Here is a 57,079-nt window from a genome sequence, read left to right on the forward strand (position 1 = left end):
CCCAAACACCCCCCAATTCGCTCAGGGCTCTACCTTCCACCCGACCGCCGATGCCGGTGTGCCGCACACCGCTAACCGCGCGTCCCCCCACCCCCCCGGGGGCCGCCACCCCGGCGGGGTCGGCGCCCCTCGTGCTGTGCGGACCAGCTCAGTGCGCGGCCGAATCCCAGCTCCGGCCGGTGCCGACGGAGACGGTGAGCGGGACCGAGAGGTCGATCGCGGCCGACATCTGTTCGCGCGCGAGGGCTTCGAGGGCCTCGCGTTCGCCGTCGGCGACCTCGAAGACCAGTTCGTCATGGATCTGCAGCAGCATCCGCGAGCGCAGGCCCGCGTCGCGGATCGCGTTCTGCACGTTGATCATCGCGACCTTGATGATGTCGGCGGCGGTGCCCTGGATCGGCGCGTTCAGTGCCATCCGCTCGGCGGATTCACGGCGCTGACGGTTACTGGAATCCAGGTCGGGCAGGTAACGCCTGCGGCCGAACAGGGTTTGGGTGTAGCCGACCTTGCGGGCCTGGTCGACGACATCGGACAGGTAGTCGCGGATGCCGCCGAAACGGTCGAAGTACACGTCCATCTGTTCTTTGGCCTCGGTGGTACTGATCTTGAGCTGGGCGCTCAAGCCGTAGGAACTCAGACCGTAGGCGAGACCGTAGGACATGGCCTTGATCCGGCGGCGCAGCTCGGAGCTCACCTCGGCGATCGGGATGTCGAAGGCCTTCGACGCGACGAAGGTGTGCAGGTCCTCACCGGAATTGAAGGCCTCGATCAGGCCCTCGTCCCCGGACAGGTGCGCCATGATGCGCATCTCGATCTGGCTGTAGTCGGCGGTCATGAGTTCGGCGAAGCCGGGGCCGACCACGAAGGTGTCGCGGATCTGGCGGCCGGTGTCGGTGCGGATCGGGATGTTCTGCAGATTCGGCTCGGTCGAGGAGAGGCGGCCGGTGGCGGCGATGGTCTGGTTGAATGTGGTGTGCACGCGGCCATCGTCGGAGACCGACTTGAGCAGACCGTCGACGGTCACCTTGAGCCGGGTCGCGTCGCGGTGGGCCAGCAGGTGTTCCAGGAACGCGTGACCGGTCTTCTCGAACAGCGATTCCAGCGCGTCGGCGTCGGTGGTGTAGCCGGTCTTGGTGCGCTTGGTCTTCGGCATGTCGAGCTCGTCGAACAGCACCACCTGCAACTGCTTGGGCGAGCCGAGGTTGATCTGCTTGCCGATCACCTCGTACGCGGAGTTCGCGGCCTCGGTGACGCGGTCGGCGAACTGCTGCTGGAGGTTCTCGAGCTGGGCGACGTCGACCGCGATGCCCGCTTCCTCCAGTTGACCGAGCACGCCGAGCAGCGGCAGCTCCATCTCCGTGAGCAGTGGGGTCGATTCGATGGCTTCGAGTTCGATATCCAGCGCGACGGCCAGGTCCGCGACCGCGCGGGCACGCAACATCTCCTCGCGGGCGATATCGGCGGCGAGGGTGTCCTCGTCGTCGAGCAGGGACAGCTGGCCCGTGTCGCCGGTCTCGACGCGCAGTTCGCGCTTGAGGTAGCGCAGTGACAGATCGTCGAGGTTGAAGCTGCGCTGGCCGGGGCGGACCAGGTAGGCCGACAGGGCGGTGTCGGTGGCGAGACCGCCCAGGGTGAAGCCGCGCCCGCGCAGTGCGTGCCCGGCGGACTTGGCCTCGTGCAGCGCCTTGGGCACCTCGGGATCGGCCAGCCAGGCGGCCAGCGCCGTCTCGTCTTCGGGGGTGAGGACGGTCAGGTCGATATAGCCGCCCTCACCGTCGGCGGCGGCGATCGCCAGGGCCCGCGCGTCACCGTGTACCGGCGTTCCGGTCCCGACGATCGAGAGGCCATGGCGCACACCGGCTTTCGCGTGCTCGGCCAGCCAGTCGGCGACCGCGCCCTGATCGAGGGCACCACCGCTGATCTCGAAGCCCGACTCGGCTTCCGGCTCGGGGGAACCGAGGGTGTCGAACAGCCGGTCGCGCAGCACCCGGAACTCGAGGTCGTCGAAGAGCTGGTGGATCTTGTCGCGATCCCACGGCGCCTTGATCAGCTGGTCGGGGGTGTAGGGCAGCGGCACCTCGCGCACCATCTCGGTGAGCTGGCGGTTGAGCACCACACTCGACAGGTTCGCCCGCAGGGAGTCGCCGACCTTGCCCTTCACCTGATCGACGCGGTCGACCAGGGTGGCGAGGTCGCCGTATTCGCGGATCCACTTGGCGGCGGTCTTCTCCCCCACGCCGGGAATGCCGGGCAGATTGTCGCTCGGGTCGCCGCGCAGAGCCGCGTAGTCGGGATACTGCGCGGGCGTGAGGCCGTATTTGGTCTCCACCTCGGCCGGGGTGAAGCGGGTGAGATCCGAGACGCCCTTCTTCGGGTAGAGCACGGTGACGTCGTCGTTGACCAGCTGGATCGCGTCGCGGTCGCCGGTGACGATGAGGACGCGGTAGCCCTGTGCCATCGCCTGGGTGGTGAGGGTGGCGATCACATCGTCGGCCTCGTAGCCGTCGATGGCCATCACCGGGATGCCCATCGCGCCGAGCACGTCCTTGGTGAGTTCGACCTGCCCACGGAACTCGTCGGGGGTGGCGCTGCGATTGGCCTTGTACTCCGGGTACGCCTCGGTGCGGAACGTCTTGCGCGACACGTCGAACGCCGCGGCCACATGGCTGGGCTTCTCGTCGCGCAGCAGATTGATCAGCATCGAGGTGAATCCGTACACCGCGTTGGTGGTCTGACCCGTGACGGTCTTGAAGTTCTCCGCCGGTAGCGCGAAGAACGCGCGATAGGCGATCGAATGCCCGTCCAGCAGCAGCAGCGTAGGCCGCTCGTCGGGGGCAGTGGTCGTAGTCGATGCCTGCGCAGTCGTCGGTGAACTCACCCGAATGAGTGTAGGGACACCTACCGACAGAGACGAACACCGCCATGACCGCATTCTCAGCCCCGTACGACCCGACCTCGAGGAGGGTCCCGCCGCGCAGCGGCGGTTCGCGGCCGTCCCGTCGATCAGGTGCCGTTGCGTAGGCGACGAAGGAGCAAGCAACGGTGCCTGATCGACGGGACCGGCGGGGCCGCGAACAACGCGGCGCCCGCGCCGCCAGTAATTCAGTCGACGCCGAGGTAGGCCGACATCACCGCCGGGTCGGTGAGCAACGCACTACCCGGGCCCGACTTGGTGACCTCGCCGGTTTCGAGGATGTAGGCGCGATCACTGCGGGTCAGAGCCTGCTGGGCGTTCTGTTCCACGAGCAGCACCGTGGTGCCCTGGCGGTTGATCTCGCTGATGATCCGGAAGATCTGCTGGATCACCATGGGGGCCAGACCCATCGAGGGCTCGTCGAGCAGCAGCAGCTTCGGCCGGGCCATGAGGGCGCGACCGATGGCGAGCATCTGCTGTTCACCGCCCGACATCGTGCCGCCGACCTGCTTGCGACGTTCGGCCAGGCGGGGGAACAGCTCGAAGACCCAGTCCAGGGTCTGCTGGTACTCGGTCTTCTTCTCGAAAGGCCTGCCGTAGCAACCCATGTCGAGGTTCTCCGCGACCGTCATGCCCGGGAAGACACCGCGACCCTCCGGCGCCTGGATGAGACCCTCGACCACCCGATCGTGGGCTTTCATGGTGGTGATGTCTTTGCCCTGGAACAGGATTCGGCCCGAGGTGAGCGGCAGCAGGCCCGACATCGCCCGCATGGTGGTGGTCTTTCCGGCGCCGTTGGCGCCGAGCAGAGTCACCAGTTCACCCTGGGCGACCGAGAGCGATATGCCGTGCAGCGCTTCGATCCGGCCGTAGTTCACGACCATGTCCTGGACCTCGAGCAGCGGCGTCTCGGTCTGGACCACGGCCTTCGGCTCGTCCCGCGGTCGCACCACCACGGCGTCGGTCCCCGGCGTCGGGGTCGCCCCCTCCTCCGCGGCGGCGACCGATCCCTCGCGCACTTCCTCGATCGTGTCCGCGTCGGGCACGCCGAGGTAGGCCGCGATCACCGCCGGGTCCTCGCGCACCTCGGTGGGCAGGCCGTCGGCGATCTTGCGTCCGAACTCCAGGACCACGATCCGGTCGGTCACGCCCATCACCAGGCGCATGTCGTGCTCGATGAGCAGCACGGTGTAGCCGTCGTCGCGGATCTTGCGGATCAGGTCCATCAGCGCCGACTTCTCGCTGGGATTGAAACCAGCGGCCGGCTCGTCGAGACACAGCAGCTTGGGCTCGGTGGCCAGCGCCCGCGCGATCTCGAGCCTGCGCTGATCGCCGTAGGACAGATTGCGGGCCTTCTCCACCGCGCGCGGCGCGATGCCGACGAACTCGAGCAGCGCCATGCCGCGTTCGATGGCATCACGCTCCTCGCGCCTGAACTTCGGCGTGCGGAACACCGCGCCGGGCACCGAGGTGGTGTGGCGCGCGTCGGTGCCGACGACCACGTTCTCCAGCGCCGTCATCTCGCCGAACAGCCGCACGTTCTGGAACGTGCGCGCGATACCCATCCGGGTGATCTCGTTGCGCTTGGTCTTGGCCAGCGGCTGACCGTCGAAGTGCACGCTGCCCGACGCGGGCTTGTAGACGCCGGTGATCGCGTTGAAGCAGGTGGTCTTGCCCGCGCCGTTGGGGCCGATCAGGCCGAGGATCTCGCCGCGGCGGATCTCGAAACTGACCCCGTCGAGCGCGGTCAGACCGCCGAACTTCACGGTCAGACCGTCGGTCCGCAGCAGGGGCTCGCCCACCGCGGTCTCGATGTCGCGATGCGGAGCGACCACCTCGGCGACGGTCTCGGCATCGGCGAGCTCGGGCAGCACCGCGGTGACGTCGACCTCGCCTGTCGGCTCGACCTCGGGCGGCGGCTGGTAGCCGGCCTTCATGTCTTCGTTGTCGTACAGCGCGTCTCCCGCGCCCGGCCCCGTCATTGCCCTGCTCCGATCGATTCGGCCGCCGGCTTGCGCACGACCGCCTGGTACACCTGTCTGCCGTAGGCGAGCAGTTTCTGCCGCACCGGGAACAGACCCTGTGGCCGCAGAATCATCATCACCACGAGCGCGATGCCGAAGTAGAGGTACTTCAGGTCACCGAGGTTCTGGGCGCCGCCCGGACGGAACAGCAACACACTGCCCAACAGCAGCAAGCCGAGGATCACCGCGACGATCGCCACGCCGATCACCGTCCGCCGGACCCACGCGGCCAGCGCGTCCTTCTTCCACCGCCACAGCAACCACAGCCCGATCAGCAGCGCGACATCGAGGCCGAGCAGCAGGTAACCGGTCGACTCGCTGGACACCAGCTGTACCGACTGCAACCGCATCGGCAGGTAGGCGATGAGGAACGCGCCGACGATCACGCCGAGCTTGTTGCCCGAACCACCGAGCACCACCGCGCACAGGAACAACATCGACAAGATGATGTCGAACTGTTTGGGGTTGACGTAGGTGACCTGACCGGCGTACATCGCGCCGGACAGACCGCCGACCGAGGCACCGATCACGAACGCCCACAGCTTGAACTTGAAGGTCGGCACGCCCATGATCTCGGCGGCGTCCTCGTCTTCGCGGATGGCGACCCAGGAGCGCCCGACCCGGCTGCGCTCGAGGTTGCCGATGATCAGCAGCACCACGATCACGAAGGCCATACCGAGCCAGAACCACCAGGTGCCGTTGCTGGCCCGCTGGAAGGGATTCCAGCTGCTGGTGTCGCCGAGGTTGCCCGGGGAGAAGAAGCCACCGGGGTGCGCCTCGGACTCGCCGACGGCGGGGTAGGCGATCTTGGACAGCCCGAGGCTGCCGTTGGTCAGGTCGCCCAGGTTGTCTGCCATCAGCCGGACGATCTCACCGAAGCCCAGCGTCACGATGGCGAGGTAGTCACCGCGCAACCGCAGGGTCGGCGCGCCGAGGATCAGGCCCGCGAGCGCGGTCAGCGCGATCGCGATCGGCAGGCAGGCCACCCACGCCCAGCCGGGTTGCAGCCAGCCGCCGTCGGTTTGGTTCCACGGACTGTTCGGGCTGGTCAGCAGGCCGACCGTGTAGGCGCCGACGGCATAGAAGCCGACATAACCCAGGTCGAGCAGACCGGCCTGGCCGACCACCACGTTCAGGCCGATGGCGATCAGCGCGTACATGGCGAACTGCGCCATCACACCACCGAAGCTCACGCCCGGAGTGTCGAGCAGTGGGGGTGGGAACAGCGGCATCAGCGCCAGCAAGGCGATGATCGGCACGCCGACGGCCCACTGGGCCGGACGCGAGAGCCCGTCCCACCAGACCCGGATCGCGTCGCCGATGCCACGCCGATCCTGCTGCGCGACAGGTGCTTTCGGGGTTTTTGTCAGGTCTGTCATGCGCGTGCCCTCCCCAGGCTCTCGCCGAGGATGCCGGTCGGCCGGAACATCAGCACGGTCACCAGCAACACGAACGCGACCACGTCACGCCATTCGGTGCCGAACAGGATCTGCCCGTACTGCTCGGCGATGCCGAGGATCAACCCGCCGAGCAGCGCGCCGCGCAGGTTGCCGATGCCACCGAGCACCGCGGCGCTGAACGCCTTGATACCGAGGATGAAACCGCCGGAGAAGATGATGCCGGTGGGAATGTAGAGCGTGTACAACATCGCGGCCGCGCCTGCCAGCAGACCGCCGATGAGGAACGTCAGCACGATGACCCGCTCACGCGAGACACCCATCAGGGTGGCGGTGTCGGGGTCCTGGGCGACCGCGCGGATGGCGCGGCCGAATTTGGTTCTGTTGATGACGATTTCGGTGGTGATCGCGAGCACGACGGCCGCGGCGATGATCACCAGCGCCACATTGGTGACCTGCGCGCCGAGGAAGCTGAACTGCACCTTCGGCTCCACGAGCCGGATACCGGTCTGGGCGTTGGAGCCGCCGAGCCCCGGCTTGATCTTGGGCAGGATGTAGTGCACGAACTCCTGGATCACGAACGACATACCGATCGCGGTGATCAGGAACGCCAGCGGTTTCGCGCCGCGCCTGCGCAGCGGCCGGTAGGCGACTCGTTCGAGCCCCACCGCCGCGATGCCCGAGACGAGCATGCCGAACAGCATCGCCAAGCCCAGGTACAGCACTGTCAGCAGGACACCCTGGGAATACACGTTGCCGCTGGGCGCGAAGCCGAGCAGTTCCAGTCCCACGTAGGTGCCGAACATACCGAGCATGAAGATCTCGGAGTGAGCGAAGTTGATCAGTCGGAGCACGCCGTAGACCAGCGTGTAGCCGACCGCCACCAGGGCGTAGATCGAGCCGTAGGTGAGACCGTCCACGGTCAATTTCCAGAACTGGTCGATCACCCCGGAAATGTTGAAATCGATGGACCCCTCGGCCAACAGGGTCACACCGAGCGAAGCCGCTGATGTCATGATTACTCTCGCGTCAGGCGCGCGGTGCGCGTGGCTGCTCAGCCACGCGCACCGCTGCACACGTCATCGGAACTACTTGACCTGGTACATCCAGATCTGGATGTTGGCCAGCTCGCCGGTCTCGCCCCACTTGTACTGGCGGGCGACACCGGTGCCGTCGTAGTTGCGGACGTAATCGACCAGTTCGGCGCGGGTGACCTTACCGGCATCGATCCCCTTGAGCAGGATCGTGGTCAGGTCGTAGCCCTCGACGGAGTAGACGCCGGGCGCCTGACCGTTGAGCGCCTTGTAATCGGCGGCGAACTTCTCCGGCGCCGGGCTGCACGGGCACGACAGCAGCGCGTCCTTGGACGAGGAACCGGCCTGCCGGACGAACTCGGGATCGTTGCTGCCGTCGGCGGAGACGAAGGCCGCGGTCACGCCGCCGGAACGCAGCTGCTGCACGAACGGCGCCGCCTCCGCGTAGTACCCGGCGTAGAAGATGGCGTCGGGCTTGGCGGCGGACAGCTTGGAAACCGCTGCCGAGAAGTCCTTGTCACCTTCCTTGACACTGGTCCCGCAGGAGGCGTCGGCCGCGGGGCCCGCGGCGGTGATGAACGCCTGTGCCAGACCGGCACCGTAGTCGGTGTTGTCCTGCACGACGCAGATCTTCTTGAAGCCCTTCTCGCCGGTCAGGTAGTTCGCGACCGCCGGGCCCTGCGAGTTGTCGTTGCCCAGGCCACGGAAGAAGGTCTTCCAGCCGTTCTGGGTCAGCGTGGGGTTCGTGGCCGACGCCGTCAACGTGGGCATGCCTGCCTCGCTGAGGATTTGGCCGGTCGCCTTGGTCTCGCCCGAGAAGGTCGGGCCGACCAGCGCCACGATGTTCGGGTCGGCGACGATCGTCGGGACCACCTGGCTGGCGATCTGCGGCTTGCCCTCGGTGTCGAACTGCTTCACCGAGACCTGACAGTCCGGATTGGCCTTGTTGTGCTTGTCGAGCGCGAGCTTCACGCCCATGATGATGTTGATGCCGAGGGCGGCATTGCCGCCGGTCAGCGGGCCCGCCATGCCGAGGGTCAGGGGCGCGCACTTGGCCTTGCCGTCGCCTGCGGGGTCCGCGGCCGCACCGGCATCGGTTGTCGCGACAGCCTTGCCCTCGGTATCGAGCTGAACGACCGACTGGATGGAGAGATCGGTATTGCCGCCACCGCCGCCATCTGACGACTTGTCACTGCATCCGGACAACACCAACGACGCGGCAGCTCCGATTACCAGAACTCCCCGCGTCGACCGACTGCGCCATGTCGAACTGAGCACGTCTCACCTCTATGTCCTGTGCTCCCCGGGTTCACCGAGGGGGCCGACCACGTTCAGCCCGCAGAGAACATATCGCCGCTTTGTTAGATCCGCATCACATTCGCATCATGTCGGACGCCTCTTGTCCAGCAATAGTTCACATTATTGTTTCGCTTACGTAAACATTTTCTGCTTTCGGCCCGCGCGGCAGTAAGAGCCGAACCGAGTCACTGCGGGGTGAGGTTCTCCAGCACGACTTCGGCGACCGCCTTCATCGTCGTGCGGCGATCCATCGCGGTGCGCTGAATCCATTTGAACGCCTGCGGCTCCGAGAGCCCCTGGGTCTGCATGAGCACACCCTTGGCCCGCTCGACCAGTTTGCGCGTCTCCAAACGGTCCGAGAGATTCGCGACTTCTGTTTCCAGCGCCGTGATTTCGTGAAAACGACTGGCCGCCAGTTCGATCGCGGGGACCAGATCGGATTTGGTGAACGGCTTCACGAGATAGGCCATCGCCCCCGCGTCACGCGCGCGCTCCACCAGATCGCGCTGACTGAAAGCGGTCAGGATCACCACGGGCGCAACACGTTTCGACGCGATCTCGGCGGCAGCGTCGATACCGTCACGGCGCGGCATCTTCACGTCCATGATGACCAGATCGGGGCGCAGTTCCTCGGCGAGCTCCACGGCCTGCTGTCCGTCGCCCGCTTCGCCGACGACGTCGTAGCCCTCTTCCTTGAGCATCTCGACGAGGTCCATCCGGATCAAGGCCTCATCCTCGGCGACGACGACCCGCTTGGCCGCGGCCTCACGCGTGGCGCCGGCTGCATTCGTGCTCATAGGTTCGACCCCTCTGGATTCCGATGCCTGTCGATCACACCACGACTGGCGATGTAAAGAGTACCTTTTGCTTCCGCGCAGAGAATGCGCCTGCGATGAGATCGCGCACACCCTGCGCCGGATACTCCCCCGCGGAGCGCGGCTACGTACGCCGCGCTTCCGCCGTGGTGCCGAGTGTGGGACTCGAACCCACACGTCCTTCCGGACAACGGTTTTTGAGACCGTCGCGTCTGCCAGTTCCGCCAACCCGGCGCACCGCGGTCACTATAGCGTCTCGGCGCGCCGGGAAGCGAACCGCCGGTCGAACCGGACCTCCACCTGCCCCGTAGTACCTCGAAAGAGCACCTTGGAAGGGGCTGCGATCATGCGCGTGCACAGAACTACGGTCGACCTGAATGCGTACCCCGACCTGGTGATGATCCTGCTCGGCATGCGGGTGCGCACCCCGCGCGGGATGCTGCGGCTGCTCGGCGTCGGCCCGCAGTTGTATCGCTCACATGCCGACCGGCCCGACGGTTTGCTGCTGCACGAGGACATCGTGTGGTCGATGTTTCCCCCGCATTGGGGCGCCCGGCAGTACTGGCGCGATCTGGATTCGCTCGAGCGCTGGACGCGGTCGGAACCGCACCGGCAGTGGTGGGGCGAATTCCTGCGCGATTCCGGCGGCACCGGCTTCTGGCACGAGGCCTACTTCCGCCGTGGCGGCATCGACGCGGTCTACGACGACATGTCGGCATCGACGGGGCTGGCGGCGTTCGCGCCGGTGGTCCCCGCGCGTGGGCCGATGTTCTCCACCAGGGGCCGCGTGCACGGCACCCCACCGGCCGTGCCGCCGGTCATTTCCGAATCGAATTATTATGATCGAAAAGAGTGACAACCGACACATATCACCGCGAGGTTTCTTCCCCCTATCTCGCGGGTATCACGGTCACACACAACAGATTTGCGCATCGTGAATGATGTACGGCGTTCAACCGAAAGGTGAATAAGTAGTACCGCGCTTGTGATGGTTACAATTCCGGCCTACTCCGTGACAATCGACCCGATTACGGTGTCGGTATGCACGTGCTCTTCGTCTGCAACTCCAATGTCTGCCGGTCGGTGATCGCCGAACGGCTCACCCGGGCGTTCGCGACGGAGCACGCTCTACCCCGCCTCACCGCGGAGAGCGCGGGCACCAGGGCCCTGGTCGGCTTTCCGCCCGATCCGATGGCCGCCGAGACCATCCAGGGCCTCGGCGGGGACACCACCGGCTTCAAGGCCCGAAAGCTCAAGCCCGAGATGGTCGATCGCGCCGATCTGGTGCTGACAATGACCGATTCCTTACGCGACCAGGTCGGCGAACTGGCCTTCGGTACCGCCCCGCGCACCTTCACCCTCGCCGAGGCCCATCGCATCGCCAAGGTCACCGGTGCGAAATCCATTGCCGCACTGCACCACGCGCGCAACAACCTGGCGTATGTGGGCCGCGAGAACATCGCCGACCCGATCGGCCTCTCGCCCGCGGCGTTCCTCGAGGTCGGCGACCGAATCGCGGAATTGCTGTTCCCCGTGCTGGGCGCGCTCGCCCCCCACGAGCAGACGAAACGGTCCGGCGACACCGATCAGCCCGGCCTGGTGATAGCGCCCAGTGGACCCGGCGCCCCACTGTCGGCCTTTCTCGCCGCGCAACGCAGACGCTGAGCTAGGGCTGTTCGCCACGGCGCGCAGGGATTAGACTTCGGCGCGGACGTGGGTGGTTACCCCTTGCAGGTTCGACACACGACGGGACTACAGACTTGCCGAAACGCATTTCGGATGTTTCGCTCCATGTGTATGTGACGCCGGAGATCCTCGACCGCATCGTCGCCAGTGTCCGGACGGTCCTCGACGACCACGTGCACGAGCGCGACGTCTACGCATGGCGGTTCACCATGCCCGTCGACGCGAGCGATCCGGTCCATCACGAACTCGAATCACAGTGGCGCGGTAGCTATCCCGGCCTCGAGCCGAGCGGCGAGAGCACCTACGAGATCGCGCTGAGCCTGGTCGGCGATCCGGCCGATCTCACCGACGCCGACATCGCCGACCTCGAGCGCGGGCTGGCGCTGGCCGTGTACGGCGCGGCCCCACCGCATCACGCGCACGGTGTGCCCTTCACTTTGCGCGCCCATCAGCGCACCGACGTCGTCGCACCCGAACTCGACCACGAACTGCGTTGAGTTTGTCCGGCCGGGTGACCTCAGCGGGGCCACACCGCGGCACTCAGCGGGCCGGGAAGTGCCGGATGACGCCTTCCTGCACGGTCGTGGCGATCAATTCGCCTGTGCGCGAATAGAACCGGCCCGTCGCCAGACCACGCGAACCGGCCGCGACCGGTGACTCGGTGGCGTAGAGCACCCAGTCGTCGAACCGGAACGGGCGATGGAACCACATCGAGTGGTTCACCGTCGCCGCGAGAATCCGGTCCAGCCCCCACGACAAACCGTGCGTGGTGATGATCGAATCGAGCACGGTGGTGTCGGAGGAGTAGCCCAGCGCGGCCACGTGCAGCAGCTGATCATCCGGCAGCGCGCCGTCGGTGCGCATCCAGACCCGGTTGTGGTTGAGCTTCTCACCGGTGCCCTTGAGGATCCACGACGGATCGTTGGTGTAGCGCATGTCGATCGGGTGCGGCGCCTTGATGAACATCTCCAGCTTGTCCTCGAAGCCGACGAAGCTCTCCTCCACCCGGGGCAGGGTTTCGGGATCCGGCACATCCGGGCCCTCGTGCGCGTGCTCGAGGCCCTTACCCCAGTCCTGGAACGCGGCCAGCATCACGAACAGCTCCTGGCCGTCCTGGCTGGCGGTCACCGTCCGGTTGGCGAGCGCGCGGCCGTCGCGGTGGCGCTGCACGTGGTATTCGATCGGCTTCTTCACATCGCCGCCGCGCACGAAATGCGCGTTGATCGCGTGCAGCGGCCGCTCCCCCGCCGTGCGTCCGGCGGCGATGATCGCCTGCGACACCAGCTGCCCGCCGAAGGTGCGGCTCCACACCTTCTCGGGGTGGTTACCCAGGAAGGTGTCCTCGCCGATCGACTCGAGGTCGAGCAGGTCGAGCAACACCCGCAGATCGGGTGTCGGCTCGCCCTGTGTGGTCTCGATGTCGATCGAAATGCTCACTACTAGTGGTCCTCTTCGCCGATGCGGTGCACGTGGATCAGGTTGGTGGAACCGACGGTACCCGGAGGGGAACCGGCAACGATGACCACCAGGTCACCCTTGCGATAACGCTCCAGCGACAATAGCGCCTGATCCACCTGGTGGATCATCGCGTCGGTGGTGTCCACCATGGGCACGATGAACGTTTCGGTGCCCCAGGTCAGCGTGAGCTGGCTGCGGACCTCCGGCATGGGGGTGAACGCCAGCAGCGGCAGCGGGGTGTGCAGGCGGGCCAGACGACGCACGGTGTCACCGGACTGGGTGAACGCCACGAGCGCCTTGGCGTTGAGCCGCTCGCCGATGTCGCGGGCGGCGTAGGAGATCACGCCGCGCTTGGTGCGCGGCACGTGGGTCAGGGGTGGCACCCGCGACGTCTCGGACTCGACCGCGGTCACGATGCGGGCCATGGTACGCACCGCGTCGATCGGCCACGCGCCGACCGAGGTCTCCCCCGACAGCATCACCGCGTCGGCGCCGTCGAGCACCGCGTTGGCGACGTCGGAGGCTTCCGCGCGGGTGGGCCGGGAGTTCTCGATCATCGATTCCAGCATCTGGGTGGCGACGATGACCGGCTTGGCGTTCTCCCGCGCCATCTGGATCGCGCGCTTCTGCACCAGCGGCACCTGCTCCAGGGGCAGCTCGACGCCGAGATCGCCGCGGGCGACCATCACCGCGTCGAAGGCCAGCACGATCGCCTCGAGGTTCTCGATCGCCTCGGGCTTCTCCAGCTTGGCGATCACCGGCACCCGGCGGCCGACGCGGTCCATGATGTCGTGCACGAGTTCGATGTCGGACGGCGAACGCACGAACGACAGCGCGATGAAGTCGACGCCCAGCTCCAGGGCGAATTCGAGGTCGGCGACGTCCTTCTCGGACAGGGCGGGCACCGACACGTTCATGCCGGGCAGCGACAAGCCCTTGTTGTTGCTCACCGGGCCGCCCTCGGTGACCCGGCAGACGACGTCGTTGCCCTCGACCGATTCCACGGTGAGGCCGACCTTGCCGTCGTCGACCAGCAGCCGGTCACCGGCCTTGGCGTCTTGCGCGAGCTCCTTGTAGGTGGTCGAGACGCGGTCGTGGGTGCCGTCGACCTCGTCGACGGTGATCCGCACCTGCTCGCCGTTGGCCCACACGGTCTTGCCGTCGGCGAAGCGGCCGAGGCGGATCTTGGGGCCCTGGAGGTCGGCGAGGATGCCGACCGCGCGGCCGGTCTCGTCCGAGGCCGCGCGGACCATCTTGTAGTTGTCGGCGTGGTCGGCGTGGTCGCCGTGGCTGAAGTTCAGCCGGGCCACATCCATGCCGCTTTCGACGAGCTCACGAATACGATCCTGGGTAGCAGTGGCCGGCCCCAGGGTGCACACAATCTTCGTCCGTCGCATCACGGCCCCCAGCCTAGTGCTCATCCGCCTCTGCGTGAATTTGGCCGGTCGGAGGGTCGTCGTCACCTGGCGACCGGACCGGCGGTTTCGGCGGGACCGGGGGCCGAGCGTTCCCGATGAGTTACCCAGGTGTTCACGAAATCAATGGTCACCGAACGGCGACGTGTCTGGAAAGTCTTGTTTCCAAACGACTCTGGCCGAAGCCCAGAATCAGGCAGATCACCCAGTAGTAGAGCGCCGCGACGCCGTAGAGGGCGAAGAAGTCGAAGGTCGGCGCGGCGGCCAGCTGAGCGGTGCGCAGCAATTCGGTGACCAGGATGGTCGAGGCCAGGGAGGTGTCCTTGACCAGGGAGATCAGGGTGTTCGACAGCGGGGGCACCGCGATCCGCGCGGCCTGCGGGAACACGACGTACCAGAGCGTCTGGACATAGGTCATGCCCAGCGACTCCGCCGCCTCCCACTGCCCGTGCGCCACGCTCATGATCGACGAGCGCACCACCTCCGCGGCGTACCCGCCGACGTTGAGGCTGAACGCGATCACCGCCGCCGGGAACGGATCGATGACGATCCCGAATTGCGGCAGCGCGTAGAACACGATGAACAGCTGGACCAGCAGCGGGGTGCCGCGAATGATCGAGATGTAGAAGCGGGCGGGCACCGAGAGCACCCGCCGCGTCGACATTCTCGCCAGCGCGACACCGACCGCGATGGCCAGGCCGATCACGAAGCTGATGGCCGTGAGCGGCAACGTCATCGTCACCGTGGCCTTCAGCATCGGCACCAGGTTGTGCCGGATCAGCTCCCAGGTAGCCGGATCCATCCGCTATTTGCTGACGTCGGTGCCGAAGTACTTCTCCGTCAGACGAGCCAGCGTGCCGTCGGCGCGCAACTGCTCCAGCGCCTTGTCGACGTCGGCGATCAGCGCGGTGTCGTCCTTGCGGGCGGCGAAGGCCTGCTTGCTGGTCTCACCGGTCTGCGCCGCGATCTTGATGCCGGTGTCACCGGTCTTCTTGGTGTACTCCCCGACCGCGAGGGTGTCGTTGACGGTGGCGTCGACCCGACCGGCCTTCAGCAGCTGCACCGCCTGCACGAACCCTTCCACCGCTTCGACTTTCGCGCCCGCGCCCGAGGCGACCTTGCTCCAGTTGCTGGTGGCCGACTGCGCGGTGGTCTTGCCCGCCAGGCTCGCCAGTGAGGTGATGGCGGTGTTGTCGGACTTGGTGACGATCACGCCCTCGGAGGTCGTGTACGGCTGCGACAGCGCGTACTTGGCCGTGCGCTCCGGGTTCACGGTGACCTGGTTGGCGACCAGATCGAAGCGCTTGGACTCGAGGCCGGCGAAGATCGAGTCCCACGGGGTCTGCACGAATTCCACCTGCTTGCCGAGCTTCTCCCCGACCGCGCGCGCGACCTCGACGTCGTAGCCGGTGAGCGTGCCGCCCTCCTGGTAGCTGAACGGCGCGTAGGTGCCCTCGGTGCCGATCTTGAGCACGTTCGGGTCGGACGCGGACGAGCAGGCCGACAGGCCCGTCGCGGCGACCACAGCGAGTACGGCGGCGGCAATGAATTTGCGCACGGACATCCCTTTCTCCGCTGCGCGTAGGGGGCACGCGCAGGCCAAGCGACGCTACGGCGCCGCCACAGACCGACACAGAGTAACGCTCACCGTGATCGGAATACCGGCGGGAAACACGAAACGGGTGCCCCGCCGTAGCAGAACACCCGTTCATCCCCGTGTGGGCAGGAATCAGTCGCGCAGCGGGCGGCCCTGCGCGTCGGGCACCTTGCCCGTGAGCATCATGATGCCGTCGATCAGCGGCCAGATGGCGCCGAGACCGCAGGTCAGCCAGGTCACCGCGATCTGGGCGATGCCGAGACCGGTGTAACCGAGGTAGAAGCGACCGACGCCGAAGCTGCCGAGGAAGATCTGCAGCAGACCGGCCATCAGCTTCTGCTTGTCCGAGAACGGCACGCCGTACATGTCCCGGCCGTAGGGGGCTTCCGGGTCGTTCGGGTTGTAGCCCTGCGGCATGGCCCCGTACGGCGCTGCGCCGTACCCCGGCTGCGGCTGCTGAGCGTACGGGTCGGCGGGCTGACCGTACTGCGGCTGCGGCGCACCGTACTGCGGCTGACCGTAGCCGGGCTGCGGCTGCTGGGCATACGGATCAGAGGGCTGACCGTAGGCAGGCTGGCCGTACTGCGGCTGCGAACCCGAGTCGGGCTGCTTGCTCAGGTCAGGGCCGTACTGTGGATTGGGGTTGTAGGGGTCGGTCACTCATGTCCTCCATCATTCGTGCGGGTACCCGTCGTGGCCCCCGGCCAGTGGCGATCGGCCGAACGGCGGTGCGCCCGCGACGATCACGGGTCATTGTTGCCGGTCCTGCCCACCGTTGTCTTGTCGGGTGCTTCCCCGAACGGCCCTCGCCATACCTCGGAATATCGCGGCGGGCGTCCGCAATGTTGCCGGACGCCCGCCGATTCGACGAAAACTTCTCTGGATCAGGACTTCTTCGCGTCGGTGACATCCTTCGCGTCGGCGGCGCCGACAGATTCGGATACGACATCCGCTTGTGCCGAATCCTTGTCCACCTCAGCGGAATCCGCCTTCTTGGTGACGTCGACGGACTCGGTCTCGGAGTCCGTCGCCGTCACGGCGTTGTCGGCCGCACCGGCGGCCCGCAGCGCGGAGAACTGCCACGGCCAGGGGCGCGGCTCACCGCCGGGCTGCAACTGGGCCGGCGTCTCGCGGCCCTTGGTCGCCAAGGCGAAGTAGGCCATGGCGCCGAGGAAGACGAGTGCGGAGGTGAACGAGTTGATCCTGATGCCGAGGATGTGGGTGGCCTCGTCGCTGCGCAGCAACTCGACGAAGAACCGGCCGAAGCTGTAGCCCGCGACATAGAGCGCGAACAGTCGTCCGTGGCCGATCTTGTAGCGCTTGTCGAGCAGCACCAGACCGATGACGACCAGCACGTTCCAGACGAGCTCGTACAGGAATGTCGGCTGCACGACCTCGAGCACCCGCCCGGTCGACACCCCGTTCATCATGTCCCGCGCGCCGGTCTCCGGGTCGAACCGTTCGTAGATCTCCAGGCCCCACGGAAGCTCGGTGGCGCGCCCGTACAGCTCCTGGTTGAAGTAGTTGCCGAGCCGGCCGATGGCCTGGGCGAGCAGCACAGCGGGCGCGACGGCGTCACCGAGCGCGGGCAGCGGGATCTTGTACATCCGGCAGCCGATCCAGGCACCGATGGCGCCGAAGAACACCGCGCCCCAGATGCCGAGGCCACCCTGCCAGATGTAGAGCGCCTCGACGGGATGCTTGCCCTCGCCGAAGTACTTCTGCCAGTCGGTGGCCACGTGATAGATCCGGCCGCCGACCAGGCCGAACGGCACCGCGAACATCGCGACATCGAGCACGGCGCCCGGCTGACCACCGCGCTCGCGCCACCGGCGTTCACCCCACCAGATGGCGACGACGATGCCGAGAATGATGAACAGTGCGTATGCCCGCAGCGGGAAGGGTCCGAGTTGCCAGACCCCCTGGGGCGGACTCGGAATATAGGCCAGGACTGAGTTCACCCGGCCCACGTTAGTGGAGAGCCTTACGGGCGTGTTGCCGCGACCCGGACGGCGGACGACGGGCCGGTGACGAGCGATGGGCCCGGCCGCGGATCAGCGGCCGGGCCCATCGTGCGAACCGCTAGGAGCGAACGGTCGCCGAACGCACGCCCTCGGCCAGTTCGGCGGTCAGTGCGCGGACCGCGTCGAGGCCTTCCGGCACGGCCGAGACCAGCGCCGAGCCGACGATCACGCCGTCGGCGTACGCGGCGATCTCGGCGGCCTGTGCTCCCGAGCGCACGCCGAGGCCGACGCCGATCGGGATGTCGGAGTGCGCGCGGATGCGCGAGCACAGCGCGGGCGCGGCCGAGGAGACCGCGTCGCGGGCACCGGTCACACCCATGGTCGAGGCCGCGTAGATGAAGCCGCGTGAGGCCTCGAGGGTCTTGACCAGACGCTCTTCGGTCGACGACGGCGCCACAAGGAAGATGCGATCCAGGTTGTGCGTGGCCGAGGCGACGAACCAGTCGTCGGCCTCGTCGGGGATCAGGTTCGGCGTGATGATGCCGGCGCCACCGGCCGCGGCGAGATCGCGGGCGAAGGTGTCGACGCCGTATTTGAGCACCGGGTTCCAGTAGCTCATCACCACGGCCTGACCACCGGCATCGGCGATCGCCTCGACGACGGAGAACACATCGCGCACGCGCACCCCGCTGCGCAGCGCCTGTTCGGCAGCGGCCTGGATGACCGGGCCGTCCATCACGGGATCGGAGTAGGCGACGCCGACTTCGACGATGTCACAGCCGGATTCGACGAGCGCACGGCACGCGGCGATGGAACCGGCGAGATCGGGATAACCGGCGGGCAGGTAGCCGATCAGAGCGGCCCGGCCCTCGCTGCGCGCGGCAGCGAAGGTGTTCGCAAGACGCGACTGCTGACTCACTGTTGGTGCTCCTCGGCATCGTCGTCGAACAGACCGAACCAGCGTCCCGCCGTGTCCATGTCCTTGTCACCACGACCGGACAGGTTGACCAGGATGACCGCGCCCTCGCCGAGCTCCACGCCCAGCTTCAGCGCGCCCGCCACCGCGTGCGCGGACTCGATCGCCGGGATGATGCCCTCGGTGCGCGAGAGCAGCAGCAGCGCGTCCATCGCCTCGGTGTCGGTGATCGGCCGGTACTCGGCGCGACCGATGTCCTTGAGATGGGCGTGCTCGGGGCCGACGCCCGGGTAGTCGAGACCGGCCGAGATCGAATGCGATTCGATGGTCTGGCCGTCTTCGTCCTGCAACAGGTACGAGTAGGCGCCCTGGAAGGCACCGGGCGTGCCGCCGGTGAAGGTGGCGGCGTGGCGTCCGGTTTCGACGCCGTCACCGGCCGCCTCGAAACCGACGAGGCGCACGCCCGCGTCGGGGATGAAGGCGTGGAAGATGCCGATGGCGTTGGAACCGCCGCCCACGCAGGCCACGACGGCGTCGGGCAGCCTGCCCGCTTGCGCCGGAAGCTGGATCTGCTCGCGCGCCTCCAAGCCGATCACGCGCTGGAAATCACGGACCAGCAGCGGGAACGGGTGCGGACCGGCGGCGGTGCCGAAGCAGTAGAACGTGTCGTCGGCGTGGGTCACCCAGTCGCGCAGTGCCTCGTTGATCGCGTCCTTGAGCGTCTGCGAACCCGAGGTCACCGGGATCACCTCGGCGCCGAGCAGCCGCATGCGGGCCACGTTGAGCGCCTGGCGGGCGGTGTCGACCGCGCCCATGTAGACCACGCAGTCGAGGCCGAGCAGCGCGCACGCGGTGGCCGTCGCGACGCCGTGCTGGCCCGCTCCGGTCTCGGCGATGACGCGCGTCTTGCCCATCCGCTTGGCGAGCAACGCCTGACCGAGCACATTGTTGATCTTGTGCGAGCCGGTGTGGTTGAGGTCCTCACGCTTGAGGAAGATCCGCGCGCCACCCGCGTGCGCGGCCAGCCGGGTGCATTCGAACACCGGCGACGGACGGCCGGTGTAGTCGCGCTGCAGCCGGTCGAGCTCGTCGAGGAAGCCGCGGTCGGTGCGGATCTTGTCGTACTCGGCGGTGACCTCTTCGATCACGGCCATCAGCGCCTCGGGGACGTGACGTCCGCCGTAGACGCCGAAGTGGCCGCCCGCGTCGGGTTCGTACTCGGAGTGCTGGGCGACACCGGCGCTCGCCGGGGGAAGCACTGTCACCGGATGCTCCGCCGGGCCGGCTTCGGGCAGGACGGGTGCGTGCCGGCGGTCACCAGTTCGGACACGGCCGAACGCGGGTTACCGCTGGTCACCAGGCCTTCGCCGACGAGCACGGCATCGGCGCCCGCACCGGCGTAGGCCAGCAGATCGGCGGTGCCGCGGATGCCGGACTCGGCCACCCGGATGACCTCCGAGGGCAGGCCGGGCGCGATCCGCGCGAACACATCGCGGTCGACCTCGAGGGTCTTGAGGTTGCGCGCGTTGATGCCGATCACCGTCGCACCGGCTTCGAGGGCGCGATCGGCCTCTTCCTCGGTGTGCACCTCCACCAGGGCGGTCATGCCGAGGGATTCGGTGCGGTCGATCAGCGAGGCGAGCACGTCCTGTTCGAGCGCGGCCACGATCAGCAGGATCACGTCGGCGCCGTGGGCACGGGCCTCGTGGATCTGGTACGGGCCGACGACGAAGTCCTTGCGCAGCACCGGGATGTTCACGGCGGCGCGCACGGCGTCGAGATCGTCGAGCGATCCACCGAAGCGGCGGCCCTCGGTGAGCACGCTGATGATCCGCGCGCCCCCGTCTTCGTAGGCCTTGGCCAGCACGGCGGGATCGGGAATATCGGCGAGCGCGCCCTTGGAGGGGCTGGCTCGCTTCACTTCCGCGATGACACCGATTCCGTCCTCGTGCAGCGCGGCGTGTGCGTCCAGCGGCCCCTTGACCGCGGCGGCAGCAGCTTTGATCGCTTGAAAATCGAGGAGGGCTTCGCGAGCGGCAACATCCGCCCGGACCCCGTCGAGAATCGAGTCGAGTACCGTCATCTGGCTCGAATCCTTTCTGGGGAGACGCACTTCTCGCCCGAGAGTCCCCTCGGGCGCTGTCTCACCGATGCTGGTAAAGAATAAATGCCCGCCGCGCGTGTCACTGCGGCGGGGGTGCTGCCGGTCACTTGTTCTCCCCGGCCGGACCGCGGTCGGCGCCGGGGGTGTCAGGGGTATCGGTCGGGTCGGTGCCCGCGTCGAGCGCGTCCCACAGCACCCGGTCCGACAGTGGCGCCGCGGTTCCGGTCTCCGCGTTCTGCTTGCTCACCGCGGCGCTGGCGTCGGCCTTACGGAACACCGGGTTGTCGTATCGGTCGGAGACCTCCTCGGTGCGTTCGCCGGTGCGCCGGGTGAGCAGGATGCCCGCGGCCAGTGCCAGGCTCGCCGCGGCGATCGACAGGATCGCGGGACCCAGGTGTGTGTCGGCGGAGCTGACCACCGCGCGCACCGGCAGCTCGGCCAGGGTGCCCGCCCGGTCGGCGGTCCTGCCCGCGCCGACGGCCAGCGCGAAGCCGGGCACCGCGGCGGCCGCGGCCACGACCGAGATCACCACCCCGAGCAACTGCCGCAGCACGCCCTTGACCGCGAACACCGCCGCGATCGAGGCGACCAGCACCAGCGCGAGCGGGGTGAGCGCGCCGAACCACACGCCACCGTTGAGATCGTCGGTGCGCGGTTCGGTGAGGCCGTCGGCCGAGTACACCGTCACCCATGTCATCCGCGAGGACGCCCACAGCCCTGCCGCCGCCAGCGCGAGCAAGGCGACCGGAACGATGGGCTTCGCGGCCGGGGCTGCCGTCGCGCCCGCTCCCGGTACCTCGGTGTCCGTCGCGTCGACGGACCGACCGGTGTCGTCTTCGTCCGCCGTCACAGGTCCCCGCCTTCGTAGGTGCGCAGGGTCTGCGCCGCCGCGATCGCCTTGAGCACCGCCATGGCCTTGTTGCGGGCCTCGGTGTCCTCGTAGACCGGATCGGAGTCGGCGACCACGCCCGCGCCCGCCTGGACGTAGGCGGTGCCGTCCTTGAGCAGGGCGGTGCGGATGGCGATGGCGGTGTCGGCGTCGCCGGCGAAGTCGAGGTAGCCGACCACGCCGCCGTAGACGCCGCGCCGGGTCGGTTCCAGCTCCTCGATCAGTTCCATCGCCCGCACCTTCGGCGCGCCCGACAGCGTGCCGGCGGGGAAGCAGGCACGCACCGCGTCCAGCGCGATCTTGCCCTCGGCGAGCAGCCCGGACACCGTCGAGACCAGGTGCATCACGTGGCTGTACCGCTCGACGTGGCGGTACTGGGTCACCTTCACCGTGCCGGGACGGCAGACCCGGCCCAGATCGTTGCGACCGAGGTCGACGAGCATCAGGTGCTCGGCGTTCTCCTTCTCGTCGGCCAGCAGGTCCTTCTCGAGCAGGATGTCGTCCTCGGCGCTCTCCCCACGCCAGCGGGTACCCGCGATCGGGTGTGTCGTGGCCACCCCGTCTTTCACGGTGACCAGCGATTCAGGACTCGAGCCGACGATCGAGAACGCGGTGCCGCCCTCGCCGTCGGGGATGTGCATCAGATACATGTACGGGCTCGGGTTCGAGGCCCGCAGCATGCGGTAGACCGCCAGCGGTGACCCGGTGTAGTCCATTTCGAAGCGCTGCGAGAGCACCACCTGGAATGCCTCGCCCGCCTCGATCTCCTTGATCAGGCGGCGCACGCCCGCACCGAATTCCTCGGTGGTGCGCCTGCGCAGGAACTGCGGTTCGGGCTGGTCGAAGACCGACACGGTGGAGGGCGCGGGGGTGGCCAGCGCGGCGGTCATCCGGTCGAGCCGGGCGACGGCGTCGTCGTAGGCGGCGTCGACCCGGGAGTCGGTGCCGTCCCAGTTCACCGCGTTCGCGATGAGGGTGATCGCGCCTTCGTGGTGGTCGAACGCGGCCAGATCGGTGGCCAGCATGAGTACCAGTTCGGGCAGCCGCAGATCGTCGGTGGCGAGTTCGGGCAGCCGTTCGATCCGGCGCACCGCGTCGTAGCCGAGGAAGCCGACCATGCCGCCGGTGAGCGGCGGCAGCCCGGGCAGCCGTTCGGTACGCAGCAGTTCGAGGGTGTCGTGCAGCACGCGCAGCGGGTCACCGCCGGTGGGTGCGTCGACGGGCACCGTGCCGAGCCAGGCGGCTTCACCGTCGACGACGGTCAGCGCCGACGGGCTGCCCGCGCCGATGAACGACCAGCGCGACCACGAGCGCCCGTTCTCCGCGGATTCGAACAGGAAGGTGCCCGGCCGGTCGCCGGCCAGTTTGGAATAGGCCGAGAGCGGAGTTTCGGAGTCCGCCAGCACCTTTCGGGTCACCGGGACGACCCGGTGCTCGGCGGCGAGCAGCCGGAACTGTTCGCGGGTCGTGGTGGTTGGTGTCGACGCGCCCTGCATGGGCCCATCATCCCAGGCGTGCCGTCGCCGACGCGCGCGGACCCGACCCCGCGCCGAATCGGGCGGTGACCGGCATCACTACACTCGCGCGCGTTCCATGTCGCATGCGGTAACCCCCTTTCCGAGAGGAGCAATGTTGTACCCCTCGCAGCAGGGCGCACAGGACGGCCGGCTGGCCGTTCCGTCGCAGCAGCACTACGGTCCCGGCCAGCAGACGGTGGCGACGAGCGCGATCAATTCGTTCGTCACCTACGCCAAGGCCATCCAGGACCTCGACAAGAAGAATTTCCCCGACGAGTACGCCGGGCACAGCGACCGCATCCGCGAGCTAGAACCACTGTTGCGCGCGCACGGCATCCTCGACGTGATGCAGATCCGCAATCCCGACATCGCGGCACTGCTCGGGCAATAGGACCCCAGATCCCCGTTCGTGGCCGCGAACGGGGATCTTCCTTACTCGGCCGCCGGTAGATACTGTCTGGGCATGCAGCCAGGCCAGCGCGCTCCGCAATTCGAGCTCCCCGATCAGTCCGCCCAGCTCCGCTCGCTCGACGGCTTGCTCGCCGACGGCCCGGTGGTGCTCTTCTTCTATCCCGCCGCCAATACCCCGGTGTGCACCGCCGAGGCCTGCCACTTCCGTGATCTGAGCGGCGAGTTCGCCGCGCTGGGCGCCTCGTGTGTCGGGATCAGCACCGACAGCACCGAGGTGCAGGCCGGTTTCGCCACCAAGCAGCGCCTCGACTACCCGGTGCTGTCCGACAGCGACGGCGCGGTCGCCGCCGCGTTCGGCGTGAAGCGTGGACTGCTCGGCAAGCTCGCCCCGGTCAAGCGGCACACCTTCGTCATCGACACCGACCGCACGATCCTCAAGATCGTCACCGGCGAGCTGCGGGCGGCCGTGCACGCCGACGAAGCGCTGGCCTTCCTGCGCGAACGCAGCATCACCCCGGAGTAGTACCGGTCGGCGAATCGCCGGGCGGCGGATCGACGCCCGGCGGCCCCGACGCACTTACGCTGGGCAGATGACAACCGGCGAGGTGCGGTCGAGCGGTCAGAAGTCCACGGCCGTCGTATGGCGTAACCGGGCGATCATCACGCTCGCCACGGTGGTGGTGCTGGTGGCCGCCTACTTCATCCTGTCCTCGTTCATCCCCCGGTGGTGGGCACAGCGGCTGGCCAACACCGTGCACGGCAGTTTCAGCTCGGGCATCTGGTGGGGGCTGGTCTACGGCTTCGTCTTCACCTTGCTGCCGCTGGTGCTGCTGATATTCGCGGTGCGGGTGTGGAAGCGCAAGGGTGGCAAGTTCATGGCGGGCGCGGCGGTGATCGTCGCGCTGGCCTGCTCGCTGCCGAATCTGATGACGTTGACGATCGTGCTCGGCGGCAACAATGCCGCACACGCGGGTCAGCGAATTCTGGACGTCGACGCGCCCGCGTTCCGCGGCGCCTGCCTGGTCGGCGCCATCCTCGCGGCGGTGGTGTTCGCACTGGTGCTCGCACTGATGGGCAAGCGTGGATTCAGCCGTCACAAGGCCGCCAAGGCCGCGGCGCAGCAACCGGCGCCCGCTGCGCCGCCGATGACCGGCGATCGGTAACCCTCGCACACACCCTCGCGGTGATGTGAGTGACCTCACGACCACCGCCAACTCGCGGACGTCACAGCGACGTCGTGGCAAACTCTGTCGTGTGCGCGCCTCACTCCACCATGTCCGTCGTCCGGCCGCGAGGCAGTACCGGCGATGACCCAGTGGCTCGACCCCGTCGAACAACGCGCATGGCAGGCGATCGTCGCGCTCATGACCCGGATTCCCGGTGCGCTGGACACCCGGTTGCAGCGCGAGTCCGGCCTCACCCATTTCGAGTTCCGGGTGCTCAGCCTGCTCTCGGAGGAGGCGGGACACCGGCTGCAACTGAGTGATCTCGCCCACAAGGCAAATGCGTCGCTATCGCGACTCTCGCATGTGGTCTCGAAGCTGGAACGCATCGGCTGGGTGCGCCGCGACACCACCGCGGGCCGGCGCGGGGTGTACGCGGTTCTCACCGACGCCGGTTTCGAGAAGGTGATCGAGGCGGCCCCCGGCTACGTGGACGCCGTACGCAGGCTCGTGCTGGACGGTCTCACCGATAAGCAGACCGCGCAACTCGCGGTGCTCGGGGAATCCCTGTCCGACCGGCTGAACCGGCTCCTCGTCGAAGACGGCGACTAGTCGGCGGCGAGCAGTACATCGGTGTCGAAGCAGGTGTGGGTGCCGGTGTGGCAGGCCGCGCCCTCCTGATCGACGATCAGCAGCAGCGTGTCGCCGTCGCAATCCAGCCGCACCTCGTGCACGTACTGGGTGTGCCCGGAGGTTTCGCCCTTGACCCAGTACTGCTGACGCGAACGCGAATAGTAGGTCGCCTTGCGGGTTTCCAGCGTGCGGGCCAGCGCCTCGTCGTCCATCCAGGCCATCATCAGCACGTCGCCGGTGGCCTTTTCCTGCGCGATCGCGGCGATCAGTCCGTCCTCGGTGCGCTTGAGGCGGGCGGCGATGGCGGGGTCGAGGCTCATGCCTCGTTTATAACAGCAGCCAGTTCGATGGCCACCAGCAGTTCCACCAGGTCGTTCACGCTGCGCACATTGCGACCGGTGAGTTCCTGGATCCGGCCGAGCCGGTACTTGGCCGTATTGAGGTGGATGTGCAGGGTATCGGCGGCTTCGCGCAGATTCATATCGGCGGCGGCGAACGCGCGGATCGTCTCGGCCAATGTCCCGCCACGAACGCGGTCCTCGGCCAGTGCGCTCCCGATGCGGGGGTCCACCAGCTGACGGGTGGTGTCATCGGCGCGCAGGAGCAGATATCTGAACGGCGTGAGCTGCGGTAACGCGAGTACCCCGCCGCCTTCGGGCAGGAGTTCGAGCGCGGCCTGCGCCTGCCGGTAGGCACGCGGGATCTGGGCGACCTCGGTGACCGCGGTGCTCACCCCGATCGCCAGGGTGATGCCCTCGGCGCCCAACTCGTCCTGCGTCGCGCGCAGTCGCTCGCACAGTCCGTCGGCCGCCCCGCCGGCCCCGAGCGCGGGCACGGCGACGATCTCGGATCCGCGCACCACCGACAGTGTCCGCAGTCCGTTGACCGTGCACCGGGCCACCGCGGCGGACACCAATTGCCTCGCCTGACCGAGCCTTTCGGACGAATCCTCACTTCGCTCCGCCCGATCGAGCACCACGGCGGTGACCACCACCACCGGCGCGGTGCGTTCGGCGCCGATTCCGTGCGCGGTGGCCACCGACAGATGCGGACCGCTCGCGGGCAGCGCGCCGTCGAGCAGCGCGTCCATGAGCGCCTGCGAGTCGCGCCCGGATTCGGCGGCCACGTACTGCTGGAATTCCAGATACGCGTCGGTGGCCTGGGTACTGATCAGATCGGTGTAGCGGGCCAGCGGCCCCGCCAAGGACAACACGGCCGCCTGCCCCGCCTCGGAATCACCGGCGTGCGCGAGCAGCGTTTTCCAGATGGCGCGCTGACCGAGGCGGAACGCGGCGATGTAATCGACCAGCGGCAGCCCGGTGCGGGCTCGTCGCGCCGCCGCCTGCCGCGCGTAGGCGACGTCGGCCGGGCACACGCGTCGGTGTTCGAGCAGCGCGCCGAGTCCGGTGCGGCTGAGCCGGGCGAGCTGATCGTGTACATCGTCGAGGACGCCGGGGCCCGCGGTGGCGTAGCCGGGCAGCTGGGCGCGGATCTTGGCCATCACGTCGTCGGCGATCTCGTCGGCGTGTTCGTAGGCGCAGCCCGCTATCCGCCTGCGCTCGGCCGCCACCTGAGCAGACTCGGGCGAAACGGATAAACGTGATCCAGCTGACATGTTCGGGGAGTGTGCATGGGCTCGCTCATGGTGTCAACCACGTCACACTGTCCGCAGCGGACGAGCGAGGGCCCAGTTCTTGGTCCATAACGTCCGATGTGGGCTCCGACCTGCGATCTTAGTGTTCCTCGCATGCTCGAGATAACCAACCTGACGGTGCGCTTCGGCGGCATCACCGCCCTGCAGGACGTCGGGTTCACGGTCGCCCCCGGCGAGATGGTCGGCCTGATCGGACCCAACGGCGCGGGCAAGACCACCCTGTTCAACTGCCTGACCCGGCGCAATCGGCCGACGTCGGGCACCCTGCGCTACCGCGAAACCGATCTGTCGACGGTGCGTCCCGACGCTCTCGCCGGGCTCGGCATCGCCCGCACCTTCCAGAACCTGGGCTTGTTCCCCCGCCTTTCGGTGCGCGACAACATCCTCGTCGGCGCCCATCACCGGGCCTGCGCGGGCTTCGTGTCGGCCGGACTGCGGTTGCCCAAGGTCCGCCGGGAGGAAAAACTGCTGCGCGCCGAAGCCGACGAACTGCTCGAGCGCCTCGAACTCACCGCGGTCGCCGACCACGTGGCCGCGGGCCTGCCCTTCGGCACCCTCAAGCGCATCGAACTGGCCAGGGCGCTGGCGGTGCGGCCGCGACTGCTGCTGCTCGACGAGCCGGTGAACGGGCTGAGCCACGGCGAGGTCGACGAATTCGCCGACCGCCTGCGCGCGCTGCAAGCCGACCTCGACCTCACCGTGATCGTCGTCGAACACCACATGGGTTTCGTGATGGGCACCTGCGATCGGGTGATCTGCCTCGAGTTCGGCCAGGTGATCGCCGAAGGCGAACCCGAAGCGGTGCAGCGCGATCCCGCCGTCATCCGCGCCTACCTCGGAGCTTCGGCATGAGCGGTCAGCGACCGGAGGCGGAAGCGGAGCGTAACCACACAGGCCGCCCGAGCATGCCCGAGGAGAACAGCATGAGCGAATTCTTGACGGTCACCGATCTGCACGCCGGATACGGCGCGGCGAAAGTCCTGCACGGCGTGAGTTTCTCGGTCGAGCAGGGCACCGTGTGCGCGATCCTCGGCCCCAACGGCGCGGGCAAGACCACCCTGCTGCGCGCCCTGTGCGGCATGGTCAAGGTTCGCGGCAGCCTGCTGCTCGACGGCGACGAGGTGTCCGGTCGCGCGCCGGAGTCCATGGCGCGCCGCGGCGTCGCCCATGTTCCCGAGGGCCGCGGCACCTTCGCCCCGCTCACCGTCGAGGAGAACCTGCGCCTGGGCGCCTACCCCCGACGCGACCGCACCGGCGTCGACGCCGACCTGCGCCGGGTCTACGACTACTTCCCGATCCTGCGCGACAAGCGACGCGACGCGGCAGGCGGCCTGTCCGGCGGACAGCAGCAGATGCTGGCCATCGGCCGAGCGCTGATGCTGCGTCCCCGGCTGTTGCTGCTGGACGAACCCTCGCTCGGTCTCTCACCGCTGGTGACCCAGGAACTGTTCGGGATCGTGCACACCATCAACGAAGAGGAACGCACCACCGTGATAGTCGTCGAACAGAACGCCCACCTAGCCCTCGGCGTCGCGCATCAGGCGCATGTGCTCGAGACCGGGCGAGTCGTGTTGTCGGGCACCGCGGCCCGGATCAAGGCCGACGAGCAGGTCATCCGCTCCTACCTGGGATACAAGGTGGCGCCGTGACCGAGTTCGTCCAGCAACTCGTCGAGGGACTCTCGGCGGGCGCGATCTACGCGGGCCTGGCGCTGGCGCTGGTGCTGATCTACCGGTTCACCGGGATCGTCAACTTCGCCCAGGGCGAGCTGGCCATGTTCTCGGCGTTCCTGGCCTGGCAGTTGAGCCAGACCATGCCGTTCTGGGCGGCGCTGATCCTCACCCTGGCGATCTCGTTCGCCGCGGGCATGGTGATCGAACGGGTGGTGATCCGGCCGGTCGAGGGCGCTCCCGAGATCACCCTGGTGATCGTCACCGTCGGCTTGTTCTTCACCGTCAACGCCGCCGCGGGCTGGATCTGGTCGTACCAGGTGAAGTCGTTCCCGAATCCCTTCCCCGACGGCGCGTTGCGCGGTGGCGGGATCAGCGTCGGCTACGGCAGCCTCGGCATTCTGGCCGTGGTGGCCGTGGTGATGGCGCTGCTGTATCTGCTGTTCCGCTACACCAGGATCGGGCTCGCGATGCGGGCGGTGGCGTGTAATCCGCAGTCGGCCCGACTCGTCGGGATCCGGGTCGGTACCGTGCTCGCCCTCGGCTGGGGACTGGCCGCGCTGGTCGGGTCGGTCTCGGGGGTGCTGTCGGCGCCGCTGCTGTTCCTCGAACCCAACATGATGGGCGGGGTCCTCATCTACGCCTTCGCGGCGGCCACGCTGGGTGGGTTCGACTCCCCCGGCGGCGCGGTGGCCGGCGGTCTGATCGTCGGCGTCGCCGAAACCCTCACCGGCGCTTACGTCGACGCGATCGGCACCGAACTCAAGATCGGTGTGCCGCTGGTGATCATCCTGGGCGTGCTGTTGCTGCGCCCGCAAGGTCTGTTCGGACACGCGGCGGTGGAACGAGTATGAGCGAAGTGAACATTGCGGCAACGACTTCGGTTGCCCCCGTCACGAAACCGGCATCGCGTCGGCTGACTACGCTGCGCTGGTCACTCGTCGCGACAGCCGCGGTACTCCTGCCGGCCTGCGTCGCACCCTTCCAGCTGGTGCCCTTCCACACTTTCCAGCTGGCGATGGCGATGATCTACGCGGTCACCCTGCTGGGGCTGAATCTGCTGGTCGGCCACACCGGCCAGATCTCACTCGGCCACGGCGCGTTCTTCGCGGTCGGCGCCTACACCGCCGCGATCGCGATGAAGCAGTGGGACACACCCTATTTCGCCACCATCCCGATCGCCGCGGCCGTCACCTTCGTCCTCGGTTTCGCCCTCGGCGTCCCGGCGCTGCGACTGCGTGGGCTGTATCTGGCACTGGTCACCCTGGCCATCGCGATCTTCCTGGTGCCGCTGCTCAAGCGATTCGACGGGGTGACCGGCGGCTCCATGGGACTCATCGTCGACAAGCCGGTGCCGCCCGCCTGGACCGGCCTCGCGGAGGACCAGTGGCTGTACTTCCTGGCGCTGGCCACCACCGTGATCGGCTTCGTGCTGGTGGCCGGAATGCTGCGCTCGCGCGTGGGCCGCGCGCTGCACGCGGTGCGCGACAACGAGATCGCCGCCGAGGTGCTCGGGGTGAATCTGGCGCACTACAAGACCCTCGCCTTCGCCTGGAGCGCGCTGCTGGCCGGCGTCGCGGGCTGCGTCTACACCTGGGTGATCGCCTTCGTCTCGCCCGACTCCTTCGCGCTGACGCTGTCGATCACGCTGCTGGCCGGGCTCGTCGTGGGTGGGCTCGGCACCACCTGGGGCCCGCTGCTGGGCGGACTGTTCGTGATGTTCGTGCCCAGTTTCGCCCAGGACGTCAATCAGGCCGCACCCGGCGTCATCTTCGGACTGCTGATCATCGCGGTCATGTACCTCGCGCCGAAGGGTTTGGCCGGCCTGGCCACCCAGTGGACGCAATGGCTCGGACATCGTGTCCGGAAAGGGAACACCCATGCGCACTAAGCCAATCCGCACCCTCGGCCTGACAGCCGCGCTCCTCGCCACGCTCACCGCGTGTGGCGGTCGTGGCGAGGAGACCGGCACCGTCGGGCTCGGCGACTGCAAGGGCCAGCAGACCACCGGCATCACCGACAGCACCATCAAGCTCGGCGGGGCGTACCCGCTGTCGGGCCCGGCCTCGGCCTACAGCGAGGTGCCCAAGGGCATCAGGGCCTACTTCGACTACATCAACGCCGAGCAGGGCGGCATCGACGGACGCAAGGTCGAGTACATCGTGCGCGACGACGGCTACCAGCCGCCCAAGACCGTCGAGGAGACCCGTCGACTCGTCGAACAGGATCAGGTGTTCGCGGTCTTCCAAACACTGGGCACCGCGACCTCTTCGGCGGTGGCGGACTATCTCAACCAGCGCAAGGTGCCCCAGATCTTCGTGGCCACCGGGGCGAACAAGTTCGGTTCCGGCACCGAGCACCCCTGGACCATCGGCTGGCAGCCCAGTTACCGCACCGAGGGGCTGGCCTACGCGCAGTACGTGAAAGCGCAGCGGCCGAACGCGACCGTGGCGGTGCTCTACCAGAACGACGACTTCGGCAAGGACTTGCTGGCAGCATTCACCGAGGGTGTCGCGGGCAGCGGGGTGAAGGTGATCGCCGAGCAGAGCTTCGAGGTCACCGACCCCACCGTCGATGCCCAGGTACGCAACCTGGCCAATTCCAGAGCCGATGTGCTGCTGAACTTCTCGACCCCGAAGTTCGCCTCGCAGGCGCTGGCCGCCGACGTGCGCAACGCCGACTGGAATCCGTTGCACGTGCTCGCCGTGGTCTCCAACACCATGGCCACCCTGCGCCCGGTGGGGCTGCCCAACGTGCAGGGCACGGTGACCGCGGCGTTCCTCAAGGACGCCGCCGACCCGCGCTGGGCCACGGACGCGGGCATGCAGACCTACCGATCCAAGCTGGCTCAGTACGCCCCCGGCGCCGATCCCGAGAACCAGCACGCGATGGCCGGATGGACGATGGCCGAGAGCTTCCGCAAGACCATGGAAGCGGCGAAGTGCCCGACCCGAGAGGGCCTGCGCGACGCGATGCGCTCGCTGGACAACGTCTCCGCCGACCTGATGCTGCCGGGCATCGCGATGAAAACCGGTGCGGGCGACGGTTATCCGCTCGAGGCCGTCGGTATCCAGACCTTCGTCGGCGAGCACTGGTCGCTGACCGACGGCGGTCTGATCGACACCACCGGCAAGTAGTCGCTGCCCCTCCCTCGTTGCGCAGTGCATCCCAGCGTGCGCGGCTCGTCCGAAGTACCCCCGATCGATGAGGATCACAGATGAAGATGTCAACCACCCTGGCCACGGCGGCCATGACCGCGCTCGCCCTGTGTGTCGGGACCGGGACCGGCAACGCCGATCCCGCACCACAGACCGAGGTGCGCTACGAGGTGAGCAGGCAGGGTGACTCCGCGGTGCTGTCCACCGACGGCAAACTGCAGGTCGTCGACGGCCAGCTGGTGCTCACCACCGGCGCCGACACCCCGGTCGCCGCACTGCCGCTGACCTACCGCATGGACGACAAGGTGTTCCCGATCGCCGCCACCGTCGACGGCGGCACCGCGACGCTGACCCCGTCCAAGGAGGGCGGCACTGCGGTGGCCCCGGCGACGAACCTGATCACCCAGGACGTGGCCGCGCAGCAGATCGCCGAGTCCTTCACCCCGCGTGATCAGGCCGCGCTCGGCGTCCTCAGCCAGCGCCTCGGCGTCGGTGGCGCCGTGGCGGCCATCGTCGGCGCGGTGGTCGGCGGCGGCATCGGTTGCCTGGTCGGCGGTGCCGCGGGCGCGACCATCGCCAGCCCGGTGATCGTGCTGCTGGTGCCGTGGGTCGGCGCCACCGTGGCCGGTTGCGTGCTCGGCGCGGCCACACTCGGTGCGGTCGGCACGATGATCGGTCTGGTCACCGTCGGCGGTCCGCTGGCGCTGTTCTCGGCCTACCAGTACTTCTCGACCATTCTCGCCCCGTGCCCGGCCGAGCTCGGCGCCTACTGCAAGGACCCCGCGGTCCCCACACCGCCGAAGTAGTACGCACCGCCGTCTCGCCGGCCCACCCGATCACCGCGTCGGGCGGGCCGGCTCGTGGCCGTTTCCGGCCGGTAAGGATTCCCCATGCGCAGAACAGTTTTCGATGCCGAGCACCGCGCCTTCCGCGCGACGATGCGCGCGTTCATCGATGCCGAGGTCGTGCCGAGTTTCGGCAAGTGGTACGACGACGGACTGGTGCCGCGCGAATTCTATTACCGGCTGGGCGAACTCGGGATCCTCGGCATGGAGGTGCCCGTCGAACACGGCGGATCCGGCCTGGACTCGTTCCGGTACCGGGCGGTGCTCACCGAGGAGATCGCGCGCGCCGCGGTGTCTTTCGGCGGCTCCAGCGCTCATGTGTCGCGCTGTCTGCCCCTGATCAACGACCTGGCGACCGCCGAACAGCGGCAGCGCTGGCTGCCCGGATTCGTCACCGGCGAAACGATGTTCGCGCTCGCGGTCGCCGAACCGGGCACCGGCTCGGAGCCGTCGGACATGCGTACCACCGCGCCACTGTCGCTGGACGGCAGCGAATACCTGCTCAACGGTTCGAAGACCTACGTCATCGGGGGCGCGCACGCCGACCGAGTCATCGTGTGCGCGCGTACCGCGCCACCGAGCGCGGACGACCCCACCTACGGCCTGTCGCTGCTGGTCGTCGACAGCGCCGCCCCCGGCTACCGCGTCGGGCGCGCCCTCGACACCCTCGGCCGAAAGGTCTGCGACATAGTTCAGCTCACCTTCACCGATGTGCGGGTGCCGGTGACCGATCGGCTCGGTGCCGCGCACCGTGGCGACGACCATCTCGCCGCACAGCTGCCACGGGAACGGCTCACCATCGCCGTCGGCGCCCACGCGCAGGCCAGGGCCGCGGTGCGTTTCGCGCACCGCTTCACCGCCGAGCGCACCGCGTTCACCCACTCGGTGGCGAGTTTCCAGAACACCACGTTCGAGCTGGCCGCCTGCCGCGCCGAGGTCGACGCCATCGAGGCGGTGGTCGATCGCGCGCTCGCCGCCCACGATCGCGGCGACCTGACCCCCGCGGACGCGGCCTCGGCGAAGCTGTTCTGCACCGAGTCGGCCGGGCGGGTGATCGACCGCTGCCTCCAATTGCACGGCGGGGTCGGCTATCTCGCGGACTCCCCCATCGCCCGCCTCTACGCCGACCACCGCATCGATCGGATCGTGGGTGGCACCAGCGAAGTGCTGCGCACCATCATCGCCGCCGAGATGGGGTTGTGACGCCGGATCGGCGGGCGCGATCGAGCTCACCGAGCAGCCGCCAGGTGCGCTGCTGGTCCTCGGGCGTGGTGAGGTCGGTCTGGGAGAACACCACATCGGTGGCGCCCGCGGCGAAGTAGTCGGCCACGCGGGCGGCGACCGCCTCCTCGTCACCGATCACCACGAGTTCGGCGGCCCGCTGGGCGCCCGACAGCGCGACCACGCGCTGATACGACGGAATCGTGTCGTAAAAGGCGGTTTTCGCCTCGGCGATGCTCCGGGCCGCGGCGACGTCGGCGGTCACGACGCCGGGCACCATCGCCACGATGCGGGGATGCGGCCTGCCCGCGGCCGTCGCGGCGGCGGTCAGCGGCGCGACGATATGTTCGGCCAGCGCCTCGGGACCGACCAGGAAGGGCAACGTGCCGTCGGCCAGTTCGCCGGTGGCTCGCAGCGCCTGCGGCCCCATGGCCGCGACCAGCACCGGCACCGTCGGGTCGGCACCCGCCACCGCCGCGGGCATCGGACTGGCGGCGGTCACCGTCTCACCGCGGAAGTCCACCGCACCGGTGTCGAGAATCGACCGCAGCGCCGTGAGGAATTCACGCAGCCGGAGACCGGGCCGGTCGAACGGCCCACCGAACGCGCGTTCGGACAGCGACCGCGCGCCGAGCCCCAACCCGAGCACGAACCGTCCACCGGTCGCCGCCTGCGCGGTCTGCGCCTGACCGGCCACCAGCAGCGGATGCCTGCCCGGCACCGGAACGACCGAAGTCCCCACTTCGATTCCGGGCACCGCCCGGCCGATCAACGCCGCCAACACGATCGCGTCACTGCTGAAGGTCTGCCCCAACCACACCGAACTCAGCCCCACCTCGGCGGCGACTGTGCCCAGATCGACGGCCGTGTCCACGGCATTGGCGGAGTTGTCGAGAACGAACGGGGACAACGCGATTCCGATGCTCATCCCCGCACCAACGTCGGCGACAACGGAAATCATCGCGATCCACGCACGCTGATTCCAATGTCGGCGACCAGCTCACCGTCGGCGCTCGGTCGATACGTTCCGCCGGATCATCGTGCTGTGAAGCCGAATCGGTTCGGCGTCAGGTGAATTCGGCTCGACAGCTGACTGATGTCAGCGGACGGTGATGCCGTCCGCGCGCATCGCGTTCTTCACCTGGCCGATGGTGAGGTCGCCGAAGTGGAAGACGCTCGCGGCGAGGACCGCGTCGGCGCCGGCGTGGACAGCGGGCGGGAAGTGTTCTACCGCGCCCGCGCCGCCGCTGGCGATCACCGGAACGCGCACCGCGGCGCGCACCGCGGCGATCATCGGCAGGTCGAAACCGGCCTTGGTGCCGTCGGCGTCCATCGAGTTCAGCAGGATCTCGCCGACACCGAGTTCGGCGCCGCGGATGGCCCATTCGACGGCGTCGATGCCGGTGCCACGCTTGCCGCCGTGGGTGGTGACCTCCCAGCCGGACGGGGTGTCGGGCTGACCGTCGGGCACGGTGCGCGCGTCGACCGAGAGCACGATGCACTGGGCGCCGAAGCGTTGCGACATCTCGAACAGCACCTCGGGGCGTGCGATGGCGGCGGTGTTCACCGACACCTTGTCGGCGCCGGCGCGCAGCAGCCGGTCGACATCCTCGACCGTGCGTACGCCACCGCCGACGGTGAGCGGGATGAAGATCTGCTCGGCGGTGCGGGTCACCACGTCGAGCATGGTGCCGCGGTCGCCGGTGGAGGCGGTGACGTCGAGGAAGGTCAGTTCGTCGGCGCCCTGGGCGTCGTAGGTCGCGGCCAGTTCCACCGGATCGCCCGCGTCGCGCAGGTTCTGGAAGTTGACGCCCTTGACCACGCGACCCGCGTCGACGTCCAGGCACGGGATCACGCGGACCGCCAAGGTGCTCGGCGCGGTAGTGCCGGGTCGTTCGTCGGTGCGCGGTGTCATGGGGTTCACCCTCGTTCTTCTTCGCTGACGGTGCAAATCATTTCCAGCAGTTCCTCGTGCACGCCCGGCGCGGCGGCCAGCACCGAACCGGAGGTGATCGTCCACGGCGCGCCCGCCAGGTCGGTGACCACGCCACCCGCGGCGCGCACCAGCGCGACCCCGGCCGCGTTGTCCCACGGATGGTGCCCGAACACGACCGCGCCGCCGAGCACCCCCGAGGCGGTGAACGCCAGGTCGATGCCGGTGGCGCCGTGCATCCGCACCCGCGAGGACAACCGGCTCAGCGCACCGAGCAGGTCGAACCGGAACTGGCCGGGGATGCGACCCGCCGAGTCGAGGTTGAAGGCGCCGAATCCGATCATGGAGTTGGCGAGCTTGCCCGGTTCCAGCGGTGGCAGGGCCACACCGTCGAGATACAAGGGTCCACCGGTCACCGCGGCGTAGCGGCGACCGAGCATGGGCAGCCAGGTCAGGCCGATCACCGGCTCGCCCTCGTGCACCAGCGCCAGCAGGGTGCCCGACATCGGGTGGCCCGAGGAATAGTTGAAGGTGCCGTCGATCGGATCGAGTACCCAGGCCGTGCCCGAGGTGAGCGCCGGTCCGCCGAATTCCTCCCCGTGCACCGCGATGCCGGTCCGTTGCTGCAGTTCGGCGGAGATGGTGCGTTCCAGCTCGAGATCGAGTTCGGTGGCGAAGTCGTTGCGGCCCTTGGTCACCGCGCTCGGCGCGCCGAGTCCTTCGACGAATCGCGGGACCACGCCGTCCAGGATCTGGGTGGCGACGGTCAGCAGGTCGGTCAGTTCGGCGGTGCTCGGCGCGGCGGTCATCGGCGGTGTCAGCGCACCGCGGCCAGAGCTTCGGGCAGCGTGAAGCGGCCCGCGTACAACGCCTTGCCGATGATCGCGCCCTCCACACCGTCGTCGGCCAGGCCGGCGATGGCGACGAGGTCGTCGAGCACCGAGATGCCGCCGGAGGCGACCACCGGTGCCTCGGCGGCGTTGGCGACCTCGCTCAGCAGCTCGAGGTTGGGGCCGGTCAGCGTGCCGTCCTTGGAGACGTCGGTGACCACATACCGCGCGCAACCGTCACGCTCGAGGCGTTCGAGCACCTCCCACAGGTCGCCGCCGTCGGTCACCCAGCCACGACCGCGCAACCGCCACTGTCCGTCGATCTGCTTGACGTCGAGCCCCACCGCGATCCGGTCGCCGTACTCGCCGAGCACTCGCGCGCACCACTGCGGATTCTCGATCGCCGCGGTGCCGATGTTCACCCGCGCGCACCCGGTCGCCAGTGCCGCCTTCAGCGAATCGTCGTCGCGGATACCACCGGACAGCTCGACCTTCACGTCGAGTTCGCCGACGACCTGAGCGATCAGTTCGCGATTGCTCCCCTTGCCGAAGGCCGCGTCGAGATCGACCAGATGCACCCACTCGGCCCCCGCTTGCTGCCACGCCAACGCCGCGTCCCGAGGCGACCCATAGCTCGTTTCGCTACCGGCCTCCCCTTGCACAAGGCGCACGGCCTCACCATTGGCGACATCGACAGCGGGCAACAGCACAAGACTCACGCATTCAGACTAGTAGGTCTGTGTCGCCGTTCCCGCAACGGTCCGCGACGGTGAGGCCCGTGTCACGCGAACCGCGCGCACAGACGCTCGGCGTCGAGCGGGTCGGCCCGGATCCGACGACCCGGGCCGACCACGATTCGCTCAGCCTGCCGCGGTGTCGAACGCGCCGGGCTCGTAGGCACCGCCCTGCCGGCGCAGGATGACACCGAGCCGGTTGGCGGCGTTGATCTGGGCCACCACCGCGATCAGGGCGGCGAGCTGCTCGTCGTCGTAGTGCTCGCGCACCTGGGCCCAGGTCTCGTCGGACACGCCCCGCGCGGCGTCGGCGACGCGGGTCCCTTCCTCGGCCAGCGCCAGCGCCGCCCGTTCCGCGTCGGTGAACACGGCCGACTCACGCCATGCGGCAACGAGATTGATCCGCGTCGCGGACTGCCCGGAGTGGGCGAGATCCTTGCTGTGCGTGTCGGTGCAGTAGCCGCAGCCGTTGATCTGGCTGACGCGCAGCATCACCAGGTCCTGGGTGGCTTTCGGCAGGGTCGACCGGATCAGTGCCAGGCTGGCGTTGCCGAACCGCTTGCCGAACTCGGCGCCGACCTCGGTGCCGAAAAGGTTGAATCGGGGTTCCATGACGTGTTCCTCACTGCTGGTGCTGAATCGAACGACCATGAGACGGCGGCGATCGGACCTCCGTAACAGCTCGCCGACGTGATCCACGCCACTGCGGATCGGTGTTACGCGACGGCCTCGGCCGGCGTCTGGTGTGCGTCACATCTGAGTGGAAAAGGAGCTACCCATGGCGCCACAGCCCGAGGGCACAGCGAAGGACCCGGCGACGGAGGTGTTCGTCGCCCATCGCAATCTGCTGTTCACGGTCGCCTACGAGATGCTCGGCTCGGCTGCCGACGCCGAGGACGTCCTCCAGGAGACGTGGCTGCGGTGGGTGGGCGTCGATCTCGACGCGGTGCGCGACCAGCGCGCGTATCTGGTCAGGATCACGACCCGCCGGTCCCTCGATCGGTTGCGCACGCTGGGCCGGCGCCGGGAGTCCTATGTCGGCCCCTGGCTGCCCGAACCGCTGCTGACCACGCCCGACGTGGCCGAGGACGTCGAGTTGGCCGAGAGCGTCTCGATGGCGATGCTGCTCGTTCTGGAGACGCTGACGCCGATCGAAAGGGCGGTGTTCGTGCTGCGCGAGGTATTCGATCTGGACTACGACGAGATCGCCGAGGCCGTCGACAAGAGTCCGGCCGCCGTCCGCCAGCTGGCATACCGGGCGCGCGCCCACGTCGCAGCTCGCCGACCGCGCGGCATCGTGTCGGCGAGCGAATCCCGCGATGCGCTCGCGGCGTTCCAGCGGGCGATCGAGACCGGCGATCTCCAGAACCTGCTCGACCTGCTCGCACCGGATGTCGTGTTCCTCGGCGACGGCGGCGGAATCAAGCAGGCCGCGCTGTCGCCCATCGTGGGGGCCGACCTGGTCGCCGCCTTGCTCACCGCCAGTGTGCCCAGGATCGGCGCGGCGATGACTGTCGAATCGGCACAGCTCAACGGCCACCCGGCCCTGATCCTGCGCCTCGACGGCGTCATCGACACAGTCTTCGCGGTCCGCGTCGACGACGGCTTCATCACCGGCCTCTACTCCGTCCGCAACCCCGACAAGCTGTCGCGGACCGATACAGCGACCACGCTGCGACGCTGACCTGGTCGGCCTTCGCCGCCGGCAGGCGCGTGGTAGTCAGCCGAGGCGGCGGCGGAGTTCGGGGAGTCCGCCGCCGGTGAGGTCGTCGAGCGCGGCCGTGCGGCCGACGACGGCCAGGGCGATGGCCTCGCCGGGGCCGCGCACTTCCGGGCCGTCGCCGGAGGACCAGTCGACGTCGGTGGCGACGAAACGCAGACCCTTGGCGTACCTGGCCGGGAAGGCGAAGGGGTCGGGGTAGTTCAGGACCGCGATGAGACGGTCGGCGGGGATCGTGCGCGGGCGGCCGAGGGGACGGCGGATGTCCTGGTGGTGAACCACGAGGTCGGAGAGCATCAGCCGCGGTGAGTACTTCGACAGGCGACCCGACTCGGTGTCGAGCTTGTCCACCAGCTGCGCGGTCGTCAGCCCCGAGAACGCCTGCGCGAGTGCGCTGTTGGTGCGGTTGACCGAGCCCCGGCTCTTCACCACGACCGCTGCGTAGCCCAGCGGGCTGAGGGTGTCCTGCAACAGGTGCCCGACGACGTCACGAACCCGCCACCCCGCGCACAGCGACGGCGTCTCCCATTCCTGCTCGCTCAGCCCCCGCAGCAGTTCGACCAGCTCCGCTCGTTCGTCGAGCACCATCCCCCGATAACTCATCCCGCCAGCCTAGGCTCACCGACCGACTTCCGAAACCCTCTTCCCGCAGTTCCGTTGGGCGAGTAGCGATTACGACCGCACGATCAACCAGGAGTCGCTGACCTGCCTCGACAATTCGACGCAGGCCGACGACCCCGCGGCCGCACAGGACCGATGCGCGACAATGGACGCCACGAACACTACCTACCCCCGTTGCGGGTACTACCTCCACGAACAGGATCGGCGCAACCCTTGGCCAAGCAGAATCGTCGGCGCCGGACTGGCCGTAAACCGGCAGCCGCTCCCGGACTTCCGATCGATGCCGCGTGGTCGGGCGACCGGTCGCAGGTGGCCGACGCGATCGCGACCGTGGCCTTCCTCGCCGCCCAGGGCGACAAGAACGCCATCGGGCGATTCGCCGAACAGGTCGCGGGCGCCGAATCGGGCGCCGGAGTTCAGCTCGCCGCTCAGCGAATCATTCTTCGCGCCTTCGAGTTCGGCTGGTTGCCTCGCGATGTTCACGAGGCCGCGCGCAGACGGGTGGACGAGTTCGCGGTGAGTTACCTGACCGATCTGATGGCCGAGCACCGGTCCGATTTCTCCGCCGAGTCCGTCGACGAGATCTGGCAGGCGCAACTGGACGAGCTGGGCGCCACGGTGTGGTGGACATCCGAGCAACCCCACCTCGATCAATGGGCCGACCGGGCACTCCTCACCCGTGAAGAGGCTCTCACCGCAGCCCTGACCGCCCTCGCCCTGCTCGTCCAACTCCCGAAACTCGAACAGATCGTCGCGCTCCCCGGCACCCGCAGGCAGAGCGCCACCCATCACCATGTGGACGAGAAGACCCTCGGCCGAGTGCGCGGCCTGCTCGCCAAGGCCGAATCGACGTCCTTCGCCGAGGAAGCGGAAACGCTGTCCGCCAAGGCGCAAGAACTCATGACCAAGTACGCGATCGACCGCGCCCTGCTCGACACCCAGCGCACCGACCCCGACCTCCCCGCCGCCCGCCGCATCTGGCTGGAAACCCCCTACACCGACGCCAAAGCCCTGCTCATCGACATGGTCACCCGAGCCAACCGCTGCCGCGCGATCTTCGTCGCCGACTGGGGATTCGTCACGATCGTCGGCGACGACCCCGACCTCGACGCCGTGGAGATCCTGTCCACCTCCCTGCTCGTCCAAGCCACCCGCACCATGATCGACAACGCCACCACCGAGGAATCCCGCTCCCGCCACTACCGCAAGGCCTACCTCACCGCCTATGCCACGCGAGTCGGCGAACGCCTCGCCGACGCCGCCGAAGCAACCATCGCCGACTCCCCCGACCCCACCCACCTGCTCCCCGCCCTCGCCACCCACCGACAACGAGTGGACAAGGCCTTCGCCACCTACTTCCCCACCGCCCGCACCCGAGGCATCACCATCCGCAGCGCCGAAGGCTGGACCGCGGGCACCGAAGCCGCCGACCGAGCCCACTTCGACAACTCCTGACCCGATCGCCGTTCGCGAGCAGGGGTCGCCCCGGTATCCCGGCGTAGTGGTAGGCATGGGCGGTGATCAGCCAACTGCCTCTCGACGAACAACTCGGCGCCTTCCGAGACGCGCTCTCGCGCAACGAGGTACTGACGGAGGTGCTGTCCCGATCGGCGTCCTTGGCGCTGCCCGGCTGGTATCTGACGGCGGGTTGCCTGTTCCAGACCGTCTGGAACGCAGTCACCGGCCGCGCCCCCGGCGAGGGCATCAAGGACTACGACCTGTTCTATTTCGACGCCACCGACCTGTCCTGGGAGGCGGAGGACGTGGTCATCCAGTCGGCGAAACAAGTATTCGCCGACATCCCCGCCGACGTGGAGATCCGCAACGAGGCGCGGGTCCACCTCTGGTACGAGGAGAAGTTCGGCACGCCGTGTCCTGCGCACAGGTCGACCGAGGACGCGATCGACTCCTTCGCTGCGACCACGTGTTGCTTGGGGGTTCGCGTCGAGCAACCCGGCGATCGTTGGCGCGTCTACGCGCCGCACGGGCTGTCCGACGTCTTCAACCTCGTCGTGCGGCCCAATCCGGTCTTGGCGCCGCGCCACGTCTACGAGGCGAAGGCCGACCGCTGGCGCCGTCAGTGGCCCGAGTTGACGGTGCTGCCCTGGCCCACAGCGGCGACCCCGACGTGACCAGCTGACGCCACGCGACCCTGGGCGGGTCGATTGTCGCCGCCCCACCAGAATCGCGACCGATCCTGTGCAGAGTCCGTGACCGGCTTACAGCGAGCCGATCCAGTTGCGCAGCAGTTGCGCACCCGCGTCGCCGGACTTCTCCGGGTGGAACTGGGTGGCCGAGAGCGGTCCGTTCTCGACGGCGGCCAGGAAGGGGACGCCGTGTTCGGCCCAGGTGAGCTTCGGGGGGGCGATGTGCTCGTTGCCGGGGAGTTCCCACTGTTGGGCCGCGTAGGAGTGGACGAAGTAGAAGCGGGTGTCGGCGTCCATGCCGGCGAACAGGGTGCTGTCACCGGGTGCCTTGACCGTGTTCCAGCCCATGTGGGGAAGGACAGGAGCGTCCAGTCCCGCGACGGTGCCGGGCCATTCGCCGCAGCCTTCGGTCTCGACACCGAACTCGACGCCGCGGTCGAACATGATCTGCATGCCGACGCAGATGCCGAGCACGGGACGTCCGCCGGCGAGGCGCTGGCCGATCATGCGATCACCGCGCACCGACAGCAGCCCGGCCATGCAGGCCGCGTACGCGCCGACGCCGGGGACGACGAGGCCGTCCGCGGCCAAGGCGGCGGTGGGGTCGGCCGTGACCTCCACCTGCGCACCGGCGCGTACCAGCGCGCGTTCGGCGGAGTGCAGATTGCCGGAGCCGTAGTCCAGCAGCACAACGGATTTCACAGCACTCCCTTGGTGGAGGGCACACCACTGACCCGGGGGTCGATTTCCACGGCGGCGCGCAGAGCCCGCGCGACAGCCTTGAATTCGGCCTCGGTGATGTGGTGCTGGTCGCGGCCGTAGAGCACCCGCACGTGCAGCGCGATGCGGGCGTTCTGCGCGATCGACTCGAAGACGTGCTTGTTGAGCACCGTCGAGTACGAAGCGCCGGGGCCCGCGCTCGGGATGATGGTGTGCACGAGGTGTTCGGGCTCACCGGTGAACACGCAGTACGGCCGGCCGGACACGTCGACGGCGGCGTGCGCGAGGGTCTCGTCCATCGGGATGAACGCGTCGCCGAAGCGGCGGATCCCCTTCTTGTCGCCCAGCGCCTGCCCGAGCGCCTGTCCCAGCACGATCGCGGTGTCCTCGACCGTGTGGTGCGCTTCGATCTCGATGTCACCCTCGGCCCGTACCACCAGGTCGAACCCGGCGTGCGCGCCGAGCGCGGTCAGCATGTGGTCGTAGAACGGCACCCCGGTGGAGATCTCGGTCTGCCCGGTGCCGTCGAGGTTCAGCTCCACCAGAATCGAGGACTCTTTGGTGACGCGTTCCACCCGCGCTGTTCTGCTCATGATGTGTTCCTCCACAGGTGGATTCAGTGAGTAAGGGCGGTGCCCGCGATATCGCGGCTCACGCGCAGGAATTCGTCGTTCTCGGCGGCGAGGCCGATGGTGGCGCGCAGGTACCCGGGGATGCCGACATCGCGGATCAGCACACCCGCGTCGAGATAGTGCTGCCACGCGGCGCCCGCGTCGGTGAACCGGCCGAACAGCACGAAGTTGGCGTCGCTGGGGATCACGTCGAATCCGAGCGCGGCCAGTGCGGCGGCGACCCGATCACGCTGGGCCGCCAGTTCCGCGACGCTGCCCAGGGTTTCGTCAGCGTGACGCAATGCCGCGCGCGCGGCGGCCTGGGTGACCACCGACAGGTGATACGGCAAGCGCACCAGCAAAATCGCGTCGATCACCGCAGGCGAAGCGGCGAGGTAGCCCAGGCGCCCACCCGCGAACGCGAACGCCTTGCTCATGGTGCGGGTGACCACGAGCTTGGTCGGGAACCGGTCGATCAACGTGATCGCGCTGGGTGCCGCGGAGAACTCCCCGTACGCCTCGTCCACCACGACGATGCCGGGCGCGACCTCGAGAATCCGCTCGAGCTCGGCGATCGGGATGCTGTGGCCGGTCGGGTTGTTCGGGCTCGTCACGAACACCACGTCGGGTCGGCGTTCGGCGATCTGGGCCACCGCGTAGTCGATGTCGAGCGAGAAGTCACCGCTGCGCTTGGCCTCGACCCACTCGGTGTCGATGCCCTCCGAGATGATCGGGTGCATCGAGTACGAGGGCACGAAACCCAGTGCGCTGCGGCCCGGTCCGCCGAACGCCTGCAACAGCTGCTGCAGGATCTCGTTGGAGCCGTTGGCCGCCCACACATTCGCGGTGTCGACGGCGATCCCGGTCTGGCGGGTCAGATACTCGGCCAGGTCGTGGCGCAGCGCCACAGCGTCGCGATCCGGGTACCGGTGCAGATCGGCGGCGGCGGCGCGCACCGACTCGGCGACATCGTCGATCAGCGCCTTGCTGGGCGGGTGCGGGTTCTCGTTGGTGTTGAGCTGCACCGGCACCGTCAATTGCGGCGCGCCATAAGGCGATTTGCCCCGCAGGTTGTCGCGCAGCGGTAGCTGGTCCAGGGTCGCCGAGGCGCCGGGCACGGTGGGAGTACTCACGACAGCGCCTCGAAACGCGCCTGCACGGCCTGCCCGTGCGCGGGCAGATCCTCCGCGTTGGCCAGGGCGACAACGTGTCCGGCGACATCCTTCAACGCCGCCTCGGTGTACTCCACGATGTGGATGCCACGCAAAAACGTCTGCACGCTCAGTCCCGAGGAGTGCCGCGCGCACCCCGCGGTCGGCAGCACGTGGTTCGAACCCGCGCAGTAGTCGCCGAGGCTGACGGGCGCCCACGGGCCGACGAAGATCGCACCGGCACTGCGCACCCGCGCGGCGACAGCGGCGGCGTCGACGGTCTGGATCTCGAGGTGCTCGGCGGCGTAGGCGTCGACCACACGCAGACCCTGCGCGATGTCGTCGACGAGCACGATCCCGGACTGTTTGCCGCTCAACGCTTCCCGCACGCGATCGTGGTGCTTGACCACGGCGAGCTGAGCGTTCACGGCGGCGTCGACCGCGTCGGCCAGCGCGGGAGAATCGGTGACCAGCACACTGGCGGCGAGCACATCGTGCTCGGCCTGGCTGATCAGGTCGGCGGCCACGTGCACCGGATCGGCCGTGGCGTCGGCCAGCACGGCGATCTCGGTGGGGCCCGCCTCGGCATCGATGCCGACCAGCCCACGGCACAGCCGCTTGGCCGCGGTGACGTAGATATTGCCCGGCCCGGTGATCAGGTCGACCGGCTCGAGCGCTCCACCGTCGGTATCGACACCGCCGTAGGACAGCAACGCCACGGCCTGCGCACCGCCGACCGCCCACACCTCGTCGACGCCGAGCAGCGCGGCGGCCGCCATGATCGTCGGGTGCGGCAGCCCACCGAACTGTGCCTGCGGCGGCGAGGCCACCACCAGCGACTCGACGCCGGCGGCCTGCGCGGGCACCACGTTCATCACGACCGACGACGGGTACACGGCGTTGCCGCCGGGCACGTACAGCCCGACCCGCTCCACCGGCAGCCACTTCTCGGTGACGGTGCCACCGGGCACGACCTCGGTCACCGTGTCGGTGCGCCGCTGATCGGCGTGCACCTTCCTGGTCCGCTCGATCGCCACCTCGAGTGCGGCGCGCACCGCCGGGTCCAGCTCGGCGAGCGCCTTGGTCAGCTCGCCGACCGGTACCCGCACCACGGCGGGCCGCACTCCGTCGAACTTCTCGCTGTAGTCCAGCGCCGCCTCGGCGCCCCGGTCCCGAATGTCCTCGACGACCGGCCGCACATGATGCAGCACCGAGTCCACGTCGACCCCTCCGCGCGGCAGCGCGGTGCGCAGCTCGGCAGCGGAAGGAGTACGACCGCGCAGATCGACGCGGGCGAGCTCGATGCGGGAAGTCATATCGGGGTACGGTCCTGTTCTGTGGTGGGGCTCAGGTCAGGTACCAGCCTAATGGTCGCCCGCCATCGCTTTTCCACCCACATCCCGCCGAAGCGACGGACCCGACCGGCGGATCCGTCGCGGACACCAGCTAGCGGGTATCTCCGTCGATGCGCAGACTGCCACCCGAGCTCACCACGCGCATGACCATCGCCTTGGTCGAGCCGTTGATGGTGATGCTGGCCAGGCGCATATTCGTGGACCCGTCGGCGTTGTTGCCGCTGACCGCGGTGATGCTGGCGAAGGTGTCGACGGTGCGGGCGTTCCAGTACTCGCGGAACGCGGACTCGCTGCCATAGACCTGCTGCGCGGCCGGGGTGAGCAGCGACCACGAACCGGCCGGGTCACTGAAGAAGTTCTCGACCAGCAGACCCGCCGATCCGATATCGACGGTGCCGACGTTGCTGGCCTGCCCGAGCGGCGGAACCGCCGCGCTGGGCTTCGGTGCCGCCGACGACTGCGCCGAGGTCTGCGGACCGGCCTGCACTTGCGGCGAATCCGAGTCGGAGCTGTTGAACGCGCTGAACGCCACGGCGACCGCCGCGACCACCGCACCCACCGCGGACCCGATCAGCACCGCACGGCCCTTGCCCGCCTGCTTGCGCGGGGCCGGCATGGGCTGAGCCTGGGTGCGCGGGTGCGCGGCGGTGTCCTGACGGACCTGCGGACGCGGGTTCGAGCGGATCTGACGGGTCGTGGCGGTGGACGCGCCCGCATGGGAGGCCCGGCGACCGGACTGCCGGATCACCTGGGTGGTCGCCGCGGAGTTGCGACGGTTGAAAGCCTCACTGGCGGGGACGAATCCGGCGGGCACCGCGTTCTCGTCCTCGGCGAACGCGGCCAGCGCGTCGCGGGCCTCGGTCATCGTCGGACGGTCGAGGGGGTCCGGGCTGAGCAGATCGAGCAGGAAGTCGGTGGCCGGGCCCGCGTTGTGGGGCTCGCGCACCTGTCCGTTGGCGGCGGCGTAGAGCACCGCCAGCGGGTTGGCGTTGGCGCCGTAGGGCGGTTCGCCTTCCAGCGCGTGGAAAAGCGTTGCGCCGAGGGCGAATACGTCGGCGGCGGGGGTCGGATCGGAGCCGCGCGCGACCTCGGGGGCCAGATAGGCGGCGGTACCGCAGATCAGCCCGGTCTCGGTGAGCGTCACGTCGCCTGCCGCGCGGGAGATGCCGAAGTCGGTGATCTTCACCTCACCGTGGTCGCCGAGCAGGATATTGCCCGGTTTCACGTCGCGGTGCACCAAGCCCGCCTGGTGGGCGGCGATCAGGGAGGAGGCGACCTTCTCCCCGATGCGGGCGACCTCGAGCAGCGGCAGCGGGCCCTTCTGGCCCAGCTCACCCGCGAGGCTGACCGACTTGAGGTACTCCATCACCAGGCACGGATCACCGTTGTGCTCGGTGATGTCGAATACCACGATGGCATTGGGGTGCTGGAAGCGTGCCGCGTTGCGGGCTTCCCGAATCGCGCGCTGGCGCAACACATCCCGCTCGCCCTCGGGCAAGCTGGGTTTGATGTGGATCTGCTTCACTGCCACGGAGCGTTGGAGGCGTTCGTCGACAGCACGCCATACAACGCCTGTGCCGCCGCTACCAATACGCTCGACCAGGCGGTAATGCTCCGCGATCTTCTGACCGGTATCGATGGCGCCTACTCCGAACCTTCTCGAAATTGTGACATCCCGCGTATTGACCATGGATATGGTCCGCCGCCGAGTGTAGCTGGCTGGGTGATGACCGCGTGCGGCAGCGGGGGGATTGCTCGCCTGCGGGGGGAAAGACGACTCATGGTGTCACACGTAGCATCCGTCCCGCTGCCTCGACCGCCGGTCCGGAGCTTCCGGCGTCCGCGACGAACACCGCGAACGCCCGGTCACCGTCGATGCCGACGAACCAGCCGTGGGCGTGGGTGTCGTCGAGGTACTCGGCGGTACCGGTCTTGCCGAGCAGGCCGGGGATGTCACGCAGGGCGGTGGCTGTACCCGCACTCACCGTCTCCCCCATCATGGTCTCTAGCTGCGACGTCACCGTCGCGGGCACCGGCGCCGAAGGCCGGTCGGGAGTGCCGGGACGGCCGCGGATGATGCTCGGAGCCGGCGCGGAACCGTGCGCGAGGGAGGCCGCGACGAGCGCCATTCCGAACGGCGAAGCCGTCACCGTGCCCTGTCCGATGCTCGATTCGACCCGTTGCGCCGGACTTTCGGCGGGTGGAACTTTCCCTGTGACAGTCGTCAAGCCGGGTGTCACATAGTCCACCCCGAGACCCAGCTGCTGGGCCGCCGCGGTGAGTCCGTCGGCAGGCAATTTCACTCCCAGCTCGGCCATCGTGGTGTTGCACGAGCGTGCGAACGCGGTGTGCAGAGGCACCATACCCAGGTCGAAGCCGTTGTCGTTGGGAATCGTGCGGCCCTCGATGGTGGCGCGGCCGGGGCACGGCAGCACGGTGTCGGGCGTGACCCCGCCCGCTTGCAGTGCCGCCGAGACCGTGACGGTCTTGAACGTGGACCCCGGCGGGTAGAGCCCGGTGAGCGCGATCGGGCCCTGAGCGTCGGCGGGTGCGTTCTGGGCGACGGCCAGCACCTCCCCGGTCGAGGGGCGCAGCGCGACGATGGCGGCCGGAGTGGCGATCGGGGTGAGTGCGTCCTCGGCGGCGTGCTGTAGATCGATGTCGAGGGTGCTGGCGATGTCGGCGGTGGGCTTCGCGTCGGGTCCGGCGATGCGCTGAGTGCCTTCGGCGGTCTGCGCGCGAATCGCCCAGCCCGCGGCAGTGTCGGCCTGTTCCTGCCAGATCTCGGCCAATCCCCCGATGGTGGGTCCGGCGAGGGTCTTGTCGACCGTGAGCAACCGGGTCTGTGGCGCAAGCGTCACTCCGCGCACGCCCGTCAGCGCCTGCTGCACCGGTGCGATGTCGGCATCACGCAGCGCCACGGCGGTGATCGGTTTGCCCTGTGCCGCAGCGAGATCGGTTCGCAGGGTGGTCTCGGTGACGCCCTGCGGCGCGAGCAGCGCGGCGACGGCGGGCAGGTCGGCGTCGGGCGCGACGTTGACCAGCGTCACCACCTGCTGGGTCATCAGGTCACCGCCGGAGGCGTCGAGTACCCGCGCCGGTTTCGCCGCGACCGGGCTGTAGCTGAGCGGGCCGAGGTCGAGGCCGGGCGCGACGGTGGTCGGCTGCCAGGCGATCTTCCACTCGTCGTCGCCGGTGGTGGTCCCGGCGCTCGAGTAGGTCCACGCGTTGCGGCCGTCAGGGCCGAATTTCCAGGTGGATTCCAGCGTGAAGGACTTGCCGTCGGTGGACGACACCCGGACCGTGTCGTTCTTGCCGAGGTTCTCGAACAGCGCGGTCAGGACCGGCCGGGCCTGCTCCGGTGCGTCGGTGAGCGCGGCGGCGGCGGATGCGTCTGCGCTGGTGAGCGCGGCGGCGAAGGACTCGGCGACGGTCTGGGGCTGGTCGGGTCCGGAGGAGCACGCGAGGGGCAGCGCAGCGAGCGCGACGAGCAGGACCGATGCCTTTCGTGGTGTGCGCACGAGTCCGAGACTAGCTCGATCCGTGGTGCCGGTGGGGTTGTCGTTTCTGCTGTGACGAGCACGTCCGCTACCACCAGCCGGTGATCGCCCCGATCTGGCGGCCGAGTTCGGGGGCGAGCGAGCGGGCGTAGCTGGCGGTCAGGTGGTGCTCGTCGCGATAGATGAGCACATTGCCCTCGACCACCCGGCAGCGCTGCGGTCGGCAGACAGCGTCGGACAGGTCGAGCGGATGGACGTTCGGGTAGCCGGCCGCGGGCTCCTGGGCGGGATCGCGCGAGTCGAGCACGTCGGCGCGATCGAGCCCGCAGCTGTCGGGGTCGCCGCGGTGGGCGAGGCAGTCGGTGGCGCGGTAGAGGACGCCGTCGCGGCGTAACCGAGGCGTGTCACGCAGGGCGAGCACGTTGAGGCCACGGTCCTGCAACGCCGTCCATACTTCGAGGTATTCGTTGGGCACCTCGTCGCCCGTGCCGTTCTGGCGGTAGCGGGTGGACAGGGTCAGCACCCAGTTCGGGGGGTCGGCAGCCAGCCGGTCGAGCACCTCGACCGACCATTCGTGACACTCGGGGAAGGGCCACTCGGCGTAGGACGGCTGATCGGCGAGGACGACCGGACAGCCTTCCTTGAGGTAGGAGACCACCCGGAATCCGTGTTCGAGGGCGAGTGGTTCCAGCGCGGGCAGCCAGTGCTCGGAGTGCGACCCACCGACCAGCGCGATCGAGCGCGCGGCGGTGGGGTCGCCGTAGGTACAGACGCGAACTTCCCGGTTGGGGGTGATGCAGCCGTCGGTGGTCGGCGGCGGAGTGTCGGCCTGTCCTTCGAAGACGGTGGGCCGCATGGGTTCCGGTGAGTATTCGGCACCGGAGAGCAACGCGGCGGCGCCCGGATAGCGGTGGGTGTCCAGCGCCTGCGGCGGCACGGCCGGGTTGGCCACCAGCACCACCTGCCACCCCAGCGAGGCGATCAATACCGCGACCGCGGTGGCGGTGACCAGGGCCCCGGTCAACCTTCGGTTCTCGGCCTCCTGGCCGCGCGGTGGCATGCGCAGGGGAGACTCGATCAGCCGGTTGGTCGCGTAGGCCAGGGCCAGCGAGGCGCCGATCACCACCACACCGTCGACGACGCCGGCATTCGCCCGCCCGGTCTCGCCGAGGTAGAAGATCAGGATCGGCCAGTGCCACAGGTACAGCGGATAGGCCAGCGCGCCGAGTTCGGTGCAGAACCGTCCGCCCAGCAGGCGGTTCGGCCACGACCGCGCGGCCACGCCGAATCCGGAGGCGATCACCAGGCAGGCGGCAGCCACCGGCCAGAGCGCCGCGACACCGGGGAACTGGTTCGCGCCGTCGAACAGCGGCCCACACGACAGCACCATGGCCAGACCGAGGGCGGCCGCGAGCCCACGCAGCCGGTTCGGTATCCGCAGCCAGGGCGCCGCGACGGCCAGCATCGCACCGGCCAGCAGCTCCCAGCCGCGCGCGATGCTGTCGTAGTAGGTCCAGGCCTGGTGCTGCGCGGTGCCCGATGCCGCGTACCAGAACGACAGTGACGCCAGCCCGGCCAGCACGATCAGCAAGGTGAGCCGCCCGGCCGAACCGCGCCTGCGTAACCAGGCCCACCCCGCCAGCAGCACGAAGATCGCCAGGTAGAACTGCCCCTGCACCGACATCGACCACAGGTGCTGGAGCGGGCTCACCGACGGATCGGGCGAGAGATAGTCGAGCTCGGCGGTGGCCAGATACCAGTTCTGTCCGTAGAACATCGACGCCAACGTCTGCGCGGCGGCTTCGCCCAGCTGGGTGTAGGGCCGCAACACCACCGTGGCGAGCAGAATCGCCGCTAACACCACCACCAACGACGGCATCAGCCTGCGCGCGGTCCGTCGCGCGGTCTCCGCCGCGGACACCCCGCCGCGCCGCTCCACCCCGCGCACCACGGCGCCGGTGAAGAAGAACCCCGACAGCACCAGAAAGACATCGACACCGCCGGATACGCGGCCGGCCCACACATGGAACGCCACCACGAGCGCGATCGCTATCCCGCGCAGCCCGTCCAGATCCCGGCGGCGTTCGACGGTGCCACGGACCGCCGCACCCGGCGATGCGGTCCGAACATTCGGCACCAACGACCCCACAGAATCGGCCCCCACAAAGGAATTGTTTCCCGGCAAGTAACCATCAATTTGCCGTAGCGCCACCCAGGAAGCAAACCGCCGTGCCGTGTGGGGAGGGTGTTATCCGGTTCGCCAGGGTGTGGTCGTCAGGGTGGCGGCGTCGTCTTCGTCGAGGTCGATGTCGAACACTTCCGCCAGCACCTTGGGCAGCTCGGTGGGATCGAGATCACGCGAAGTGGCAGTGCCGTCGGGGTATTCCGAGCTCAGCGTCAGGTCGTCGAGCACGTGGTGGACATCGGGCAGGAATCGCTGCAGGAAGGGTCGCGTGGTGAACGGCGAACGTGGCGAGGTCGACACGAAGTGGTTGCCGACCGCGTAGTCGATGCGGAACTGCGGGTTCTCGGTGAAGGTGTAGCGGTCGATCCAGCCGTCGCGGCTGAACTGGAACAGCACCCACAGGTCACCGGCCCGGCGTTCCAGCCGGTAGCGCCAGTCGCCGAGCGTGAATTCGCCTTCGCTGTCGACCAGTTCGAACGGCGCCAACGGGCCGAAACCGAAACCGACATCGCAGATCCAGACGCGATCGTCGTCGGGCGTGGTCACGCGCAGCAGGGCATGGGTCGCGGGCCGCAGGACGCCGGTGTCGGCCACACCGTAGGTGACCCGGCCGCTGAGTCCCGCGACGCCGAACCCGAACCGTTCGAGTGCGGCGGCGAAGATCCCCACATTCTCGTAGCAGTAACCGCCGCGGCTGCGACGGATCAGCTTGTCCTGCAGGGAGTTCAGATCCAGCGGGATGCCCCGGCCGAGGATGATCTCCAGATTCTCGAACGGGATGGTGGTCGTGTGGGCGCGCACCACAGCGCGCAGGGTGTCGACCGATGCCGTGCGTGGCCCGTCGTAGCCGATCCTGGACAGATAGGCGTCCAGATCGAGCTCGGCACCCTGCCAGCCGTGATCGTCGGGCACTACGTCGGTCATCGCATCCTCGTTCCGGTCGGTGTCTTCTCGCACAACCGTGGTTCGCCGGACCTTGTTCCCGCGTGTCTCAGGCCGCGCACTTCGCGCCCACGGGGGCCGGGGGCGCGGTGACCGAACCGTGCTCGACATCGACGACATAGTCGATGACCTGCGGCGCGAGCGGCTCGGTTCCCGCGAGCAGGCGCAACACCACACACCCGCCCTCGAACAGCGCCGGTCCGACCGAGTGATCGCCCGGGACGATCGCGCCGGTCAGGTCACGCCCGCTGACCACGGTGTAGAAGGAGAACGGTTTGCCTGCCGCGGTCAGCGCCGCACGCAGTTCCACACTGGTCGCGAAGGGCACGATGGTGTCGGCGGTGCCGTGGATCAGGAAGGCCCGGCGCATGGTCAGCCGGTCGGCGAGTAGCGCGGGCGAACGCTCGATGTAGGCGAGCGGGCAGATCATCGGCGTGCAGCCGCCCGCGTCACGTTCGATCTGGCGTGGCAGTGCGGGATCCGCCGAGCCGCCGGCCGCCCACATCGTGAAATCGTCGGAGGGGCCGTAGTTGTCGACCCAGTAGTCGAACAGCCCGGGCGGCCCGTGTGCCACCGCGAGCCCGCTGGTGATGCCGCCCTGACTCCACCCCCACAGGACGGTGGACGCGATAGCGGGATGCTCGCCGCGATACCACTGGGTGGCCACCACCAGGTCGCGCCAGCCCGCCCACAGATTCCAGTCGCCGGTGCGCCACGGTCCGTCGGCGCTGCGCAGGTCCATGAGCAGAATCGGCGACCCGCCCGTGCGCGCGAGCGCGGACATGTACGGGGCGAAATCGGCCGACGACCCACCGTGCCCGTGCACCGCGACCACCAGCTTCGTGGCCGGGATATCGCCGGGGACACAGCGAAACGGCTCGTATACGCGCCCGGTCGCACGCTCGCCGTCCACGGTGACCGCGACCTGTCGCAGGTCGACGCCCGGTGCGCACGGCGGTTGCCCGTGCAGGGCGGGCCCGACCGCGGCCGATATCGCGACCAGCAGCGCGCACACCGCCACGACGACCCCGACCCGCTTCATGTCGCGATTGTCCGCCACCGGTGGACGGGGGTCCAGCACATCGTCGCGCGTTCCCACGCCGACATGGCACGGTCCTCGCAACCCCACGGTGTAGGGATCGCGAGGACCGCCGGAACCCCCGTGTCGGCGTGGATCCGTTCGCCGTGACGTCAGCGCAGTGCGACCTCCGACCCGCGATGCAACAGCACCGGCGCCGTCTTGCTCGCGGTGTCGGCGTTGATTCCCTTGGCTGCCGGATTCGCCTGCTCCAGTTGGGGTTTACGATCCAGCAACGTCTTGGTCAGCACGCAGGCCAGGTTCGCGTCGAGATCGTCGCGCACCACGAGCAGGTTCGGCACCACGATGGTCGGCGCGTCGGCGGGCAGCCCGTAAGTGGCGGCCGGGATCGAGCCCGTCTCGTAGACCGGGTTGATCTCCTTCAGCTTCGGCAGCACACCGGTGATGTCGAGAAAGCGGACCTTGTCCTTGGCGGTGGTGAACAAGTCGGTGATGCCCGGCGTCGGCAGGCCACCGGACCAGAACATCGCGTCGATGGAGCCGTCCTTGAGACCGTCGACGGTCTTGGTCAGGTCGAGGCGCTGGGCGGCGACGTCGCTGTCGGGGTCGAGGCCCGCGGCTTGCAGCACGCGCTGGGCGATCACCTCGGTTCCCGATTTCGGCGAGCCGGTGGAAACCCGTTTGCCGCGCAGGTCGGCGAGGGAGTTGATGCCGGCGTCGGTGCGCACGATGACCTGGGTGTAGTTGTCGTAGAGCCGGGCCAGTGCGCGGATCGGCTGCGCGCTGGTGAAGCTGCCCGTGCCCGCGACCGCGTCGGCCGCGGAGTCGGCGAGCGAGAAGCCGACCTGATAGGTGCCGCCGACCACCTGCTGGATGTTCTGCACGGACGCGCCGGTCTCGGCCGCGGTAGCCTTCACGGTCCCGCCGGTGGCGGCGGAGATCTGTTCGGCATAGGCGTTGCCCAGCGCGAAGTACACGCCGGTCGCGTTACCGGTGGCGATGCCGATCCTGGTGTCCTGCTTCACCGCACAGGTCACCTCGCCGCCCGCGTCGGCGGTCGGGGTGTCCTGCCGGCCACCGCAGCCGGTGAGTAACGCGGCGGCCGCGACCACGGCGACAATTGTTCTGACCATCAGGTCCCCTTCCGTCGACGGCCAGGCCGCCTGCCGATTCCGCGGATCACGGTGTGTCCGTGGATGTTCTGTTCGCCCGGCCGAGAAGGCCCGCCGCCACGGCGACGACCAGCACGCCGAGCCCGATCCCGGTGGCGACCGGATTCGGGTACAGCAGAATCAGTCCCGCGGCGGCGGCGATGACGCGCGGGATCGGGCCGATCGCGCCGATCCCGAACAGCCACCCGCCGGTCGCCGCCGCCAGCGCCGCGACGCCGACGCAGGCTGCCGCGCTGACCCACAGCACGTCGAGCACCGCACCGCGTCCGAGCAGGTGCTGCCCGGAGTCGGTGAGCACGAACATCAGCGGCACCAGGAACGCGGGCAGCGCGTACCGCAGGGCGTGCCACATCGTCGGCATCGCCTTCGCACCCGTCACCGCGGCCGCGCCGACGGCGGCCAGCGCGGTCGGCGGCGTCACCTCCGAGAGCACCGAGAAGTAGAAGACGAACATGGCGGCGGCGGGTGCGGCGACGTGCAGGTCGAGCAGCGCGGGCCCGATGATCACCCAGCCGATGACGAACGACGCCGTCACCGGGACCGCCAGACCCAGCAGCGACAACGCGATCGCCGCCAGCACCGCGGTGGTCGCCAGCACGACGGCGGGATCGTCGGACAGCGCCGATCCGGCCTTGACCAGCAGCGCGGCCAGTTGCGCACCGAGGCCGGTCTTGGTGGTCATCGCGGTGATCACGCCCGCTGCCGCACACACCGCGACCACCGGCAGCGCCGAGCGCATCCCGTACGACAGCGAGCGCAAGGCTTCGATCACGAACTGCCCCACGCTCTTGCGTGTCCAGCGATGCCGCTCCGCTCGCACCGAGACGCCCTCAGCCGATTCCGTCTTGCTCTGTTCAGCGGGCGTTTTCGTGAGGTCGGTGGGCGCGGCCGCGGACGCATCGGTCGCCGCGGCACTGCGCAGCATCCGGTCCGGGATCGCGAGCAGCAGCGCGAGCACCGTCGCGTACACCACCGCGCGGGTCGCGCTCACCCCTGCCAGCAAGAGCACGACGATCACGATCAGCGATGAGAAGTGATACCCGAAGCGCCCCAGCAGCTTCCACCACGGCGTCGGCAGCGGGCCGTCGGCCAGATCCGCGGGCGCCCGCCCGTCCGCGTGGATCCGGCGCGCGTCGATCTCGACCGACAGCAGAATGCCCAGGTAGTACAGCAGCGTCGGGATCAGGGCCCACCCCAGCACCGTCACATACGACACGTCGAGATATTCGGCGACGATGAATGCCGCGACTCCCAGCGTGGGCGGCGACAAAATCGCACCCACCCCCGCCGCCGCGAGCATCCCGCCCGCCTGTTCGGGCCGGTAACCAGCCTTACGCAGAATCGGCCAGGTCACCGCGCCGGTGCTCACCGCGGTCGCGGTTCCCGAGCCCGAGACGGTCCCGAGCAGAAATCCCGACGCCACTGCCGTGCGCCCGGCCGCGCTGTGCGAGCGCCGGAACAGCGACACCGACAGATCGACGAAGAACCTTGCCGCACCGGAGAATTCGAGTACCGCACCGTAGAGCGTGAACAACACGATGTAGCTGGCGGCGACGTCGAGGGGCGTGCCGTAGAAGCCGCTGCCGGAGTTGTACAGCGCGTCGACGATCTGATCGACGTCGAGGCCCGCGTGCGCGATCGACCAGTCCTGCGGCAGCAGACCGCCGTAGTACCCGTACCCCAGGAACACCAGACACACCACCGGCAGGATCACCCCGGTGGTACGTCTGCACGCCTCCAGTACGAGCACCAGCAGCAACCCGCCCATCACGACATCGAGCGGCGCGAGCATCCCTTGCCGATCGAGAAACGCGTCGTATCCCCCACCCGCGTCACCGATTCGCATCGGCAGCACCGGATACAGACACACCACCAGGGTGATCGCCGCCAGCACCCAGTCGAGCACGGAAGGCCCGTCGGCCCGATCGAGCGGACCCCACCACGACCGATAGCTCAGGTACACCAGCGGCAGCGCGACAGCCAGAAAGATGACCAGGTAGTACTGGCTGCCCTGCGCCAACGGCCGAAACACCTGCCACACCGACAGCAGCGCGAGCCCGAGCGCGACGCCGCCGACCAGCCGACCGGGGAACCCGGAGAGCACCCGCGCGGGCCGCTCCTCGTCGTCCACCCCCAGCTCAGCCGCAGTGACAACCGGTGGCGCTGCGTTCATGAGCGGACGATAGCAACGAGATTCACGGCCGGTGACGAAATCGACAACCGTGCAGTCTGCACAAAATGGACACTACGCGGATGCCGCTCACCGCTGTGCTGTCCCACGATCCACTTCCGCACCCCGGCGCAGCGCGAAGGTGGCGCCCGCTGAGGCGGTGGCCGCGACGACGATCGCGAAAACCGTGGTGGCCGTGGCCAACCCCGCCGCATCGCCGAGAAAACCCGTCGCCAGCGGCAACACCGCGGCGGGCAGATAACCGCCCACGTTCTGCGCGGCGTTGGCCTCGGCCAGCCGGTCCGGCGGCACCGCCGATCCGATCGCGGTCAAACCGCCGAGCTGTCCGAGCCCCTGCCCCATCCCGGCCAGCACGGCAGCCACACCGAACACCGGCACCGCCGTCGTCGCGACCGCGCCGATCAGCGCGACCGCACTCCCCACCGTCGCCACCGAGCTGCCGAG

At 68.6% G+C, this 57,079-nt stretch carries 54 protein-coding genes, 1 tRNA gene and 1 pseudogene (1 of these 56 cut by a window edge); 17 read left to right on the forward strand and 39 right to left on the reverse strand.

Features of this window, described 5'->3' with window-relative positions:
* Nucleotides 1-148 precede the first annotated feature (148 nt).
* From polA to ACFTS5_RS29160, 8 genes and pseudogenes are all read right to left on the reverse strand, one after another.
* Nucleotides 149-2,932: a DNA polymerase I gene (gene polA, locus ACFTS5_RS29125; protein ID WP_378637150.1), complete on the reverse strand. Its 2,784-nt coding sequence runs from the start codon at nt 2,930-2,932 to the stop codon at nt 149-151.
* A 170-nt stretch (nt 2,933-3,102) separates the two neighbouring features.
* A complete protein-coding gene (locus ACFTS5_RS29130) occupies nt 3,103-3,798 on the reverse strand; it encodes an ABC transporter ATP-binding protein (protein WP_378637358.1) in 696 nt (231 codons plus the stop codon).
* Between the two features lie 147 nt (nt 3,799-3,945).
* A pseudogene (locus ACFTS5_RS29135) lies at nt 3,946-4,851 on the reverse strand (ABC transporter ATP-binding protein); the annotation flags it as partial.
* Nucleotides 4,852-4,892: 41 nt separating this feature from the next.
* Nucleotides 4,893-6,317, reverse strand: a complete 1,425-nt coding sequence (locus ACFTS5_RS29140) for a branched-chain amino acid ABC transporter permease (protein ID WP_378637152.1) — start codon at nt 6,315-6,317, stop codon at nt 4,893-4,895.
* The gene (locus ACFTS5_RS29145) at nt 6,314-7,351 is read right to left on the reverse strand and encodes a branched-chain amino acid ABC transporter permease (protein WP_378637155.1); all 1,038 of its coding nucleotides are present in this window, start codon (nt 7,349-7,351) and stop codon (nt 6,314-6,316) included. Before ACFTS5_RS29145 ends, ACFTS5_RS29140 begins: the two co-directional genes overlap by 4 nt.
* A 72-nt stretch (nt 7,352-7,423) precedes the next feature.
* On the reverse strand, nt 7,424-8,581 hold the full coding sequence (locus tag ACFTS5_RS29150) for a branched-chain amino acid ABC transporter substrate-binding protein (protein WP_378637157.1): 1,158 nt from the start codon (nt 8,579-8,581) through the stop codon (nt 7,424-7,426).
* Nucleotides 8,582-8,853: 272 nt separating this feature from the next.
* Nucleotides 8,854-9,465, reverse strand: a complete 612-nt coding sequence (locus ACFTS5_RS29155) for an ANTAR domain-containing response regulator (RefSeq protein ID WP_056824610.1) — start codon at nt 9,463-9,465, stop codon at nt 8,854-8,856.
* A gap of 165 nt (nt 9,466-9,630) precedes the next feature.
* A tRNA-Leu gene (locus ACFTS5_RS29160) sits at nt 9,631-9,717 on the reverse strand.
* A gap of 112 nt (nt 9,718-9,829) precedes the next feature.
* Here ACFTS5_RS29160 and ACFTS5_RS29165 point away from each other — a divergent pair.
* The 3 genes from ACFTS5_RS29165 (at nt 9,830) to ACFTS5_RS29175 (ending at nt 11,666) form a co-directional block, all read left to right on the forward strand.
* Nucleotides 9,830-10,339, forward strand: coding sequence for a monooxygenase family protein (locus ACFTS5_RS29165; protein ID WP_378637160.1), 510 nt, complete (start codon nt 9,830-9,832; stop codon nt 10,337-10,339).
* A 185-nt stretch (nt 10,340-10,524) separates the two neighbouring features.
* Entirely contained in the window at nt 10,525-11,148 is a 624-nt protein-coding gene (locus tag ACFTS5_RS29170) for a low molecular weight phosphatase family protein (protein ID WP_378637163.1), read from the forward strand.
* A 134-nt stretch (nt 11,149-11,282) separates the two neighbouring features.
* Nucleotides 11,283-11,666 (forward strand): hypothetical protein, encoded by a 384-nt coding sequence (locus ACFTS5_RS29175; RefSeq protein ID WP_378637166.1) that lies wholly within the window; start codon nt 11,283-11,285, stop codon nt 11,664-11,666.
* Between the two features lie 43 nt (nt 11,667-11,709).
* Here ACFTS5_RS29175 and ACFTS5_RS29180 read toward each other — a convergent pair whose 3' ends face one another.
* The 11 genes from ACFTS5_RS29180 to ACFTS5_RS29230 all read right to left on the reverse strand — a co-directional run bounded on the left by ACFTS5_RS29180 (nt 11,710) and on the right by ACFTS5_RS29230 (nt 23,008).
* The gene (locus tag ACFTS5_RS29180; protein WP_378637168.1) at nt 11,710-12,606 is read right to left on the reverse strand and encodes an acyl-CoA thioesterase; all 897 of its coding nucleotides are present in this window, start codon (nt 12,604-12,606) and stop codon (nt 11,710-11,712) included.
* Nucleotides 12,607-12,608: 2 nt separating this feature from the next.
* Nucleotides 12,609-14,027, reverse strand: a complete 1,419-nt coding sequence (pyk, locus tag ACFTS5_RS29185) for a pyruvate kinase (RefSeq protein ID WP_378637171.1) — start codon at nt 14,025-14,027, stop codon at nt 12,609-12,611.
* A gap of 145 nt (nt 14,028-14,172) precedes the next feature.
* Complete coding sequence (locus ACFTS5_RS29190) at nt 14,173-14,844, reverse strand: amino acid ABC transporter permease (RefSeq protein ID WP_378637174.1); 672 nt, start codon at nt 14,842-14,844, stop codon at nt 14,173-14,175.
* 3 nt (nt 14,845-14,847) lie between these two features.
* On the reverse strand, nt 14,848-15,600 hold the full coding sequence (locus tag ACFTS5_RS29195; protein ID WP_378637361.1) for an amino acid ABC transporter substrate-binding protein: 753 nt from the start codon (nt 15,598-15,600) through the stop codon (nt 14,848-14,850).
* Nucleotides 15,601-15,771: 171 nt separating this feature from the next.
* Nucleotides 15,772-16,299, reverse strand: a complete 528-nt coding sequence (locus ACFTS5_RS29200; protein WP_101463469.1) for a TM2 domain-containing protein — start codon at nt 16,297-16,299, stop codon at nt 15,772-15,774.
* A 224-nt stretch (nt 16,300-16,523) separates the two neighbouring features.
* Entirely contained in the window at nt 16,524-17,600 is a 1,077-nt protein-coding gene (gene lgt / locus ACFTS5_RS29205; RefSeq protein ID WP_378637176.1) for a prolipoprotein diacylglyceryl transferase, read from the reverse strand.
* A 121-nt stretch (nt 17,601-17,721) separates the two neighbouring features.
* The gene (trpA, locus tag ACFTS5_RS29210; protein ID WP_378637179.1) at nt 17,722-18,522 is read right to left on the reverse strand and encodes a tryptophan synthase subunit alpha; all 801 of its coding nucleotides are present in this window, start codon (nt 18,520-18,522) and stop codon (nt 17,722-17,724) included.
* Nucleotides 18,519-19,784, reverse strand: coding sequence for a tryptophan synthase subunit beta (gene trpB, locus ACFTS5_RS29215; protein ID WP_378637181.1), 1,266 nt, complete (start codon nt 19,782-19,784; stop codon nt 18,519-18,521). Before trpB ends, trpA begins: the two co-directional genes overlap by 4 nt.
* Complete coding sequence (gene trpC / locus ACFTS5_RS29220) at nt 19,781-20,602, reverse strand: indole-3-glycerol phosphate synthase TrpC (protein WP_056824640.1); 822 nt, start codon at nt 20,600-20,602, stop codon at nt 19,781-19,783. The genes trpB and trpC overlap by 4 nt, the downstream gene beginning before the upstream one ends.
* Before the next feature lie 124 nt (nt 20,603-20,726).
* Nucleotides 20,727-21,473 (reverse strand): TIGR02234 family membrane protein, encoded by a 747-nt coding sequence (locus ACFTS5_RS29225; protein WP_378637184.1) that lies wholly within the window; start codon nt 21,471-21,473, stop codon nt 20,727-20,729.
* The gene (locus tag ACFTS5_RS29230) at nt 21,470-23,008 is read right to left on the reverse strand and encodes an anthranilate synthase component I (protein WP_378637186.1); all 1,539 of its coding nucleotides are present in this window, start codon (nt 23,006-23,008) and stop codon (nt 21,470-21,472) included. The genes ACFTS5_RS29225 and ACFTS5_RS29230 overlap by 4 nt, the downstream gene beginning before the upstream one ends.
* A gap of 133 nt (nt 23,009-23,141) precedes the next feature.
* On the opposite strand from ACFTS5_RS29230, the gene ACFTS5_RS29235 reads away from it, so the two are divergent.
* The 4 genes from ACFTS5_RS29235 to ACFTS5_RS29250 all read left to right on the forward strand — a co-directional run bounded on the left by ACFTS5_RS29235 (nt 23,142) and on the right by ACFTS5_RS29250 (nt 25,215).
* Nucleotides 23,142-23,420, forward strand: a complete 279-nt coding sequence (locus ACFTS5_RS29235; protein ID WP_378637188.1) for a hypothetical protein — start codon at nt 23,142-23,144, stop codon at nt 23,418-23,420.
* A gap of 72 nt (nt 23,421-23,492) precedes the next feature.
* On the forward strand, nt 23,493-23,963 hold the full coding sequence (locus ACFTS5_RS29240; RefSeq protein WP_101463475.1) for a peroxiredoxin: 471 nt from the start codon (nt 23,493-23,495) through the stop codon (nt 23,961-23,963).
* 67 nt (nt 23,964-24,030) lie between these two features.
* A complete protein-coding gene (locus ACFTS5_RS29245) occupies nt 24,031-24,603 on the forward strand; it encodes a permease (RefSeq protein WP_378637191.1) in 573 nt (190 codons plus the stop codon).
* Nucleotides 24,604-24,747: 144 nt separating this feature from the next.
* Nucleotides 24,748-25,215 (forward strand): MarR family winged helix-turn-helix transcriptional regulator, encoded by a 468-nt coding sequence (locus tag ACFTS5_RS29250; RefSeq protein ID WP_378637194.1) that lies wholly within the window; start codon nt 24,748-24,750, stop codon nt 25,213-25,215.
* Here ACFTS5_RS29250 and hisI read toward each other — a convergent pair.
* On the reverse strand, nt 25,212-25,556 hold the full coding sequence (gene hisI, locus ACFTS5_RS29255) for a phosphoribosyl-AMP cyclohydrolase (RefSeq protein WP_378637196.1): 345 nt from the start codon (nt 25,554-25,556) through the stop codon (nt 25,212-25,214). The genes ACFTS5_RS29250 and hisI overlap by 4 nt on opposite strands.
* A complete protein-coding gene (locus tag ACFTS5_RS29260) occupies nt 25,553-26,851 on the reverse strand; it encodes a PucR family transcriptional regulator (RefSeq protein WP_378637199.1) in 1,299 nt (432 codons plus the stop codon). The genes hisI and ACFTS5_RS29260 overlap by 4 nt, the downstream gene beginning before the upstream one ends.
* Before the next feature lie 132 nt (nt 26,852-26,983).
* Here ACFTS5_RS29260 and ACFTS5_RS29265 point away from each other — a divergent pair, with 132 nt between their 5' ends.
* The 7 genes from ACFTS5_RS29265 to ACFTS5_RS29295 all read left to right on the forward strand — a co-directional run bounded on the left by ACFTS5_RS29265 (nt 26,984) and on the right by ACFTS5_RS29295 (nt 33,766).
* Nucleotides 26,984-27,742: an ABC transporter ATP-binding protein gene (locus tag ACFTS5_RS29265; protein WP_378637202.1), complete on the forward strand. Its 759-nt coding sequence runs from the start codon at nt 26,984-26,986 to the stop codon at nt 27,740-27,742.
* Nucleotides 27,743-27,813: 71 nt separating this feature from the next.
* A complete protein-coding gene (locus ACFTS5_RS29270; RefSeq protein ID WP_378637204.1) occupies nt 27,814-28,539 on the forward strand; it encodes an ABC transporter ATP-binding protein in 726 nt (241 codons plus the stop codon).
* Nucleotides 28,536-29,414, forward strand: coding sequence for a branched-chain amino acid ABC transporter permease (locus tag ACFTS5_RS29275; RefSeq protein ID WP_378637206.1), 879 nt, complete (start codon nt 28,536-28,538; stop codon nt 29,412-29,414). The genes ACFTS5_RS29270 and ACFTS5_RS29275 overlap by 4 nt, the downstream gene beginning before the upstream one ends.
* Nucleotides 29,411-30,451, forward strand: coding sequence for a branched-chain amino acid ABC transporter permease (locus ACFTS5_RS29280; protein WP_378637207.1), 1,041 nt, complete (start codon nt 29,411-29,413; stop codon nt 30,449-30,451). Before ACFTS5_RS29275 ends, ACFTS5_RS29280 begins: the two co-directional genes overlap by 4 nt.
* Nucleotides 30,441-31,697, forward strand: coding sequence for an ABC transporter substrate-binding protein (locus tag ACFTS5_RS29285; RefSeq protein ID WP_378637209.1), 1,257 nt, complete (start codon nt 30,441-30,443; stop codon nt 31,695-31,697). The genes ACFTS5_RS29280 and ACFTS5_RS29285 overlap by 11 nt, the downstream gene beginning before the upstream one ends.
* Nucleotides 31,698-31,777: 80 nt before the next feature.
* Nucleotides 31,778-32,524, forward strand: coding sequence for a hypothetical protein (locus ACFTS5_RS29290; protein ID WP_378637211.1), 747 nt, complete (start codon nt 31,778-31,780; stop codon nt 32,522-32,524).
* 84 nt (nt 32,525-32,608) lie between these two features.
* Nucleotides 32,609-33,766, forward strand: a complete 1,158-nt coding sequence (locus ACFTS5_RS29295) for an acyl-CoA dehydrogenase family protein (RefSeq protein ID WP_378637213.1) — start codon at nt 32,609-32,611, stop codon at nt 33,764-33,766.
* Here ACFTS5_RS29295 and ACFTS5_RS29300 read toward each other — a convergent pair.
* From ACFTS5_RS29300 to ACFTS5_RS29320, 5 genes are all read right to left on the reverse strand, one after another.
* Nucleotides 33,741-34,712, reverse strand: coding sequence for a TIGR03564 family F420-dependent LLM class oxidoreductase (locus ACFTS5_RS29300; protein WP_378637215.1), 972 nt, complete (start codon nt 34,710-34,712; stop codon nt 33,741-33,743). The genes ACFTS5_RS29295 and ACFTS5_RS29300 overlap by 26 nt on opposite strands.
* A 171-nt stretch (nt 34,713-34,883) precedes the next feature.
* Entirely contained in the window at nt 34,884-35,699 is an 816-nt protein-coding gene (gene hisF / locus ACFTS5_RS29305; protein WP_378637218.1) for an imidazole glycerol phosphate synthase subunit HisF, read from the reverse strand.
* 5 nt (nt 35,700-35,704) lie between these two features.
* A complete protein-coding gene (locus ACFTS5_RS29310; protein ID WP_378637220.1) occupies nt 35,705-36,526 on the reverse strand; it encodes an inositol monophosphatase family protein in 822 nt (273 codons plus the stop codon).
* 8 nt (nt 36,527-36,534) lie between these two features.
* Nucleotides 36,535-37,266, reverse strand: coding sequence for a bifunctional 1-(5-phosphoribosyl)-5-((5-phosphoribosylamino)methylideneamino)imidazole-4-carboxamide isomerase/phosphoribosylanthranilate isomerase PriA (gene priA / locus ACFTS5_RS29315; protein WP_378637223.1), 732 nt, complete (start codon nt 37,264-37,266; stop codon nt 36,535-36,537).
* Nucleotides 37,267-37,407: 141 nt separating this feature from the next.
* Nucleotides 37,408-37,893, reverse strand: a complete 486-nt coding sequence (locus tag ACFTS5_RS29320) for a carboxymuconolactone decarboxylase family protein (RefSeq protein WP_378637224.1) — start codon at nt 37,891-37,893, stop codon at nt 37,408-37,410.
* 166 nt (nt 37,894-38,059) lie between these two features.
* Between ACFTS5_RS29320 and ACFTS5_RS29325 the strand changes: the two genes are divergently transcribed.
* Entirely contained in the window at nt 38,060-38,965 is a 906-nt protein-coding gene (locus ACFTS5_RS29325) for an RNA polymerase sigma-70 factor (protein ID WP_378637227.1), read from the forward strand.
* A gap of 36 nt (nt 38,966-39,001) precedes the next feature.
* Here the strand turns inward: ACFTS5_RS29325 and ACFTS5_RS29330 are convergent, their stop codons facing one another.
* Complete coding sequence (locus ACFTS5_RS29330) at nt 39,002-39,604, reverse strand: maleylpyruvate isomerase family mycothiol-dependent enzyme (protein ID WP_378637229.1); 603 nt, start codon at nt 39,602-39,604, stop codon at nt 39,002-39,004.
* A gap of 231 nt (nt 39,605-39,835) precedes the next feature.
* Between ACFTS5_RS29330 and ACFTS5_RS29335 the strand changes: the two genes are divergently transcribed.
* Nucleotides 39,836-41,077, forward strand: coding sequence for a DUF2786 domain-containing protein (locus tag ACFTS5_RS29335; protein ID WP_378637232.1), 1,242 nt, complete (start codon nt 39,836-39,838; stop codon nt 41,075-41,077).
* Nucleotides 41,078-41,139: 62 nt separating this feature from the next.
* On the forward strand, nt 41,140-41,754 hold the full coding sequence (locus tag ACFTS5_RS29340; protein ID WP_378637234.1) for a nucleotidyltransferase family protein: 615 nt from the start codon (nt 41,140-41,142) through the stop codon (nt 41,752-41,754).
* Between the two features lie 87 nt (nt 41,755-41,841).
* On the opposite strand, the gene hisH is transcribed toward ACFTS5_RS29340, so the two are convergent.
* The 12 genes from hisH to ACFTS5_RS29400 all read right to left on the reverse strand — a co-directional run.
* Nucleotides 41,842-42,471, reverse strand: a complete 630-nt coding sequence (gene hisH, locus ACFTS5_RS29345; RefSeq protein ID WP_378637237.1) for an imidazole glycerol phosphate synthase subunit HisH — start codon at nt 42,469-42,471, stop codon at nt 41,842-41,844.
* The gene (gene hisB / locus ACFTS5_RS29350) at nt 42,468-43,082 is read right to left on the reverse strand and encodes an imidazoleglycerol-phosphate dehydratase HisB (RefSeq protein ID WP_056824871.1); all 615 of its coding nucleotides are present in this window, start codon (nt 43,080-43,082) and stop codon (nt 42,468-42,470) included. The genes hisH and hisB overlap by 4 nt, the downstream gene beginning before the upstream one ends.
* 23 nt (nt 43,083-43,105) lie before the next feature.
* Nucleotides 43,106-44,233 carry a histidinol-phosphate transaminase gene (locus ACFTS5_RS29355; protein ID WP_378637240.1) on the reverse strand — a complete coding sequence of 376 codons (1,128 nt, stop codon included), beginning with the start codon at nt 44,231-44,233 and terminating at the stop codon, nt 43,106-43,108.
* Nucleotides 44,230-45,567: a histidinol dehydrogenase gene (gene hisD / locus ACFTS5_RS29360; RefSeq protein ID WP_378637243.1), complete on the reverse strand. Its 1,338-nt coding sequence runs from the start codon at nt 45,565-45,567 to the stop codon at nt 44,230-44,232. Before hisD ends, ACFTS5_RS29355 begins: the two co-directional genes overlap by 4 nt.
* 130 nt (nt 45,568-45,697) lie before the next feature.
* Nucleotides 45,698-47,272, reverse strand: a complete 1,575-nt coding sequence (locus tag ACFTS5_RS29365; RefSeq protein ID WP_378637363.1) for a protein kinase — start codon at nt 47,270-47,272, stop codon at nt 45,698-45,700.
* Between the two features lie 112 nt (nt 47,273-47,384).
* On the reverse strand, nt 47,385-49,127 hold the full coding sequence (locus ACFTS5_RS29370; RefSeq protein ID WP_378637246.1) for a penicillin-binding transpeptidase domain-containing protein: 1,743 nt from the start codon (nt 49,125-49,127) through the stop codon (nt 47,385-47,387).
* A 67-nt stretch (nt 49,128-49,194) separates the two neighbouring features.
* A complete protein-coding gene (locus ACFTS5_RS29375) occupies nt 49,195-51,243 on the reverse strand; it encodes an acyltransferase family protein (protein ID WP_378637249.1) in 2,049 nt (682 codons plus the stop codon).
* 111 nt (nt 51,244-51,354) lie between these two features.
* Nucleotides 51,355-52,215: an arylamine N-acetyltransferase gene (locus tag ACFTS5_RS29380; protein WP_378637252.1), complete on the reverse strand. Its 861-nt coding sequence runs from the start codon at nt 52,213-52,215 to the stop codon at nt 51,355-51,357.
* A gap of 67 nt (nt 52,216-52,282) precedes the next feature.
* Complete coding sequence (locus ACFTS5_RS29385; RefSeq protein ID WP_378637255.1) at nt 52,283-53,332, reverse strand: alpha/beta hydrolase family protein; 1,050 nt, start codon at nt 53,330-53,332, stop codon at nt 52,283-52,285.
* Between the two features lie 92 nt (nt 53,333-53,424).
* Nucleotides 53,425-54,405, reverse strand: a complete 981-nt coding sequence (locus ACFTS5_RS29390; protein WP_378637257.1) for a TAXI family TRAP transporter solute-binding subunit — start codon at nt 54,403-54,405, stop codon at nt 53,425-53,427.
* Between the two features lie 46 nt (nt 54,406-54,451).
* Nucleotides 54,452-56,617, reverse strand: a complete 2,166-nt coding sequence (locus ACFTS5_RS29395; RefSeq protein ID WP_378637260.1) for a TRAP transporter permease — start codon at nt 56,615-56,617, stop codon at nt 54,452-54,454.
* 87 nt (nt 56,618-56,704) lie between these two features.
* A protein-coding gene (locus tag ACFTS5_RS29400) for an MFS transporter (RefSeq protein ID WP_378637262.1) crosses the window boundary here: on the reverse strand, nt 56,705-57,079 show its 3' portion. Its footprint extends 834 nt past the window's final position; only the last 375 of its 1,209 coding nucleotides appear in the window; the start codon falls outside the window, past its right edge; it ends in the stop codon at nt 56,705-56,707.

Source organism: Nocardia sp. NPDC056952 (assembly GCF_042674185.1).
In the GTDB taxonomy this organism is placed as follows: Bacteria; Actinomycetota; Actinomycetes; order Mycobacteriales; family Mycobacteriaceae; genus Nocardia.

What these genes read in the sequence shown, in the direction of transcription:
- ACFTS5_RS29250 (WP_378637194.1), top strand. Translation starts at nt 24,748, where the DNA reads ATGACCCAGTGGCTCGACCCCGTCGAACAACGCGCATGGCAGGCGATC.
- ACFTS5_RS29285 (WP_378637209.1), top strand. Translation starts at nt 30,441, where the DNA reads ATGCGCACTAAGCCAATCCGCACCCTCGGCCTGACAGCCGCGCTCCTC.
- ACFTS5_RS29245 (WP_378637191.1), top strand. Translation starts at nt 24,031, where the DNA reads ATGACAACCGGCGAGGTGCGGTCGAGCGGTCAGAAGTCCACGGCCGTC.
- ACFTS5_RS29190 (WP_378637174.1), bottom strand. Translation starts at nt 14,844, where the DNA reads ATGGATCCGGCTACCTGGGAGCTGATCCGGCACAACCTGGTGCCGATG.
- ACFTS5_RS29230 (WP_378637186.1), bottom strand. Translation starts at nt 23,008, where the DNA reads ATGCAGGGCGCGTCGACACCAACCACCACGACCCGCGAACAGTTCCGG.
- ACFTS5_RS29380 (WP_378637252.1), bottom strand. Translation starts at nt 52,215, where the DNA reads ATGACCGACGTAGTGCCCGACGATCACGGCTGGCAGGGTGCCGAGCTC.
- ACFTS5_RS29325 (WP_378637227.1), top strand. Translation starts at nt 38,060, where the DNA reads ATGGCGCCACAGCCCGAGGGCACAGCGAAGGACCCGGCGACGGAGGTG.
- ACFTS5_RS29145 (WP_378637155.1), bottom strand. Translation starts at nt 7,351, where the DNA reads ATGACATCAGCGGCTTCGCTCGGTGTGACCCTGTTGGCCGAGGGGTCC.
- ACFTS5_RS29290 (WP_378637211.1), top strand. Translation starts at nt 31,778, where the DNA reads ATGAAGATGTCAACCACCCTGGCCACGGCGGCCATGACCGCGCTCGCC.
- ACFTS5_RS29170 (WP_378637163.1), top strand. Translation starts at nt 10,525, where the DNA reads ATGCACGTGCTCTTCGTCTGCAACTCCAATGTCTGCCGGTCGGTGATC.
- ACFTS5_RS29260 (WP_378637199.1), bottom strand. Translation starts at nt 26,851, where the DNA reads ATGTCAGCTGGATCACGTTTATCCGTTTCGCCCGAGTCTGCTCAGGTG.
- ACFTS5_RS29130 (WP_378637358.1), bottom strand. Translation starts at nt 3,798, where the DNA reads ATGGTCGTGAACTACGGCCGGATCGAAGCGCTGCACGGCATATCGCTC.
- ACFTS5_RS29310 (WP_378637220.1), bottom strand. Translation starts at nt 36,526, where the DNA reads ATGACCGCCGCGCCGAGCACCGCCGAACTGACCGACCTGCTGACCGTC.
- ACFTS5_RS29140 (WP_378637152.1), bottom strand. Translation starts at nt 6,317, where the DNA reads ATGACAGACCTGACAAAAACCCCGAAAGCACCTGTCGCGCAGCAGGAT.
- ACFTS5_RS29280 (WP_378637207.1), top strand. Translation starts at nt 29,411, where the DNA reads ATGAGCGAAGTGAACATTGCGGCAACGACTTCGGTTGCCCCCGTCACG.
- ACFTS5_RS29320 (WP_378637224.1), bottom strand. Translation starts at nt 37,893, where the DNA reads ATGGAACCCCGATTCAACCTTTTCGGCACCGAGGTCGGCGCCGAGTTC.
- ACFTS5_RS29155 (WP_056824610.1), bottom strand. Translation starts at nt 9,465, where the DNA reads ATGAGCACGAATGCAGCCGGCGCCACGCGTGAGGCCGCGGCCAAGCGG.
- polA (WP_378637150.1), bottom strand. Translation starts at nt 2,932, where the DNA reads ATGCGGTCATGGCGGTGTTCGTCTCTGTCGGTAGGTGTCCCTACACTC.
- ACFTS5_RS29240 (WP_101463475.1), top strand. Translation starts at nt 23,493, where the DNA reads ATGCAGCCAGGCCAGCGCGCTCCGCAATTCGAGCTCCCCGATCAGTCC.
- ACFTS5_RS29330 (WP_378637229.1), bottom strand. Translation starts at nt 39,604, where the DNA reads ATGAGTTATCGGGGGATGGTGCTCGACGAACGAGCGGAGCTGGTCGAA.
- hisF (WP_378637218.1), bottom strand. Translation starts at nt 35,699, where the DNA reads ATGACACCGCGCACCGACGAACGACCCGGCACTACCGCGCCGAGCACC.
- ACFTS5_RS29395 (WP_378637260.1), bottom strand. Translation starts at nt 56,617, where the DNA reads ATGAACGCAGCGCCACCGGTTGTCACTGCGGCTGAGCTGGGGGTGGAC.
- ACFTS5_RS29270 (WP_378637204.1), top strand. Translation starts at nt 27,814, where the DNA reads ATGAGCGAATTCTTGACGGTCACCGATCTGCACGCCGGATACGGCGCG.
- hisD (WP_378637243.1), bottom strand. Translation starts at nt 45,567, where the DNA reads ATGACTTCCCGCATCGAGCTCGCCCGCGTCGATCTGCGCGGTCGTACT.
- trpC (WP_056824640.1), bottom strand. Translation starts at nt 20,602, where the DNA reads ATGACGGTACTCGACTCGATTCTCGACGGGGTCCGGGCGGATGTTGCC.
- ACFTS5_RS29265 (WP_378637202.1), top strand. Translation starts at nt 26,984, where the DNA reads ATGCTCGAGATAACCAACCTGACGGTGCGCTTCGGCGGCATCACCGCC.
- ACFTS5_RS29295 (WP_378637213.1), top strand. Translation starts at nt 32,609, where the DNA reads ATGCGCAGAACAGTTTTCGATGCCGAGCACCGCGCCTTCCGCGCGACG.
- ACFTS5_RS29390 (WP_378637257.1), bottom strand. Translation starts at nt 54,405, where the DNA reads ATGGTCAGAACAATTGTCGCCGTGGTCGCGGCCGCCGCGTTACTCACC.
- hisB (WP_056824871.1), bottom strand. Translation starts at nt 43,082, where the DNA reads ATGAGCAGAACAGCGCGGGTGGAACGCGTCACCAAAGAGTCCTCGATT.
- ACFTS5_RS29300 (WP_378637215.1), bottom strand. Translation starts at nt 34,712, where the DNA reads ATGAGCATCGGAATCGCGTTGTCCCCGTTCGTTCTCGACAACTCCGCC.
- hisI (WP_378637196.1), bottom strand. Translation starts at nt 25,556, where the DNA reads ATGAGCCTCGACCCCGCCATCGCCGCCCGCCTCAAGCGCACCGAGGAC.
- ACFTS5_RS29235 (WP_378637188.1), top strand. Translation starts at nt 23,142, where the DNA reads ATGTTGTACCCCTCGCAGCAGGGCGCACAGGACGGCCGGCTGGCCGTT.
- ACFTS5_RS29165 (WP_378637160.1), top strand. Translation starts at nt 9,830, where the DNA reads ATGCGCGTGCACAGAACTACGGTCGACCTGAATGCGTACCCCGACCTG.